The sequence below is a fragment of the Curtobacterium sp. MCBA15_013 genome (assembly GCF_001865095.1).
Classification (GTDB): Bacteria; Actinomycetota; Actinomycetes; order Actinomycetales; family Microbacteriaceae; genus Curtobacterium.
The window spans coordinates 1-54304 of the sequence record NZ_MJGQ01000010.1 but is presented as its reverse complement, the minus strand read 5'-3'; the positions used below and the strand labels follow the sequence as shown (position 1 = coordinate 54304).

At 72.4% G+C, this 54304-nt stretch carries 60 protein-coding genes and 1 pseudogene (1 of these 61 cut by a window edge); 20 read left to right on the top strand and 41 right to left on the bottom strand.

Features of this window, described 5'->3' with window-relative positions:
- The 12 genes from BIV01_RS07570 to BIV01_RS07515 all read right to left on the bottom strand — a co-directional run.
- Positions 1-1072: the 5' end (the start) of a GH92 family glycosyl hydrolase gene (locus tag BIV01_RS07570; RefSeq protein ID WP_254791797.1), read on the bottom strand. The gene continues 2093 nt to the left of window position 1, outside the view; the window shows 1072 of its 3165 coding nt (coding positions 1-1072); its start codon is at positions 1070-1072; its stop codon lies off the left edge, out of view.
- A 47-nt stretch (positions 1073-1119) separates the two neighbouring features.
- The gene (locus BIV01_RS07565; protein WP_071302433.1) at positions 1120-2745 is read right to left on the bottom strand and encodes a serine/threonine-protein kinase; all 1626 of its coding nucleotides are present in this window, start codon (positions 2743-2745) and stop codon (positions 1120-1122) included.
- A gap of 10 nt (positions 2746-2755) precedes the next feature.
- Entirely contained in the window at positions 2756-3562 is an 807-nt protein-coding gene (locus tag BIV01_RS07560; protein WP_070417601.1) for a phosphatase PAP2 family protein, read from the bottom strand.
- A gap of 114 nt (positions 3563-3676) precedes the next feature.
- Positions 3677-5362 carry a bifunctional 3'-5' exonuclease/DNA polymerase gene (locus BIV01_RS07555; protein ID WP_071302432.1) on the bottom strand — a complete coding sequence of 562 codons (1686 nt, stop codon included), beginning with the start codon at positions 5360-5362 and terminating at the stop codon, positions 3677-3679.
- Positions 5363-5387: 25 nt separating this feature from the next.
- Positions 5388-5567: a YegP family protein gene (locus BIV01_RS07550; protein ID WP_070417598.1), complete on the bottom strand. Its 180-nt coding sequence runs from the start codon at positions 5565-5567 to the stop codon at positions 5388-5390.
- Positions 5568-5658: 91 nt separating this feature from the next.
- Entirely contained in the window at positions 5659-5901 is a 243-nt protein-coding gene (locus BIV01_RS07545) for a hypothetical protein (protein ID WP_070417597.1), read from the bottom strand.
- On the bottom strand, positions 5898-6824 hold the full coding sequence (locus tag BIV01_RS07540) for a hypothetical protein (RefSeq protein WP_071302431.1): 927 nt from the start codon (positions 6822-6824) through the stop codon (positions 5898-5900). The genes BIV01_RS07545 and BIV01_RS07540 overlap by 4 nt, the downstream gene beginning before the upstream one ends.
- Positions 6821-7681, bottom strand: a complete 861-nt coding sequence (locus BIV01_RS07535; RefSeq protein WP_071302430.1) for a carbohydrate ABC transporter permease — start codon at positions 7679-7681, stop codon at positions 6821-6823. The genes BIV01_RS07540 and BIV01_RS07535 overlap by 4 nt, the downstream gene beginning before the upstream one ends.
- Positions 7678-8667 (bottom strand): carbohydrate ABC transporter permease, encoded by a 990-nt coding sequence (locus BIV01_RS07530; RefSeq protein WP_071295637.1) that lies wholly within the window; start codon positions 8665-8667, stop codon positions 7678-7680. The genes BIV01_RS07535 and BIV01_RS07530 overlap by 4 nt, the downstream gene beginning before the upstream one ends.
- Before the next feature lie 10 nt (positions 8668-8677).
- Positions 8678-10003 carry an ABC transporter substrate-binding protein gene (locus BIV01_RS07525; RefSeq protein WP_071302429.1) on the bottom strand — a complete coding sequence of 442 codons (1326 nt, stop codon included), beginning with the start codon at positions 10001-10003 and terminating at the stop codon, positions 8678-8680.
- 22 nt (positions 10004-10025) lie between these two features.
- Complete coding sequence (locus BIV01_RS07520; RefSeq protein WP_071302428.1) at positions 10026-11240, bottom strand: Gfo/Idh/MocA family protein; 1215 nt, start codon at positions 11238-11240, stop codon at positions 10026-10028.
- A 160-nt stretch (positions 11241-11400) separates the two neighbouring features.
- A complete protein-coding gene (locus BIV01_RS07515) occupies positions 11401-12189 on the bottom strand; it encodes a DeoR/GlpR family DNA-binding transcription regulator (RefSeq protein ID WP_070419335.1) in 789 nt (262 codons plus the stop codon).
- A gap of 132 nt (positions 12190-12321) precedes the next feature.
- Here BIV01_RS07515 and BIV01_RS07510 point away from each other — a divergent pair, with 132 nt between their 5' ends.
- The 5 genes from BIV01_RS07510 to BIV01_RS07490 are packed head-to-tail and all read left to right on the top strand — an operon-like array spanning position 12322 to position 17084.
- Entirely contained in the window at positions 12322-13200 is an 879-nt protein-coding gene (locus BIV01_RS07510; protein WP_070417591.1) for an SIS domain-containing protein, read from the top strand.
- Positions 13200-14105, top strand: coding sequence for an ROK family protein (locus tag BIV01_RS07505; RefSeq protein WP_071302427.1), 906 nt, complete (start codon positions 13200-13202; stop codon positions 14103-14105). Before BIV01_RS07510 ends, BIV01_RS07505 begins: the two co-directional genes overlap by 1 nt.
- Positions 14102-15250 (top strand): N-acetylglucosamine-6-phosphate deacetylase, encoded by a 1149-nt coding sequence (gene nagA / locus BIV01_RS07500; RefSeq protein ID WP_071302426.1) that lies wholly within the window; start codon positions 14102-14104, stop codon positions 15248-15250. The genes BIV01_RS07505 and nagA overlap by 4 nt, the downstream gene beginning before the upstream one ends.
- Positions 15247-16251 (top strand): 1-phosphofructokinase family hexose kinase, encoded by a 1005-nt coding sequence (locus tag BIV01_RS07495; protein WP_071302425.1) that lies wholly within the window; start codon positions 15247-15249, stop codon positions 16249-16251. The genes nagA and BIV01_RS07495 overlap by 4 nt, the downstream gene beginning before the upstream one ends.
- Positions 16248-17084 carry a class II fructose-bisphosphate aldolase gene (locus BIV01_RS07490; protein ID WP_070417587.1) on the top strand — a complete coding sequence of 279 codons (837 nt, stop codon included), beginning with the start codon at positions 16248-16250 and terminating at the stop codon, positions 17082-17084. Before BIV01_RS07495 ends, BIV01_RS07490 begins: the two co-directional genes overlap by 4 nt.
- Before the next feature lie 18 nt (positions 17085-17102).
- Here BIV01_RS07490 and BIV01_RS07485 read toward each other — a convergent pair whose 3' ends face one another.
- Positions 17103-18476 carry an L-serine ammonia-lyase gene (locus tag BIV01_RS07485; RefSeq protein WP_071302424.1) on the bottom strand — a complete coding sequence of 458 codons (1374 nt, stop codon included), beginning with the start codon at positions 18474-18476 and terminating at the stop codon, positions 17103-17105.
- Positions 18477-18510: 34 nt separating this feature from the next.
- A complete protein-coding gene (locus BIV01_RS07480; RefSeq protein ID WP_071302423.1) occupies positions 18511-18702 on the bottom strand; it encodes a PspC domain-containing protein in 192 nt (63 codons plus the stop codon).
- A gap of 135 nt (positions 18703-18837) precedes the next feature.
- Here BIV01_RS07480 and BIV01_RS07475 point away from each other — a divergent pair, with 135 nt between their 5' ends.
- The gene (locus tag BIV01_RS07475; RefSeq protein WP_071302422.1) at positions 18838-19659 is read left to right on the top strand and encodes a shikimate 5-dehydrogenase; all 822 of its coding nucleotides are present in this window, start codon (positions 18838-18840) and stop codon (positions 19657-19659) included.
- Here the strand turns inward: BIV01_RS07475 and trpS are convergent.
- Positions 19640-20680, bottom strand: coding sequence for a tryptophan--tRNA ligase (gene trpS / locus BIV01_RS07470; RefSeq protein ID WP_083413858.1), 1041 nt, complete (start codon positions 20678-20680; stop codon positions 19640-19642). The genes BIV01_RS07475 and trpS overlap by 20 nt on opposite strands.
- A 238-nt stretch (positions 20681-20918) precedes the next feature.
- On the opposite strand from trpS, the gene BIV01_RS07465 reads away from it, so the two are divergent.
- Positions 20919-21281: a hypothetical protein gene (locus BIV01_RS07465; protein WP_070419333.1), complete on the top strand. Its 363-nt coding sequence runs from the start codon at positions 20919-20921 to the stop codon at positions 21279-21281.
- Positions 21282-21440: 159 nt separating this feature from the next.
- Here the strand turns inward: BIV01_RS07465 and BIV01_RS19730 are convergent, their stop codons facing one another.
- The 10 genes from BIV01_RS19730 to BIV01_RS07425 form a co-directional block, all read right to left on the bottom strand.
- Entirely contained in the window at positions 21441-21605 is a 165-nt protein-coding gene (locus tag BIV01_RS19730) for a hypothetical protein (protein WP_156794816.1), read from the bottom strand.
- Positions 21606-21635: 30 nt separating this feature from the next.
- The gene (locus BIV01_RS19725; RefSeq protein WP_156794815.1) at positions 21636-21794 is read right to left on the bottom strand and encodes a hypothetical protein; all 159 of its coding nucleotides are present in this window, start codon (positions 21792-21794) and stop codon (positions 21636-21638) included.
- A gap of 71 nt (positions 21795-21865) precedes the next feature.
- The gene (locus tag BIV01_RS19720; RefSeq protein WP_022905510.1) at positions 21866-22033 is read right to left on the bottom strand and encodes a hypothetical protein; all 168 of its coding nucleotides are present in this window, start codon (positions 22031-22033) and stop codon (positions 21866-21868) included.
- On the bottom strand, positions 22030-22632 hold the full coding sequence (locus BIV01_RS07455) for a hypothetical protein (protein ID WP_071302419.1): 603 nt from the start codon (positions 22630-22632) through the stop codon (positions 22030-22032). Before BIV01_RS07455 ends, BIV01_RS19720 begins: the two co-directional genes overlap by 4 nt.
- Positions 22629-24437, bottom strand: coding sequence for an alpha/beta fold hydrolase (locus BIV01_RS07450; RefSeq protein ID WP_071302418.1), 1809 nt, complete (start codon positions 24435-24437; stop codon positions 22629-22631). Before BIV01_RS07450 ends, BIV01_RS07455 begins: the two co-directional genes overlap by 4 nt.
- Complete coding sequence (locus BIV01_RS07445; protein WP_071302417.1) at positions 24434-25165, bottom strand: class I SAM-dependent methyltransferase; 732 nt, start codon at positions 25163-25165, stop codon at positions 24434-24436. Before BIV01_RS07445 ends, BIV01_RS07450 begins: the two co-directional genes overlap by 4 nt.
- Positions 25166-25412: 247 nt before the next feature.
- Positions 25413-25922, bottom strand: a complete 510-nt coding sequence (locus BIV01_RS07440) for a hypothetical protein (RefSeq protein WP_071302416.1) — start codon at positions 25920-25922, stop codon at positions 25413-25415.
- A 122-nt stretch (positions 25923-26044) separates the two neighbouring features.
- Entirely contained in the window at positions 26045-26488 is a 444-nt protein-coding gene (locus BIV01_RS07435) for an SRPBCC family protein (RefSeq protein ID WP_071302415.1), read from the bottom strand.
- Between the two features lie 2 nt (positions 26489-26490).
- Positions 26491-27936: a phytoene desaturase family protein gene (locus BIV01_RS07430; RefSeq protein WP_071302414.1), complete on the bottom strand. Its 1446-nt coding sequence runs from the start codon at positions 27934-27936 to the stop codon at positions 26491-26493.
- A gap of 364 nt (positions 27937-28300) precedes the next feature.
- Positions 28301-28972, bottom strand: coding sequence for a hypothetical protein (locus BIV01_RS07425; RefSeq protein WP_071294162.1), 672 nt, complete (start codon positions 28970-28972; stop codon positions 28301-28303).
- Positions 28973-29075: 103 nt separating this feature from the next.
- Between BIV01_RS07425 and BIV01_RS07420 the strand changes: the two genes are divergently transcribed.
- Positions 29076-29351, top strand: a complete 276-nt coding sequence (locus tag BIV01_RS07420; RefSeq protein WP_071302413.1) for a hypothetical protein — start codon at positions 29076-29078, stop codon at positions 29349-29351.
- A 32-nt stretch (positions 29352-29383) separates the two neighbouring features.
- Here the strand turns inward: BIV01_RS07420 and BIV01_RS07415 are convergent, their stop codons facing one another.
- The 3 genes from BIV01_RS07415 to BIV01_RS07405 are packed head-to-tail and all read right to left on the bottom strand — an operon-like array spanning position 29384 to position 31939.
- Positions 29384-29911, bottom strand: a complete 528-nt coding sequence (locus BIV01_RS07415) for a GNAT family N-acetyltransferase (RefSeq protein ID WP_070417574.1) — start codon at positions 29909-29911, stop codon at positions 29384-29386.
- A 25-nt stretch (positions 29912-29936) separates the two neighbouring features.
- Entirely contained in the window at positions 29937-31214 is a 1278-nt protein-coding gene (locus tag BIV01_RS07410; RefSeq protein WP_071302412.1) for an ABC transporter permease, read from the bottom strand.
- Positions 31211-31939: an ABC transporter ATP-binding protein gene (locus tag BIV01_RS07405; RefSeq protein WP_070417572.1), complete on the bottom strand. Its 729-nt coding sequence runs from the start codon at positions 31937-31939 to the stop codon at positions 31211-31213. Before BIV01_RS07405 ends, BIV01_RS07410 begins: the two co-directional genes overlap by 4 nt.
- Positions 31940-32019: 80 nt before the next feature.
- Here BIV01_RS07405 and BIV01_RS07400 point away from each other — a divergent pair, with 80 nt between their 5' ends.
- Positions 32020-32649, top strand: coding sequence for a TetR/AcrR family transcriptional regulator (locus BIV01_RS07400; protein WP_071302411.1), 630 nt, complete (start codon positions 32020-32022; stop codon positions 32647-32649).
- A 133-nt stretch (positions 32650-32782) separates the two neighbouring features.
- Here the strand turns inward: BIV01_RS07400 and BIV01_RS07395 are convergent, their stop codons facing one another.
- The 8 genes from BIV01_RS07395 to BIV01_RS07360 all read right to left on the bottom strand — a co-directional run bounded on the left by BIV01_RS07395 (position 32783) and on the right by BIV01_RS07360 (position 39759).
- A complete protein-coding gene (locus BIV01_RS07395) occupies positions 32783-33859 on the bottom strand; it encodes a glycine betaine ABC transporter substrate-binding protein (RefSeq protein WP_083413855.1) in 1077 nt (358 codons plus the stop codon).
- Entirely contained in the window at positions 33856-34617 is a 762-nt protein-coding gene (locus tag BIV01_RS07390) for an ABC transporter permease (protein ID WP_070417570.1), read from the bottom strand. Before BIV01_RS07390 ends, BIV01_RS07395 begins: the two co-directional genes overlap by 4 nt.
- Positions 34614-35882: an ABC transporter ATP-binding protein gene (locus BIV01_RS07385; protein ID WP_070417569.1), complete on the bottom strand. Its 1269-nt coding sequence runs from the start codon at positions 35880-35882 to the stop codon at positions 34614-34616. The genes BIV01_RS07390 and BIV01_RS07385 overlap by 4 nt, the downstream gene beginning before the upstream one ends.
- Positions 35869-36516: an ABC transporter permease gene (locus BIV01_RS07380; protein ID WP_070417568.1), complete on the bottom strand. Its 648-nt coding sequence runs from the start codon at positions 36514-36516 to the stop codon at positions 35869-35871. The genes BIV01_RS07385 and BIV01_RS07380 overlap by 14 nt, the downstream gene beginning before the upstream one ends.
- Before the next feature lie 208 nt (positions 36517-36724).
- Complete coding sequence (locus tag BIV01_RS07375; RefSeq protein WP_071302410.1) at positions 36725-37420, bottom strand: DinB family protein; 696 nt, start codon at positions 37418-37420, stop codon at positions 36725-36727.
- The gene (locus BIV01_RS07370; RefSeq protein ID WP_139199256.1) at positions 37417-38028 is read right to left on the bottom strand and encodes a DUF6197 family protein; all 612 of its coding nucleotides are present in this window, start codon (positions 38026-38028) and stop codon (positions 37417-37419) included. The genes BIV01_RS07375 and BIV01_RS07370 overlap by 4 nt, the downstream gene beginning before the upstream one ends.
- Positions 38029-38088: 60 nt before the next feature.
- Complete coding sequence (locus tag BIV01_RS07365; protein ID WP_071302408.1) at positions 38089-38967, bottom strand: aminoglycoside phosphotransferase family protein; 879 nt, start codon at positions 38965-38967, stop codon at positions 38089-38091.
- Positions 38968-39096: 129 nt separating this feature from the next.
- Positions 39097-39759, bottom strand: coding sequence for a ScbR family autoregulator-binding transcription factor (locus BIV01_RS07360; RefSeq protein WP_071302407.1), 663 nt, complete (start codon positions 39757-39759; stop codon positions 39097-39099).
- Positions 39760-39849: 90 nt separating this feature from the next.
- Between BIV01_RS07360 and BIV01_RS07355 the strand changes: the two genes are divergently transcribed.
- Positions 39850-40275 carry a hypothetical protein gene (locus tag BIV01_RS07355; RefSeq protein WP_071302406.1) on the top strand — a complete coding sequence of 142 codons (426 nt, stop codon included), beginning with the start codon at positions 39850-39852 and terminating at the stop codon, positions 40273-40275.
- A gap of 70 nt (positions 40276-40345) precedes the next feature.
- On the opposite strand, the gene BIV01_RS07350 is transcribed toward BIV01_RS07355, so the two are convergent.
- Both BIV01_RS07350 and BIV01_RS07345 read right to left on the bottom strand, forming a co-directional pair.
- Positions 40346-41476 (bottom strand): GAF domain-containing protein, encoded by a 1131-nt coding sequence (locus tag BIV01_RS07350; RefSeq protein WP_071302405.1) that lies wholly within the window; start codon positions 41474-41476, stop codon positions 40346-40348.
- A complete protein-coding gene (locus BIV01_RS07345) occupies positions 41473-42249 on the bottom strand; it encodes a ThuA domain-containing protein (RefSeq protein ID WP_254791796.1) in 777 nt (258 codons plus the stop codon). Before BIV01_RS07345 ends, BIV01_RS07350 begins: the two co-directional genes overlap by 4 nt.
- A gap of 89 nt (positions 42250-42338) precedes the next feature.
- On the opposite strand from BIV01_RS07345, the gene BIV01_RS07340 reads away from it, so the two are divergent.
- Positions 42339-42794, top strand: coding sequence for a DUF3817 domain-containing protein (locus BIV01_RS07340; RefSeq protein ID WP_071302404.1), 456 nt, complete (start codon positions 42339-42341; stop codon positions 42792-42794).
- Positions 42795-42942: 148 nt separating this feature from the next.
- Here the strand turns inward: BIV01_RS07340 and BIV01_RS07335 are convergent, their stop codons facing one another.
- The gene (locus tag BIV01_RS07335; protein ID WP_071302403.1) at positions 42943-45153 is read right to left on the bottom strand and encodes an NADP-dependent isocitrate dehydrogenase; all 2211 of its coding nucleotides are present in this window, start codon (positions 45151-45153) and stop codon (positions 42943-42945) included.
- 191 nt (positions 45154-45344) lie between these two features.
- Between BIV01_RS07335 and BIV01_RS07330 the strand changes: the two genes are divergently transcribed.
- Together BIV01_RS07330 and BIV01_RS07325 are read left to right on the top strand one after the other, a co-directional pair.
- Positions 45345-45710, top strand: a complete 366-nt coding sequence (locus BIV01_RS07330) for a hypothetical protein (RefSeq protein ID WP_139199255.1) — start codon at positions 45345-45347, stop codon at positions 45708-45710.
- Between the two features lie 28 nt (positions 45711-45738).
- Positions 45739-47430: a cation:proton antiporter gene (locus tag BIV01_RS07325; RefSeq protein WP_071302401.1), complete on the top strand. Its 1692-nt coding sequence runs from the start codon at positions 45739-45741 to the stop codon at positions 47428-47430.
- Positions 47431-47433: 3 nt separating this feature from the next.
- Here the strand turns inward: BIV01_RS07325 and BIV01_RS07320 are convergent, their stop codons facing one another.
- Positions 47434-47928: a hypothetical protein gene (locus BIV01_RS07320; protein WP_071302400.1), complete on the bottom strand. Its 495-nt coding sequence runs from the start codon at positions 47926-47928 to the stop codon at positions 47434-47436.
- A 162-nt stretch (positions 47929-48090) separates the two neighbouring features.
- On the opposite strand from BIV01_RS07320, the gene BIV01_RS07315 reads away from it, so the two are divergent.
- The 3 genes from BIV01_RS07315 (at position 48091) to BIV01_RS07305 (ending at position 51433) form a co-directional block, all read left to right on the top strand.
- Positions 48091-49080, top strand: a complete 990-nt coding sequence (locus BIV01_RS07315) for a M23 family metallopeptidase (protein WP_071302399.1) — start codon at positions 48091-48093, stop codon at positions 49078-49080.
- 83 nt (positions 49081-49163) lie between these two features.
- Positions 49164-50423, top strand: a complete 1260-nt coding sequence (locus tag BIV01_RS07310; protein ID WP_071294176.1) for a hemolysin family protein — start codon at positions 49164-49166, stop codon at positions 50421-50423.
- 104 nt (positions 50424-50527) lie between these two features.
- The gene (locus tag BIV01_RS07305; RefSeq protein ID WP_070417554.1) at positions 50528-51433 is read left to right on the top strand and encodes a helix-turn-helix transcriptional regulator; all 906 of its coding nucleotides are present in this window, start codon (positions 50528-50530) and stop codon (positions 51431-51433) included.
- Positions 51434-51449: 16 nt separating this feature from the next.
- Here the strand turns inward: BIV01_RS07305 and BIV01_RS07300 are convergent, their stop codons facing one another.
- Positions 51450-51686: a hypothetical protein gene (locus BIV01_RS07300; RefSeq protein ID WP_071302398.1), complete on the bottom strand. Its 237-nt coding sequence runs from the start codon at positions 51684-51686 to the stop codon at positions 51450-51452.
- Positions 51687-51733: 47 nt separating this feature from the next.
- On the opposite strand from BIV01_RS07300, the gene BIV01_RS07295 reads away from it, so the two are divergent.
- The 4 genes and pseudogenes from BIV01_RS07295 to uraH all read left to right on the top strand — a co-directional run bounded on the left by BIV01_RS07295 (position 51734) and on the right by uraH (position 54123).
- On the top strand, positions 51734-52456 hold the full coding sequence (locus tag BIV01_RS07295) for a class I SAM-dependent methyltransferase (RefSeq protein ID WP_071302397.1): 723 nt from the start codon (positions 51734-51736) through the stop codon (positions 52454-52456).
- A 180-nt stretch (positions 52457-52636) separates the two neighbouring features.
- Positions 52637-53119 carry an FBP domain-containing protein gene (locus tag BIV01_RS07290; protein WP_071302396.1) on the top strand — a complete coding sequence of 161 codons (483 nt, stop codon included), beginning with the start codon at positions 52637-52639 and terminating at the stop codon, positions 53117-53119.
- Positions 53120-53325: 206 nt separating this feature from the next.
- Positions 53326-53784 (top strand): annotated as a pseudogene (gene uraD, locus BIV01_RS20205) (2-oxo-4-hydroxy-4-carboxy-5-ureidoimidazoline decarboxylase); the annotation flags it as partial.
- Positions 53785-54123: a hydroxyisourate hydrolase gene (uraH, locus tag BIV01_RS20200; protein WP_071302498.1), complete on the top strand. Its 339-nt coding sequence runs from the start codon at positions 53785-53787 to the stop codon at positions 54121-54123.
- The last annotated feature ends 181 nt before the right edge of the window (positions 54124-54304 follow it).

Sequence of the window (54304 nt, the reverse complement as noted above, 5' to 3'; positions counted from 1 at the left end):
CGAGCAGGGCCTCGACCACGGCGGTGCCGTCCGTGACCGTCACCGAGACGTCCGAGACCCGGCCGTGGTGGTCGAGCACGATGCTCCGGGTGCCGGTGAACCGGAAGCCGAGGGCGAACTCCCCCGCGGTCATCTCGGCCGTGACGCCCTCGTCGAGGTCGACCCGGTAGCGGTGCGGGCCGTCCTGCTCGTCGTCGTGGTCGAAGCCGAGGGCGCGCGCGGCCCGGTCGGGATCGGGGGTGTCGAGCGGGGAGGGCATGACCTGGAAGACACCCCGGTCCCCCATCCACGGTGACGGGATGTGGCTCGTCGCGAAGGCCTGGATCGCCGGGCGGACCCGGCCGGTCGCGTCGGTGCGGTCGTGCTCCTGGTAGGCGTACGGCCAGCGGTTGCTCGAGGCGTCCGTCATGGGCAGGCCGAAGACCCCGCCGTGCGGGATGCCGACCAGCGGGGCGTTGTTGCCGCGGGAGAACCGCGAGGACGCCTGCGTGCCGCGGGTCGTGCGGACGTGGTCGAGCGGGGTGCGCGGGGTGGGGCGCGCGGGACCGATGCGGACGGCGTCGAGCCAGCCGCGGAGGTGCGGGCGCGACCCGTCTGCGGTCGTGGGGTGCGGGGCGGAGCCGAGCCGCGCCTCCAGGCGGTCGACGACCCGGCCTGCGAGCGGGGTGAGGTCCACCGCCCGACGGTTCCACTGGTCGACCCACTGCTTGCGCGCTGCGTCCTGCGCCTCGGGCGTGAGCGCGTCGCCGTACTGGTCGCGCGCCGCGTCGCTCAGCCGCGTGCCGTCGGTGCAGACCACGTCGAGCGCGAACGCGGTCGCGTCCCAGAAGTGCGGCAGGTCGTCCTCGGTGGGTTCCGTCGCACCGTCCGGCAGCACGCGCTCCGGGAACCACACCCACGAGAGTTCGTCACCCGACTCGATCGTCCGACCGGCGAACCCGGGGACGACCGCGGCGACGACGTGCTCACCCGCGGGTCGTTCGACCAGCCAGCCCTCCGCCGAACCGAAGCCGACACCGTTCCGCGCGGCGACGGCCGTCGTCGGGCCACCGCTCCGTTGCAGTTCTCGCACCGGCCCAGCGTATTTGGTCCACCGTCTGGAGGAAAACCCTCGGCGTGTCAGCCCCGGTTGTGCCCCGGGGCGTTCGCCGAGTTCCCGGGACCGGAGCTGCCCGGACCGCTCGTGTCGACGGCCGGGTCGGCGCCGTCCTGCGGAGCCTGCACGGGGTTGGACGCCGGGCTCGACGGCTGCGGCCCCACCGAGGGATCGTCCGCCGGGTCGCTCGGCTGTGCCGGCTCGGACGGCTGCTCGGCCGGTTCGGACGGCTGCTGTGCGGGCTCGGACGGCTGCTCGGCCGGTTCGGACGGCTGCTCCGCCGGCTCGGACGGCTGCTCCGCCGGCTCACTCGGCTGCTGGTCGTCGGTCGAGGGCGAGCTCGACTCGGTCGGTGCCGGCGTCGACCCGTCGTCCCCGTTCAGGGCGAACACGGCGACGACGATGCCGGCGAGCACGAGCACACCGATCACCACGGCGGCGATGATCGGCCCGCGTCGGCGCCGGGGTCGGTCGTCCGGCGCCGGTGCCGGGGGTGCCTCGACCGGGCCACGGGGGCCTCCGGCACGGCCGACCGCTCCGGTCGCGCCGTCCGCACTGCGGCCCCCCTGCGCGCCGAGCACCGTGGTCGCGACGTCGTCGGAGGCGTTCGGCCGCTGCGCGTCCAGGACGCGCGTCGCGTCGTCGGCGCCGCCGGGCTGCGCGGTCGGCATGGCTCGCGTGGCGTCGTCGGCCCCGGAGGCGCGACTCGCCGGCATCGCCTGCGTCGCCTCGTCCGCACGGGCGGCACCCGCAGCGCCCGCCGCCGCGGCACCGGCCGCCGCACCCGCCACGGCCGGCGTGACCGTGCCGGGACCGCCGGGGAGGAGCTGCGTGGCCGGAGCGGCGTCGTCGTGGCCGAGCGCACGGAGTCGCTGTGCGGCCTCGGCCGCCGAGGGCCGGTCCGCCGGGTCCTGCGCGGTCATGACGTGCAGGAGCGTGCGCCAGGCAGTGGGCAGGTGCGGGTCGATCTCCGGACCGCGGGTGAGGCGAGCGGTCGCGGACTCGACCGCGCTGCCCGGGAACGGCTGCTTGCCGGTGAGCGCCTCGAGGAGCATGAGCCCGAGCGCGTACACGTCGGCCTTGCCGGTGATCGGCTGCGCCAGGACCTGCTCCGGTGCGATGTACGCCGCCGTGCCCATCACCGTGCCGGTCTGGGTGGCCCGGGCGCCGTCCCGCAGCAGGGCGATGCCGAAGTCGGCGAGCTTGACGTGGACGCCGTCGCTCTCGAGCAGCACGTTCGCCGGCTTCACGTCGCGGTGGACGATGCCCTGCGCGTGCGCCGCCGCGAGGCCGTCCGCGACCTGCGCCCCGACACCGGCGGCGGTGGCACGGTCCAGCGGCCCCTCGCGCAGTCGCGTCGCGAGGTCGCTCCCCGGGACGAGTTCCATCACGAGGTACGAGTCGCCGTCGACGTCGTCGAGCGCGGCGTCGTACAGGGTCACGAGTGCCGGGCTGCGGAGCGCCGCGAGGGTCTGGATCTCCGCCTCGGCACGGGCGCGTTCGCCGTGGTCGACCGCTCCGATGCGGAAGACCTTGACCGCCACCTCACGCCCGAGCTGCTCGTCGACCGCCCGGTAGACGGAGGCCATGCCACCGTGCCCGAGCGTTCCCGTGACGCGGTACCGACCGCCGAAGACCCGTTCTTCCATGCGGGGCAACCTACCGGGACGACCTGACGGGTCGCGCACCGCGGCGGAGCGCCGTGAGGTAGAGGCGGTGCGCCGTGATCACCAGCGCCAGCCAGGCGAGCCCGAGCGCCCACGCCGCCAGGACGTCGGTCAGCCAGTGGTGGCCGAGGAACACCCGCGAGATGCCGACCGAGACGACGAAGAACGTCCCGGCGACGATCGTCAGCACCCGGGTCACGAGCTTCGACTGCCGGAGGAGCAGCAGGTACACGATCGTCCCGACGATGACGGTCGCGTTGAGCGTGTGCCCGGACGGGAACGACGGCGAGTGCTCGTACGGCGGGACGGCATCGCGCAGCGGCGGGCGGGCACGGCCGATGAGGTCCTTGCCCGCGACCGTCATGAGCAGGGACCCGCCCGCGGCCGCGACGAGCAGCACGAGGGGCGTCCAGGCACGACGCTGGATCGTGAACCCGACGAGGAACCCCAGGGCGACGATCGGCATCCCGATGGTGCCGGCGACGTCCGTCCACCAGGTCACGAGGGTGTCGGCCGTCGGCGACCGGAGCGTGAGCATCCAGTCGAGCACGGGGCGGTCGAGCACGGCGACGTCGTCGGCCTCGCGCACGGCGTCGTAGACCTCGGAGGCCGCCCAGGTCGCGGTCACGGCGACCCCGATGCCGATCGCGAGGGTGACCACGAGCAGCGGGAGCGCACCCCAGCGGTGGCCGAGCGCTGCCCAGCCGTCCGCGGAGGCCCGGCCGGCGCGGGTGCGCCACGTCGTGAGGTCGACGTCGCCGACGCGTTGGTCGGGGGCCTCGGGGTGATCGGTCTGCATCGACCCACCCTGCCCGAGTCCCGGTGTGCGGGTGCGGTGCGCCCGGGCGCCGCCGGGCACCGGTGCACCGGGCGCCGCCGGTGCGCCGGGCACCGGGCGCGCAGGTGCGCCGCGTCAGTCCTTCGCGGCGCCGTAGTCGTCGACGACCGCCACCGAGAGCGGGAACACCACCGGGAAGTCGCGGAAGAGCAGACGCCCGGCATCGGCGGCGGCGGCCCGGATCTGCTCGGCCACCCACTCGGCGTGCTCGGCCGGGGTGTGCACCACGATCTCGTCGTGCACGAAGAACACCAGGTGCGGGCCGTCCGTCACCGGCCCCCGGAAGCGCTCGGCGAGCCGCGAGCGCAACGACCCCATCCACGCGAGCGCCCACTCGGCAGCGGTGCCCTGCACGATGAAGTTCCGGGTGAACCGCCCCCAGCTCCGTGCCCGCGACTCCACCGCCCGCTGCATCGCCGGCGTCCCCTCGACCGTGTAGGCCTGGTTCCGCGCCGCGAACCACGAGGCGTCCGGCACCGGTGACGTCCGGCCGAGCAAGGTCGTCACGGGTTCGCCCCGCTCCCCCGCCCGGGCTGCCCGGCTGACGAGTCCGAGGGCGGCCGGGAACGCCCGCTCGAGCCGCGGGACGAGCCGCCCGCCCTCGCCCTGGGTCGCCCCGTACATCGCGCCGAGCATCGCGCCCTTGGCCTGCTGCCGGGTCTCGACCGCGCCGGAGGCCACGACGCCGTCGTACAGGTCGCGCCCGTCCCCGGCCGCCGCCATCGCCCGGTCGCCGGCCATCGCCGCGAGCACCCGGGGCTCCAGCTGCGCCGCGTCGGCCACCACGAGCTTCCACCCGTCGTCCGCGACCACGGCGGCGCGGATGCCCTTCGGCAGCTGCATCGCTCCCCCGCCGTCGGCCGCCCATCGCCCGGTGACGACCCCACCGACCAGGTACTTCGGGTGGAACCGACCCTCGTGCACCCACTCGTCGAGCCAGGTCCAGCCGTTCGCGGTCAGCAACCGCGCGAGCCGCTTGTACTCGAGCAGCGGTTCGATGACCGGGTGCTCGATCTCCTGCAGCTCCCACTTCCGCGTGCTCGTGACCATCAGGCCGGCCCGGCGCAGGGACTTCAGGACGTCGGCGGGCGAGTCCGGGTTGAGCGACGGGTCACCGAGCCGCTCGCGCACGACGGCCGCGATCTCCTCGAGCCGCCGAGGGCGCACGCCGTACGGCACCCGCGGTCCGAGCGCGTCCTCGAGCAGTCGTTCGTGCACGTCGGCGCGCCAGGGCAGCCCGGCGTGGAGCATCTCCGCCGCCACGAGCGCGCCGGCGGACTCCGCCGTCACCAGGAGCCGCAGCGCACCCGGCGCGGTCGACGACGCGACCGCGTCGAGCTGCGCCCGCAGCTCTGCCACCGGGTCCAGCTCGTCGTCGGGAGGCGACACGTCGAAGAGCGCGTCGTCGAAGAGGCGGGCGTGCGTCGGGCGGGTGACCCGCGCCTCCTGGACGGCGGCGTCCCACGCGTCGACGGGCGCGGCGGCGAGCGCGGTGTCCCGTGCCGCGAGGGCCGATCGCAGGATGCGGCGGCACAGGCGCAGGTCGATGCAGCGCCCGACCCGGCCGCCGGCCGCGAGCACGGCCGGGTACCAGCGCGCGGTGTCGTCCCACACCCAGCGCACGTCGGGCGCGTCCCGGGACGCGACGAAGGCCGGGAGGCGCGGCTCGTCCACCCGGATCGGCTCGCCGTCTGCGGTCCCCGCGTCGGTCAGGGGTGTCGCGAGGACGCCGCCGTCGACGCGGCGGAGGACGAGGTGCACGGAACGATCATGCCGTGCGCCACCGTCAGTCGAGCTCGACGACCTCCGCGCCGGGCGCGTTCTGCTGCACGGAGGCGATGCCGTTCTTCGCACCCGCCTTCGAGGCGTACCCCTCGGACGTGGCGATGACCTCGCCGTTGCCCGCCTTGAGGTGGAAGCGGTACTCCCCCTTGGCGTCGGTCCAGATCTCGAACTTGCCGGCCATGTCGACTCCTCGCTTCGATCCGATGGTGCCCGTTGTCCGCGGAACGCGGTCTGCTCCGCACGCTACTGGCCGGGACCGGATCGCGGAAGCCTCAATCCGCGGTGTTCGCGTCCCCGTCACCGCGGGGTCGCTGCGAGGTCCCGCCGCCTGGGCGGACCGCGGCACTGTCGGAGACGTCGATGCGGACGTCGCCGTCCTCGGCGCGGGACACCTCGACCCGTGGGTCGGCGTCGTGCTCGTCGGAGCCGGACATGCGTCGGAAGGTGTCCTGGCGGCGTTCTTCGAAGGACATGTCGACACCGTCGTCGAGGTGGTCGCGGTCGGGCTTCGTCATGGGAGGGACGGTACGCCCGGGGTGCTGGCACCGGGTCGGGCGGCTCCGGACGATCGCGCTCCGGGCGGTCGCCCCGGGTCGGCGACCCGGATCGTCCCGGTGCGGGCCGTCCAGTGCTCGCCCGACCGCCACCGGGCTGCGACCCCGGCGGCGAGGCGGCCGGAGGGGATCGACCCGCGTGACACCGCCGCGCGGGCGTCGGGCAGCGTCGTGCCGAGGACGAACTTCGCGACACCGCCGTCCCCTTCGGCGGCGTCACCGGACGAGGGCGGTCCCAGTTCGAAGCGGCGGGCAAACCGTACGAGGTTCGCGTCCGGGCCGAGCACGTCGGGGAGCCCGGGGTCGAGGATCCACGAGCGGCACTGCCACCAGCCGGCCACGTGCGCCGGTGCCACGGCACGGAGGATCGCGGGCGCTTCGTCGAACGATCGGTCGCACGCGGGGGCGTCGAGCGGACCCGTCTCGGGGACGTGGACGCCCCAGGCCGCGGAGCCGTCGGCCGCCGTGTCGCCGATCTCGAACTGGAGGCGCCCCACCGTCACCACGCGGGCGGTGAGGACCGCGCAGAACCAGTCCAGACCGGTTCCCCGGAGGCCGTACCGCCCGAGCTTGCGGTCGACGTCCGCGATGCTTTCGGCCGCCTGGTCGGCCGAGGCGCCGTGGGCACGCAGCCAGGCCGCCGTCCGGGGTCGGACGGCGCGGAGGACGTCGACGATCACGCTGTCGGGAAGGCCGCGGACGGTCGACTCGAGTGCGGCGGCCAGCTCTCCTGGGTCGGGGACGGATCCGATCGCCGCGGCGAGGAGCTCGGTCCCGTCGTGCACGATCCGGTCGCGGTCGGGCCGGTCGTGGTCGGGCCGGTCGGGGTCGATCCGGTCGTGGTCGGGCCGGTCGTGGTCGGGCCGGTCGTGGTCGGACGTCACTTCAGTCCGGACGCGGCCAGGCCGTCGATCACGCGGCGTTGCAGCACGACGAACATGATCAGCACCGGTGCCATGGCCATGAGGCTCGCGGCCATGAGCACGGGGTAGTCGATCGTGCGGTCGCTGGAGAGGGTCGCGAGGCCTGCGGCGAGCGGCATGTCCTCGGCACGGGTCGACACGACGAGCGGCCAGAGCAGCTCGTTCCACGACCAGAGGACCGTGGTGATCGCCAGCACGCTGATGGACGGTCGGGCCAACGGCAGCATGATGCGCCAGAAGGTCTGGAACGGGTTCGCGCCGTCCATCCGAGCGGCTTCCTCGAGCTCCGGGGGGAGGTTGAGGAACGCGGTCCGCATCAGGAACGTCCCGAAGGCACTGAACAGCCCCGGTGCGACGATGCCCATCAGGGTGTCCAACCATCCGAGCCCCTGCACGATCTGGTACTGGGAGATCAGGTACACCTGCGACGGGACGAGCAGGATCGACAGGACGATCGCGAGCAGGATCGCCCGGCCGCGGAACCGCATGCGGGCGAACGCGTAGCCGGCGAGGGTGCAGAGCACGATCTGCGCGAGCGTCCGGATGATCGTGACCATCACCGACGTCCCGAGCTGGCTCAGGAACGGCAGGCGTTCGAACACCTGCGCGTAGTTCTGCCACTGCAGCTCCCCCGGCCAGAAGGTCGGTGTGACGGACTGCACCTGCGCGTTCGTCGACAGGGACATGATGATCTGCCAGAGGAACGGGAACGCCATGACGAACCCGCCGACGCCGAGGACGACGTGGATCCACCAGTGGCTGCCGCCGCGGCGCGCCGGCCGGCGGCCGGTCCTGGTCGGTGTGACGGTGGCGGTCATGCCTGGACCCACTTCCGCTGGAACCGGAACTGCACGAGCGTGACGATGCCGATGAGGACGAAGATCACCATCGCGATCGCCGCCGCGAAGCCCTTGTCGTTGTCGATGAAGCCGGCGCTGTAGAAGTAGAAGACGAGCGACATCGTCTTCGGGATCACCGGGTTGGTGCTGCCGAGGATCGCGTAGAGCAGGTCGAACAGCTGGAAGCTCGAGATGGTCGTGACGATCACCACGAAGAAGATGCTCGGGCTGAGGAGCGGCACCGTCACCGACCGGAACTGCCGCCAGCGAGAGGCGCCGTCGAGCTCGGCTGCCTCGTACAGCTCGGGCGGGATGTCCTTGAGGCCGGCGCCGAGGATGATCATCGAGAACCCGAGCGAGGACCACAGCCCGACCAGGCTCACCGCGACGAGCGCGAAGCCGGGCGTCGAGATCCAGTACGGCCCGTCGATCCCGAACAGCCCGATGAACCAGTTCACGATGCCGTAGTCGCCGTTGAACATGATCCGCCAGACGAGTGCGATCGCGGCGGGCATGGCGACGTAGGGCAGGAAGAAGAGCACACGGTAGAACTGCGCGAACCGCAGGCCCGGGGTGTTGAGCAGACTGGCGAGCCAGACCGCCACGGGGATGCCGAGCAGGACGATCACCGTGTAGATCACCGTGTTGAGCAGCGACTGGTAGAGCTGCGGATCGGAGACCAACCGGACGTAGTTCGCGATGCCGGAGAAGGTGGCGCCGCCGAACACACCCCAGGTGGTGAAGGAGTACCAGAACGTCTGGATGATCGGCCAGATGTAGAACGTCCCGACGCCGACGAGCAACGGGAGGACGAACAGCCACGGCCAGAACCCGTCGGTCCGGTGCGCCGGAGGTCTGGTCGTGCCGGCGGTCGGACGCCGGGAGCCCGGGGCCCCGGGCCCGGACGCGCGCTGCGTCCGGGCCGGGGCGTCCGAGGTCGGGTGTCGCTCGGTGTGGATCGTCACGGTGTGGGGCTCACTGTTCCTTGGTGAGGGCGGCGTCCATCTTCTGCGCGAGCTGCTTCGCCACGTCGTCGACCGGGGTCGATCCGTCGAAGGCACTCGGCAGCAGGTTCGTCTCGAGCGTGTTCCACGCCGCCGTGTTCTTCGAGACCGGGAGCGGCTTGGCGTAGTCCACCGCGTCGAGGAAGACCTGCAGGTCGGCGTCCGGCATCGTCTTCGTGAAGGCGCTCTGCGTGCCCTCGTACGCCGGGATCACCGCACCCATGTCGCCCTGTTGCTGCTGGGCCTGCTTGCTCGCGAGGTAGACCTGGAGCGCCTGTGCGGCGGCCTTGTTCTTCGTGTTCGCGGACACGACGTTGGAGACACCGTGGATGACCGTCGCCTGCTCCTTGCCCTTGGGGAGCGGGTACACGACGACGTCCTTCTCGAGGTCGGTGCCGGTCAACGCGGAGCGGAACCAGCTGCCGCCCTGGTACATGGCGAGCTTGCCCGAGGTGAACCACTGGTCGGCGGTGGTGTCGGTCAGCTGCTTGATCGAGGGCGACGCCCCGGACGCGATGAGGTCGGTCCAGAACTGCAGCCCGGCCTCGGCGGCGGCGGTGTCGTACTCGGACTTCGTGCCGTCCGCGTCGATCACGTTCCCACCGGCCTGGAAGATCGTGTCGTAGTAGGTGGTCTGTCCGTCCATGCCGCCGGCCGCGCCGTACGCGCCGTCGGCCTTGAGCTTCTCGGAGAGCTCGGCTCCGGTCTTCTGGAAGTCGTCCCAGGTCCAGTCCTTCGAGGGCATGGCGACCCCGGCCTTCTCGAAGAGCGCCTTGTTCATCCAGACGCCGATGGTGTCGAAGTCCTTGGGGACGCCGTACTGGGTCTTGTCGTACGTGTACAGGTCGTTGAGGGCGGACGAGTACTTCGCGGGGTCGATCGCGCCGGCCTCGACCTCACCGGTGATCGGCGCGAGCTTGCCGTTCGCCGCGTAGAGCTGGAAGTTCGGGCCGTTCATCCAGAACACGTCGGGCAGGGTGTTGCTCGAGCCCTGGGTCTGCAGCTTCGTCCAGTAGCTGGCGAACGGGGTCACGTCCACGTTGACCTTGATGTCCGGGTACTCCTCGTTGAAGCCTTCGAGGTTCGCCTTGATCGCCTTGACCTGGTTCTCGTCCCAGACGGCGTACGTCAGGGTCGCCTTGGTGTCCTTGGCGGCCTTCTCGTAGTCGCCGCCGGCGCTGGAGGCGCCGGAGGACGTGCTGCAGCCGGCGAGGAGCACGGCTGCGCCGATCGCGGCGACGGCGCCGAGGAGCGCACGGCGACGGCCGCGGCCCTTGGCAGAGGTGGGTGCGTGCATCGGGTGTCCTTTCGCGAGTCCGTCAGCGGGTGACGGCCGGGGTGGGGTCGGTGAAGTGGGCGATCGTCGCGGCCGCGAGCGGCGGGACGTCGATGGGGACGGATCCGTTCCGGAGCGACCGGGTCGCGAGCGCTCCTGCGGCGACGGCGGAACGGGCCGCGATCGGCGAGAGGGTCGTCGGCTCCCCCAGCGCGACGTGCCGGAGGAACTCGGTCATCGTGAGGAGGTCGGCATCGGCGTGGCCGGCGGCGACCCCGTCGATCGGGTACTCGCGGTCCCCCGCGACGTCCCAGCCGCGACGACGGCTCCAGACCTTCACGACGCCACCGCCGGTGTCGCCGATGTTCTCGAGCCGTCCCTCGGTCCCGATGACCGTGTAGTTGCGCCAGTAGTCCGGCGTGAAGTGGCACTGCTCGTAACTCGCCTGCACACCGTTGTCGAGGGTCATCATCACCATCGACACGTCCTCGACGTCGACGACGGGGTTCAGCCCGGTCTGCTCGAGGGGCGGCCAGTTGTCGAGGGAGAACCAGTCCCCCATGAGCTCGCCGCTGCGGTCGCGACGGTCGGTGACGTCGCCGTAGACCGACAAGGACCCCATGCCGACGACCCGCGCGGTGTCCCCACCGCCGAGCGCGTGGATGACGTCGAGGTCGTGGCTGGCCTTCTGCAGGAGCAGGGAGTTCACCTTGGTGCGGTCGGCGTGCCAGTCCTTGAAGTAGTAGTCGCCGCCGTTGCCGACGAAGTGCCGGCACCAGACCGCCTTGACCTGGCCGATCTCCCCGCGGTCGACGATCTCGCGCATCAGCCGCACGACCGCGGCGTGACGGAAGTTGTGCCCGACGTACAGCGGCGTGCCGGTCTCCGCCGCGGTGTCGAGGACGGCGTCGGCGTCCTCGACCGTGATGGCCATGGGCTTCTCGAGGTAGACCGCGATGCCGGCGCGGAGCAGGTCGATCGCGATCGCGGCGTGCGTCCAGTCGGGGGTCGTGACGATCGCCGCGTCGACGACCCCGACGAGTCCCCCGTGGTGCTCGACGACGAGGGCGTCCGGGTACTCGGCCCGGGCCCGCTCGCGCCCCTGCTCGGTGACCTCGGCGACGGCGACGACCCGCGCCTCCAGGTCGGGAGCGGCGGCAGCCGCCTCGGCCACGTGGCGGGCGATCGCCGCACGCTGCCCCATGCCGACGATGCCGACCCGTAGTGGTCGTCCTGTGAACGCGTCACCCATGCTCATCTCGCTCCCTTGCGTGATTGTGACGCCCATGATGCCGAATCGATCATGAATGCACAATAGGCGCTCAACGAACGCTCATGGGGAGGGTGTGGATGGTTTTACACGATCGAAACGTCGTGCACAGGCCTGCGCCGGGGAGTCCCCCGGAGGACTCGTCCGCTCAGTCGGCGACGACGAGCTCCACACCGGCACTGGCGAGCTCCGCGGCGAACGCCGACGGGACGGGCTGGTCGGTGACGAGTGCGTCGATCCGGTCGAGCGGACAGATCCGCGCGAAGGTCGCCCGTTCGATCTTGGTCGAGTCGGCGACCACGATCACCCGGCGCCCGACGGACGCGAAGTGCCGGCTGACCTCCGCCTCGCCCTCGTGCATGGTCGTGGCGCCGTACTGGCCGCTCAGCCCGTCGACACCGAGCACGACCACGTCGAGCGCGAACTCGTCCAGGGTGTCCCGGACGAGCGGGCCCACGAGCTCGTAGGACTGCCGCCGCGCGACGCCGCCCGTGACCACGATCTTGACGTTGGCGCGGACCGACAGCTCGTACCCGATGTTCAACGCGTTGGTGACGATCGTCACCCCGTACTCGCCGTCCGCCCGGGTGAAGCGCTCGCTCTTGCCGAGCTCACGGGCGACCTCGGTCGTCGTCGTCCCCCCGTTCAACCCGACGGTGTCGCCGGGCTGCACCAGCCGCGAGGCGGCGCGGGCGATCGCGGTCTTCGCCTCGGCCTGACGGGCGATCTTGTACTGCAGTGGCAGTTCGTAGCCTGCCCCGAGCGCCGCGGCACCGCCGTGGGTGCGGGTGACCAGGCGCTGGTCCGCCAGCGTCGCGAGGTCGCGTCGGGCGGTCGCGGGCGAGATCCCGAGCAGCTCCCCGATCTCGGCGATCGACACGTTGCCGCGTTCGCTCACCAGTTCGAGCAGGGCGTTGAGCCGCTGTTGAGGGGTCATGTCGGCCATCTTATGGCGTCACCGCGCGCACCCGGTGATCGGGAATGACGTTTTGCTCTTCCATCGCGCACGATCGCTCGCTACGCTTCCTCATCATCGATCACCCGGATCGAAGCGGACCGGAAGGCACCCATGACCGACACCTTCGTGAGCGCAGAACTGACGTCGCAGCCGGAGACGTGGCGCGCTGCCGCCGCGCTCCTCTCGTCGTTCGAGGCGTCGCTCCCCCAGCCCGGAGAACGCGTGGCCGTGGTCGGCTGCGGGACGAGCTGGTTCATCGCGATGAGCTACGCCGTCGCCCGTGAGCAGGCGGGCCTGGGCGTGACGGACGCCTTCGCCGGCTCGGAGTACCCGATCGGCCGCGACTACGACCGGGTCGTGACGATCAGCCGGTCCGGCACCACGACCGAGATCGTGGACCTGTTGCAGGCCCTGCGCGGTCGACGCACCGTGCTCGTCACCGCGGTCCCGGACAGCCCGGCCGCCGCCGTCGCCGACGTCGTCGTGGCACTGCCCTTCGCCGACGAGCGCTCGGTCGTGCAGACGCGCTTCGCGACGACCACGCTCGCGCTCCTCCGTGCGTCGATCGGTGACGACGTGGACGCCCTCGCAGCACAGGCCGAGACCGCCCTCGGCCTCCCGATCGACGACCTCCTCGATGCTGAGCAGGTCACCTTCGTGGGCCGCGGTCCGGCGGTCGGCCTCACGTTCGAGGCCGCCCTCAAGACGCGCGAGGCAGCGCAGTTCTGGGCGGAGTCCTACCCCGCCATGGACTACCGGCACGGTCCGATCGCGATCGCCCAGCCCGGCCGACTCGTCTGGTCGCTCGGAACCGCGCCGGAAGGGCTCGCGGACGAGGTCGCTGCGACCGGTGCGCGCTTCGTCCAGCACGACCTCGACCCGATCGCCGGGCTCGTCGTGGTGCACCGGTTCGCGGTCGCCCTCGCCGAGGGACGCGGCCTCGACCCGGACAACCCCCGCTCGCTCACCCGTTCGGTCATCCTCACCTGATGCGCGGTGCAGGCGCGGTGCTCGGGGTCGACGTCGGCGGCACGGGCATCAAGGCCCGACTGACCGGCGCCGACGGACTCGTCCTCGACGAGACCCGCGTCCCGACGCCGCGCGGCGACACCGACGCGACGATGCTCGCCACCGTCGTGGCGGAGCTCGCCGAACGGGCACTGCGCCGTGGCGACCTCGATGCGGTGGGCCTCGTGACGCCGGGTGTCGTGGACGACGGGGCCGGCACCGTCGTCCTCGCGGTGAACCTCGGGTGGCGGGACGTCCCGGTGCGGGACCGGGTCCGGGCCGAGTTCGCCGCACGGGGGATCGACGTCCCGCTGGCCTTCGGACACGACGTGCGTGCCGGCGCCCTGGCGGAGACCTCCGGCGCGGCACCGGCGCTCACCCGTGGTTCCGTCGCCTTCGTCCCGGTCGGCACCGGACTCGCGAGTGCCCTCGTCGTCGACGGCGTGGTCGTCGCGGGCGGCGGTTGGGCGGGGGAGATCGGACAGGTCCGGATCCCCGCCGGGCCACATGCGGGGCGCCGCGTCGAGGAGATCGCGTCCGCAGGGGGAGTCGCCCGTCGGTCGGGCTCCACCTCGGCACACGAGGCGATGCTCCGCGTCCGCGCCGGGGACCCGGTGGCCACCACGGTCTGGCACGAGTGCATCGACGTGCTCGCGGACGCCCTGGCGTGGACCACGACGGTCGCCGGCTGCCACACGATCATCGTGGGCGGGGGACTGGCCGAGTCCGGCCCGCTGCTGTTCGATCCGCTCCGGACGGCCCTCGTCGAACGGCTCCCGGGGTTGCGCGTCCCGGTCCTCGCCCCGGCACGGCACGGCGATGCGGCCGGTGCCATCGGTGCCGGGCTGTTGGCGCGCACGGCGCTCGACGCCGAGGTGCACGCATGAGCACCCTGGTGCGTGCGCGGCGGATCCTCACCGCGACGCACGACCTCCACGACGGGTGGCTGGCGGTCGACGACGCCGGCTCGGTCCTCGAGAGCGGATCCGGGTCGCCCCCGCGGACCGACACCGCGGTGACGATCGAGGGAACGCTGCTGCCGGGGGCGGTCGACCTGCACGCCCACGGGGCGCTCGGGCACGACTTCGCCACGGCCACGACGGACGGTGCCGCGCTCGCTGCGGGCCACCACCGCGCACGCGGGACGACGTCGCTCATCGCGTCCGTCGCGACGGGCCCGGTCGCCGAGACGATCGCAGCACTCGGACGCCTCCACGTCCTCGTCGCCGAGGGCACGCTCGCCGGGCTCCACCTCGAGGGACCGTGGCTGTCACCCGCGCGCCGCGGTGCCCACCGGTCGGACCTCCTGCACGCACCGGACCCGGCGGAGCTCGACGGCTTCCTCACAGCGGCGGACGGCGCGCTCCGGATCGTCACGCTCGCACCGGAACTCCCCGGAGCGATCGACGCCGTGGGCCACCTCGTCGACGCCGGTGTCGTCGTCGCGATCGGTCACACCGATGCCTCCGCCGACGAGACGCGTGCAGCGATCGACGCCGGTGCCACCCTCGTCACGCACCTCTTCAACGGCATGCCCCCACTGCACCACCGCCGGCCGGGCCCGGTCGGCGTCGCCCTGACCGACGACCGCGTCCTGGTCGAGTGCATCGTCGACGGGCACCACCTCGATCCCGCGGCGGTCGAACTCGTGCGGCGAGCCGCGCCGGACCGCCTCGTGCTCGTCTCGGACGCGATGGCCGCCACCGGCTGCGGCGACGGCGAGCACGCGATCGCGGGTTCGGCGGTCTCGGTCCGTGACGGCGTCGCGCTGCTCGCCGACGGATCGTCCCTCGCCGGCAGCACCATCACCGTGCAGGAAGCCGCCCGACGCCTCCTCGACGGTGGCACCCCGCTGCCCGAGGTCGTCGCGGCGACGTCGGCGCGACCGGCACGCCTGCTCGGCCTCCCGGCGCCGCTCTCGGTCGGCGCTCCCGCCGACCTGCTCGTGATCGACGAGGGCCCCAGCAGTGCCGCGCGGTCGGAGCCCTGGCGCGTCCTCGACCTGCAGACGACCGCGGCGGTGCACCGGTGATCCTCATCGTGACGCCCAACCCGGCGGTGGACGTGACCTACCGTGTCGCCCGTCAGCGCGTCGGGACGACGCAGCGCGTCCTGGACGTCGCCCGTCGTCCGGGTGGCAAGGGCCTCAACGTCGGGCGGGTGCTCGACGCGGTCGGGATCCCGTCCCGCGCCGTCCTGCCGCTCGGTGCGGCTGCCGGCCGGTGGATCGCCGACGGCCTCGACGCCCTCGGTCTCGCGCACGTCGACATCGCGGTGACGGGGGAGACCCGCACCACGGTCACCGTCGTCGACGACGTCGAGCACCCGACGATGTTCGGCGAGCCCGGACCCGAGGTGACCACCGATGAGTGGATCGCCGTCACGGACGTGATCGGTCAGCAGCTCGACGGCGACGTCGAGTTCCTCGTCGTCTCGGGGTCCCTGCCGCACCGCGCCGACCCGGGCGTCGTCGCGGACTGGGTGGCCGCCGCTCGGATGCGCGGGGTGCCGAGCCTCGTCGACTGCCCGGGTGGTGCGCTCCTCGCGGCCGCCGACGCCGGGGCGACGATCTGCAAGCCCAACCGCGACGAACTCCTCGAGGCGACCGGTGCCGACGACGAGCGGAGCGGCGCCCTGCAACTGCTCGACCGTGGCGCGGGCGCCGTCGTGGTGTCCCGTGGCGCGGACGGTCTGGCGGCCCACACGCGCACCGGGGTCACCGAGGTGCGCGCCGTCCCGGGAGTCTCCGGCAACCCCACGGGTGCCGGTGACGCGGCCACCGCCGGGCTCCTCGCTGCGCTGCTGCGCGGGTCGTCCGACGGCCCGACGAGTCCGACCACGACCACGCCCGCGCCGTCCACGCCCCGCGTCGACCACGCCGCGCTCCGATCCGCTGCCGCGTTCGGCGCCGCCGCCGTCCTCCGGCCCGTCGCAGGCGAGGTCGACGTCGACGCCGTCCGCCGGTTCCTCGCGGACGACGACGGTGTCCGGTCCGGCACCCGACCCTCCGACCCGACCTGGAGCCACGCATGATCACCGACCTCGCCCTCACCGGACTGCTCGACGCCGCACGGACCGCACACCGCGGCGTCGGGGCGTTCAACGTGGTGCTGCTGGAACACGCCGAGGCGATCGTCGCCGGCGCCGAGCGAGCGGGGCTCCCCGTGGTCCTGCAGATCAGCGAGAACTGCGTCCGCTACCACGGCGGCCTCGCCCCGATCACGACGGCGACCGCGGCGATCGCTCGGTCGGCGGACGTCGAGGTCCTCGTGCACCTCGACCACATCGAGGACCCCGAGCTCGTGCTCGCCGGCATCGACCTCGGGGTGGACTCGATCATGTACGACGGATCGCACCTCGACTTCGCCGCGAACGTGGAGGCCACCCGTCGACTCGCAGTCCGGTGCCACGACGCCGGGGTCGCGATCGAGGCCGAGCTCGGTGAGGTGGGCGGCAAGGACGGCGTGCACGCTCCCGGTGTGCGCACGGATCCGCACGACGCCGCTGCCTTCGTCGCCGACACCGGTGTGGACGCACTGGCGGTCGCCGTCGGGACGTCCCACGCGATGCAGACGCGCGAGGCGTCGGTGGACCGGACGCTCGTCGAGCAGCTCCGCGCCACGGTGCCGGTCCCGCTCGTCCTGCACGGGTCCTCGGGGCTGTCGGACGACGAGCTGCGGGCAGCCGTCCGGGCTGGCATGACGAAGATCAACATCTCCACTCACCTGAACGGCCTCTTCACCCGGGCCCTGCGAGCGGTGCTCGACGAAGGTCCGGACGTGGTCGATCCGCGCAAGTACGTCTCCGCGGGGCGCGACGCCATCGCCACCGAGACCGCCCGGCTGCTGACGCTGCTGCACGGCTGACCCGCCCGAGGGCGGAGCTCAGCAGAGCGGGACGTTCACCGCGAGCCCGCCCATCGCGGTCTCCTTGTACTTCGTGGACATGTCGGCGCCGGTCTGCCGCATCGTCTCGACGACCTGGTCGAGCGACACGTGGTGCACGCCGTCACCCCGCAGCGCCATCCGCGCCGCGTTGATCGCCTTGTTCGCGGCGATGGCGTTCCGCTCGATGCACGGGATCTGGACGAGCCCGCCGATCGGGTCGCAGGTGAGCCCGAGGTTGTGCTCCATGGCGATCTCGGCGGCGTTCTCGACCTGCTCGGGCGTTCCTCCGAGCACTTCGGCGAGCCCTGCGGCGGCCATCGACGCCGCCGACCCGACCTCGCCCTGGCAGCCGACCTCGGCGCCGGAGATCGAGGCGCGCTCCTTGTAGATCGAACCCACGGCGCCCGCGGTCAGCAGGAAGCGCACCACGGTGTCGTCGCGGTTCGCCGGCGTGACCGTCGGCACGTAGGTGAGCGCGTAGTACAGGACGGCGGGGATGATCCCGGCGGCACCGTTCGTCGGCGCGGTGACCACCCGTCCACCGGTGGCGTTCTCCTCGTTGACGGCCATCGCCATGAGGTTCACCCACTCCATCGCGAAGAGCGGGTCGTGCCCGGGGTCGTCGGCGGTGAGCTGCTCGAACCAGTTCGCGGCGCGGCGTCGCACGGTGAGCCCACCCGGGAGCGTGCCGGAGCGTTCGACGGACCGTTCGACGCAGGACTCCATGACGCCGTGGATGCGGAGGAGGCCGGCCCGGACGTCGTCGGTGCTGCGCGTGGCGGTCTCGTTGGCGAGTGCGACCCCGCTGACCGGCAGACCGCTCGCCGCGCAGGCCGCGAGCAGCTCGGCGCCGCTCGAGAACGGGTACGGCACGGCGTCGTCGACGGGGATCGCGGTCTCGGCGACGTCCCCCTCGGAGTCGTTCGTGACGAAGCCGCCGCCGATCGAGTAGTACGTCTCCTCGGCGATGGTCGCCCCGGACGTGTCGGCGGCACGGAGGCGCATCGCGTTCGGGTGGCGGGGGAGCATCGTCAGCGGGTGGAGCACGATGTCGGCGAGCCGGAACGGGACGCTCGACCCGCCCTGGAGCCGGAGCACGCCGGTCTCCTCGAGCTCGGCGAGCGAGCGGCTCATCGCGTCGGGGTCCACGGTCTCGGGGTCCGACCCCATCAGGCCGGTGACGACCGCGCCGAGCGTCCCGTGGCCCTGGCCGGTCGAGGCCAGCGAGCCGTAGAGGTCGACGGCGATCGTCGCGACGGGAGCCTCGGCCACGCGGGCGGCGAAGGCGCGTCCGGCCCGCATCGGTCCGACGGTGTGGGAACTCGACGGACCGATCCCGATGCTGAACAGATCGAAGACGGAGACCGGCACCCCGCCACACTAACCCGTCCGGACGGGTGGGGGATCAGCGCCGGGAGCCCTGGTTCGGCATGAGGATCCAGAGGACGACGTAGGCGATCCAGAGCGGCCCCGGGAAGAGGCTCAGGATGACCCAGGCGATGCGGACGACGGTGCGGGACCAGCCGAACCGGTCGGCGATGCCGGCACAGACCCCAGCGAGGAGGCGGCCGGTGCGGGGGCGGATGAGTGTGTTCATGTCATCGACGGTACGGAGGATCGATCCGACATCGAATCCGGGGGACACCCGCATCCGTGGTGGGGACAACCCCACCCCCTCCACATCTGACTCGTGTGGACCGCTCCATCCCTGCTGCCATGGGAGACTGACGACATGCCCATCCTCAACAAGGACATGCAGGTCTGCATCTCACTCGCCGCTCGACCGAGCAACATCGGCACCCGCTTCCACAACTTCCTCTACGACGAGCTCGGGCTGGAGTTCGTCTACAAGGCGTTCACCACGACCGACCTCCCCGGCGCGGTGACCGGCATCCGGGCACTCCGCATCCGCGGCTGCTCGGTCTCGATGCCCTTCAAGGAAGCGATCATCCCGCTCGTCGACGTCGTCGAGGAGTCCGCGGCGGCGATCGAGTCGATCAACACCGTGGTGAACGACGACGGCGTCCTCACGGCGTCGAACACCGACTACGAGGCAGTCGCGTCGCTGCTCGCCTCGCACGCCGTCGATCCGTCCGCGAGCGTGCTGCTCCGCGGCTCCGGCGGCATGGCCAAGGCGGTCACGGCGGCGTTCCGGGGTGCCGGGTTCGACGACCTCACCGTGGTCGCACGCAACGAGCAGGCGGGGCCGGCCCTCGCGGCGCAGTACGGGTACGAGTGGGTCGCCGACGAGCGGGACGCGCCGGTCACCGACGTCCTGGTGAACGTCACGCCCCTCGGCATGCGCGGCGACCAGCAGGACACGCTCGCCTTCGACCAGGATCGCGTCGGCGCGGCGACGACCGTGTTCGACGTGGTCGCGTTCCCGTCCGAGACCCCGCTGATCCGCGCCGGTCGCGCTGCGGACAAGCAGGTCATCACCGGTGCCGAGGTGATCGCGCTGCAGGCGGCGCGGCAGTTCGAGCGGTACACGGGCGTCGCGCTGACGGACGACCAGGTCCGCCGGGCGAGCGAGTTCAGTCGCAGCGAGGCCTGATCGGCTCGTCGGTGTACCGCATGCCCATCCGGGTGCGGACCTCGTCGAGGGTCGCCTCGGCGATCTCGTTCGCCCGACGGTTCCCGGCCGCCAGCACCGCGGTGACGATCGACGGGTCGCGAGCGAGTTCGGCACGACGGCGTCGGTACGCGGCGAAGCGCTCGTTGACCGCCTCGACCGCGACACGCTTCACCGCCGCCGCGCCCGCTGAGCCGATCCCGTCGGCGATGGCCTCCGGGGTCGAGCCCGTGCAGAGCGCCGCGGTCGTGAGGAGCGCTGCGACCCCCGGCCGGCGCTCGGGGTCGAAGGTGATGTGCCGATCACCGTCCGTGCGTGCCCGTCGGATGACGTCCGCGGTCTCGTCGGCGGTCATGCCGAGCGCGATCGCGTTGCCGTAGCTCTTGCTCATCTTCCGGCCGTCGACACCGGGGACCTCGGGGGACGTCGTGACGAGCGGTTCCGGCTCGGGGAACAGCGCGCCGAACCGGTCATTGAACCGCCGAGCGATCGTCCGTGTCATCTCGACGTGCGGCAGGTTGTCCTTCCCGACCGGGACGAGGTTGCCCTTGCAGAACAGGATGTCCGCGGCCTGATGGACGGGGTAGGTGAGCATCAGGCCGCTGAGCGCGCGACCGGATGCCGCGACCTCGGCCTTCACGGTCGGGTTGCGGTGCAGCTCCGCTTCGGTGACGAGGCTGAGGAACGGCAGCAGCAGCTGGTTCAGCGCCGGCACCGACGAGTGCGTGAAGACCGTCGTCGCGGCCGGGTCGAGTCCGGCTGCGAGGTAGTCGAGCACAGCCTCGCGGACATTCGAGGCGACGTGGTCAGCGGTGTCTCGATCGGTGATGACCTGGTAGTCGGCGAGCACCAGGAAGGTCTCGACGCCGCGCCGCTGCAGCGCGACGCGCTCGGCGATCGTGCCGAAGAAGTGCCCGAGGTGCAGCCGACCGGTCGGCCGTTCGCCGGTCAGGACGCGGAACCGGTCCGGTCGCGCCCGGATGCGGGCGTCGAGGTCGTGCATGCGGTGTTGTGTGGCGGTGAACGTGTCCACTGGAGTTGCCCTCTCGAGAGAAAGGGCTGCACGACGGTCCTGCGATCTGCGATCTGCGAGCTGCCGTGCAGCCCGCGACCATGCGTCAGGAGGCTGCTACCGCAGCCACCACGAAGAACGAGGAGAACGCATGTCGGGATCGTAGCGCGAGCGTCGGCGCAGCGACACCCGTCCCCACCGCTCGATGTCGGCGCTCTACGCTGGTCGGATGCTCTCCCGACGTGACGCCGCCGTCCGGCTCGACATCTCCCTCGAGATGGCGACCCGGCACGGGATCCCCTCGCACCTCAGCGAGGCCGAACTCACGGCGATCGAGCAGGACCCGCCCGCCTGGCTCGTGCAGTCCCGAGCCAACCGCACCGGCACCAAGAAGGTCTGGGTCCGCCTCGAGTGCGTGGTCTGCGGCTTCGCCGAAGAGGCACGTCCGAAGAAGTGGTGGCCCGACTGGGACCACCTGATGTGCGACTACCACGAGCCCTACCAGGCGCCGGACCCCGTCGCGGGCTTCACCCGGCACGAGGTCGAGGGCATCGGCAGCCGCTTCGTCGCGCTCGTCGACACCCGGCCGTAGCGCGGAGCGCACCCGCACCCGCACCCGCACCCGCACCGAGACGCACCCGCGCCGCGCCCGGATCGCGCACCGTCGACGACGGAAGGCACGGCGCCGACCGGCACCGCGCCTCCCGTCCTGCCCGCACACGGCGCCCACCGGCGCCGTCACGCGGCTCCGTCAGTCGACGGCGTCCCCGATGGCGGCACCGACCCCGGCCGCCGCCACGACGGCGCCGGCCCAGGCCACCGCTGCCGGGGTGGCCGCGACGGGACGGAGACCACGGAACGTGGTCGCCTCGTCACTGTCGAACGGGACGGCGTCGAGCTGTCGTGTCTGCTGCATGCGCTGGTTCCTTCCTCGATGTCCTGGTGATCAGTTCCCGACGGCCTCTTCGACCGCGTACGCGGCGACCGCACCCGTGAAGACCGAGGTGGCGGCGAGCGCTGCGAGCGGGGTCGCGGCGAGGGGCTGCTCCGGCGCGAACCGCTGCCCGCGGTCGCTGTCGAACGCGATGTCGGCGATGGTGGTCATGCTGGATTCCTTCCGTTCTGCGATGGTGCTGGTCGGGCGCTGGGCCCGGTTCCCGGCCCGGTGGGCCGAGGTCACTCTCGTCGTGCCGAGACGACGAAGACTGCGGCTGCGATGCCGAGCACGACCAGGACCGACAGCCACGCGAAGCCGGGCAGGTCGAACAGGAGTATCGCCACCGCGATGGCGATGAGCACGACGGGTGCTGCGAACCACAGCGCGGTCCGTGTGTTGGCGTTCATCTGGTCTCCTCCTTCGGTCGTGCGGACGCTGCGGAGGCGGCGTCCGGCTGCCGACGGGGGCCGTCCCCGTCGTGCATGGGTTCCCGTCGGGATGCGAAGAGCTCCTCGACGGGCACGGTGTCGTCGTGACCGCCCGTGCGGACGATCGCGAACTGGACGGCATCGGCGCGACCACCCGTCTGCGCGGCGACGACGCGGCGGACGAAGGCGAGCAGCGCGCGGTAGTCGGCGCCCGTCTCGTACCCGTCCGGCAGCTGCTCCGCTGCCACCAGGAACCGTCCGACCACGTCGAACAGGCCCTTGTCGACCCGCCGGTCCGGGAACCACAGCATGTGCCGGAGCCGGCGTGCTGCGACGTCCTTGGTCCGCGTCCACTCGCTGACCACGTCGTCCTGCCGGTAGCGATGCAGCAGCTCGAAGTCCATCGAGGCGGGGATCGGTGCGAAGAAGCGCCAGTTCGGGATGAGCAGCGCGGCGGTGTCGACCTGCCGGACCCGGTCGAATCGACGGTTCGGGTGCTGGCCGATGACCGTCGCGATGATCCAGAGCGCGAGGCCGATCGCGAGGGGCAGGGCCCGACCGTCACTGCGGCGGCTCATCGGTCCACCCCGATCGCCTCGCGGACGAGTGCACCGACCCGTCGGACCGGTCCGGGGTGGACGAGCAGGCCGTCGTGGGTGGACCGGACGACCTCGCGGCGACCGTCGTGCTCGTGCGCGACGCGTTCGTGCGCGGCGCTCACGGCCGGTTGGAGTTCGTCGCTCGTGCTCGCCGTGACGACGAGCACGTCGGCACCCTCGGGGATGCGGCGTCCGGGTCGGTCGGCGACGAGGTCCGGCTCCGCCGCCTGCCACTCCGCACGGCCGGTGCGCCACAGTCGGGCGTTCCGGTACACGGGGCTCAGGTCGTCGGTCCGTTCCTGGCGTGCGGGGATCGCCCAGGTCGTGGCGTCGAGCAGCCATCCCCAGCCGGTCCGCAGGGACCACTCCATCAGCGGGAAGCCGTCGGTGAGCGACCGGACGGCGGTCAGGACGTCCTCGTCGGGTCGGTCCACGAAACCGGTGGTCGGGTCGAGGAGGACCACCCCGGCGACGTCGCGCCCGAGCTCGGCCGCGTGGCGTCGGAGCAGGTGCCCGCCGAACGAGTGCCCGACGAGCCAGAGGGGTCCGTCGTCGGCGTGGCGGCCGACGAGGAAGCGGAGGTCCTCCGCGTAGGTGGCGAGCGTCGCGCCGGGTGCCGTGCTCGCGCCGGTGCCGGGACGGTCGTACGTCAGCGTGGCGACGTCGCCGCCGAGCTCCGCGATGATCGGGTCCCAGTACTCCTGGACCGCGACGAGCGAGTTCTCGAACACCACCAGGGGTGCGCCCGGGCCCGAGGTCGCCGGCCGGTACCGCACGGCCAGGCGCGATCCGGCGGGCGTCTCGACCACGGTCTGCCCGGCACGGGGACGTCGACTGCGCCGGGCGTCCACGATCTGCCGGACCACGGCCTGCGTCCCGACCGCGGCCCCGATCACGCCGAGGACCCACGGGAACCCGTCGTGACGACGCGGCACGACCGATCGACGGTCCGCGGTGACGTAGAGCACCGCGGGCTGCAGTGCGAGGAACGCGGGGAGGAACCGACCGAGCCCCATGGTCGCGGCGATGGTGAGGTGCATCCCGGCGATCGCGCCGAGGTACGCCACGCGCATCCGCGGGCCGAGCACGAACACGATCGGGAACGCGCACTCGAGGACGAGCGTGGCGACCTCGCCCACCCGCGCCAGTGCCGGCCGGTCGCGCAGGACCCGCCACACCCACTCCGAACCGTAGGTCCGCGTGCGCATCACCCCGAGCAGCGCCGAGCCGTTCCGCCAGGGCTCACCCATCAGCTTCACCCACCCCGACACGAGGTACGACAGGGTCGCCTGGCTCGCGACCGCCCACAGCGCGGTGTCCACCGTCGCGGGTCGTCCGGAGGCCCGGGCCACACCCGACAGCGCCTGCGTGAAGAACGCCGCCTGGTCGCTGCCGTCGCCGCCGTTGTGGTGCAGCGGCCCGAGCGCGTAGCCGGTGAGCACCGTGACGGCGGACGCCGCGGCGCGGACGCGTCGGTCGCGGACCGGGGACAGGTGGACGAGGGCGGCGGCCACCCGGAGACCGTGCATCGCGGTCACCACCCGGGGCCGGTAGACGCGGTCGAGCACGCGGCGCAGTCGCTCGTTGCGGACGAGCGCGGAGCCCCGCAGCAGGGTCCAGTCGTTCAGGCCGCCCGTCCGGCGGTTGTCCGCGTTCGCGAGATGCTCGAGACTCCCCATCAGCACCACGAGCGCGGAGGCCCGCTCGGTCGCGGCGAGCACGTTCCCGCGGTCGGCCGACCGGTCGACGACGCTGCGGACGACGCGGTCCACGAACCCGATCACGACGCCACCTCGAACTCGACCGTGTACGTGGGGGACTCCGGTGTCACCGGACCGCCGTCCCGGTCGCCCGTCACGGACCGAACGGCGAGCCCGAGCTCCGCACCGAGGCCCGTCAGGACCTCGACCGGTGTGAGGAGGCTCACCTCGTTCCCGATGGTCGTCCGTCCGCCGTCGTGCCACAGGTGACTGACCTGCCAGAGTCCGGTCGGCTCGTCCAGGGTCGCGTAGGTCTGCAGACCACGGCCGGCGCCCGGGTACGGGACGAACCAGGTCTCACGACGACGTCCGCCGTGCAGGCCGAGCACCGCGTCCGGGTTGTGCGTCTCGACGACCAACCGGCCGCCGTCGGCGAGGTGGTCCCGCGCGGTGGCGAGCGTCTCGCGCTGGTGCTCGCGGGTCAGCAGCATCGAGATGGACGCGCAGACGCAGAACACCAGGTCGAACCGCCGTCCGAGGCGGAGGTCGGTCATCGAGCCCTGCACCAGGTCGAGGTCGACGCCGGCGTCGTCGGCGCCGTCGCGGCACCGGTCGAGCATCTCGGCGGACAGGTCGACGCCGGTGACGGCGATGCCCCGCTGCGCGAGCGGGATCGCCACGCGACCGGTACCCACGCCGAGCTCGAGCGCCGTCGCCGGTGCGCTGGAAGCGAGCACCTCGACGAGGCCCGGGTCCGGCGGGAAGACGTCGTCGTAGATCTCCGCGAACTGCTGCCCGTACGTGTGCTGCACGACCCGACCCCCCTCGGCGCCGGGCTCCCTCGGCCCGACACCGAGGGACGGTAGGCCTGTACGTCCGCTCAGTCCCACGAGTCCCGACGATCGCTCAGGCTGCTCGGAGGCGTTCGCCAGGTCCGGTCGGCACCCCACCCCGGCGCGTGCGCCGCGTCGAACCGCACCAGCTCGGGGAAGCAGGCGGATGCGCACCGGATCGGGTCGGTCGGGCACGCGGCGGACCCACGTGTACCCCGACCCCCGGTCAGTCGGCGGCGGTCGCCGCGAGGTCGCTGTAGGTGGCCGCGTACCAGCCGACGGTCGAGTCCCCGGACGTCGGACCGATGGTGACGTACTCGCTCCGGGTGCGCAGGTACAGGTCCTCGTCGTGTCCGCACCGGATCTCGCCCGAGGCGAGCCGCTTGCCGCTCTCGGCCCCGTCCACGACCCGGCCGGCCCACACCGCCATGTGGACGGTGCCGTCGCCCTGGCACGTGATCGACACCCTCACCCGGGCAGGTGCCCCGTCCTCGCCGGTGCCGAGGGACAGTCGGCTCGACGAGTCGTCCGAGCCGGTGCCGCTGCCGAGTTCGCCCGGCTGTCCCGCCCAGCGGTCCTGCACGCCCTTCGCCCAGTCCGGGAACGCATCGTCGAGGCCCACGGGCTCGGCTCGGTGCGAGCACCCGGAGACGGCGGTCGCGATGATCAGCGCCAGGCCGACCACGAGGGTCGTGCGTCGGGGCCGGAGGGGGCGGTGGTCGGGTGCAGCGAGCATGTCCCGGTCAGTCTGGCGGACCCAGGACCCCGCCACAGCGTCCCCGTTCGCGGGGCCGGTGCCGAGGCGACCACAGGACGGACGGGAGGCGCGGTGCGGGCCCGCACCGCGCCTCCCGTCCCTCAGGACGTCGCGACGCGACCCGCGGCCACCCAGCCGAGCCGCCGCAGCGTCTCGCGGTTGCGGATCCAGATCATCGGCTGCATGAGGAGGTCCGGCACCCAGGCGCCCGGCCCCGCCACGGCGTTCTCCACGATGGTGACCTTGCAGCCACGGCGGTGCTCCTCGACGACGAGCTCGACCCGGGCCTCGCCGAGGGGCCACCCCTTCGGCTGGATGACCATGCGGTGCGGGGCGTCCCGCTCGAGGACCGTCGTCACGTCGTCGATCACGAGCGGCCAGACGCCGAACGAGTGGTGCAGGCGGGTGCCGACCGCCGGCCAGCCCGGGTCCTGCCCGCGCATCCGCGAGGCGCCGACGACCCACGTCGTGAAGAGCCAGCCGTCCGCGAGCACGTCGAAGACGTCCTCCGGGCGGCAGTGCAGGATGCGGACGTTCTTCGCCATGGTCAGTCCTCCGGTGTGAGATCGACGTGCTCGGGCAGCCCGAACGTGTGCTGCAGGGCGCTCCGGGCCGCGTGCCAGCCGGCCATGCCGTGCACACCGGGGCCGGGGGCGGACGCCTCGGAGCAGAGGTACATGCCGCCGCCCATGCGCCACGGGTCGGACGACAGCACCGGACGCTTGACCAGCTGCCAGAAGCTCGCGGCACCCGCGGCGATGTCACCGCCGACGTAGTTCGGGTTGTACGCGCCCATCTCGACCGCGGTACGGCTGCTCGACTGCAGGACGGTGTCGCGGAACCCGGGCGCGAACCGCTCGATCTGCCGCGTGATCGCCTCGGTCTGGTCGACGTCCGACCCGGCGGGGACGTGCGCGTACGCCCAGAAGACGTGCTTGCCCGCGGGCGCGCGGCTCGGGTCGACCACGGTGGGCTCCGAGCCGAGCACGTACGGACGCTCGGCGTGCTGTCCGCGTGCGACCGCGCCCTCGGCGGCCGCGATCTCGGCGCGGGTCCCACCGATGTGCACCGTGCCGGCGCGGCGGAGCGCCTCGTTCGTCCACGGGACCGGGTCGGAGAGCGCGAAGTCGACCTTCGCGGCGGCGTTGCCGAACCGGAAGCGCCGGAGGGCGCCCCGTCGCGGCGTCGGGATCTGCTTCCCGGCGATCCGCAGCATCCCGGGGACGCTCGTGTCGAACAGCACCGCCTTGGCCCGGGTGAGGTCGGCGAGCGAGCGGACCTCGCGCCCGGTCTCGATGCGGCCGCCGTGCGCGACGAGGTCGGCGGCGAGCGCGTCGACGATCGCCTGGCTGCCGCCGATCGGGACGGGCCAGCCCCGCGCGTGCGCGTATGCGCCGAGGGACAGCGCGGCGGCGGCCGTGGAGAGGGACGGCATGTGCTGGATCGAGTGGGCCGCGACGCCGGAGACCATGGCGGGGGCGACCTCGTCGCGGAAACGGAGGTTCCACGCACTCGTGCCCTGCTCCAGCGCCCGCAACCCGAACCGGAGGACGCTCAGCCGGTGCCGCGGGACGTGCAGCAGGGCGCCGGTGGCGAAGTCGGCAACCTGGTCGGCGTTGTCGGACAGGGGGGCCATGAGCTGCCGGAACGCCGGGCCGTCGATGCCGAGCGACTCCGCGGTGCGCGCGAGGTCCTGGTACGCGATCCCGGCACGGCCGCCGTCGAGCGGGTGCCCGTACTGGACCTCGGGCAGGCGGAGTTCGATGCGGTCCTCGAGGCGGAAGCGCCGGAAGAACTCGGACTGCAGCGCCATCGGGTGCACGGCGGAGCACACGTCGTGCAGGAACCCGGGCAGCGTGAGTTCGGCGGTCCGCGCGCCACCGCCGATCGTGTCGGCGCGTTCGACGACCTCGACCGACAGCCCGGCACGCGCGAGCGTCACCGCCGCCGCGAGTCCGTTCGGTCCGGCTCCGACGACCACCGCATCCACCATGCCCCCGAGCCTAGGGACCGCTGCTGCGCGCCGTCTCGGGCAGCGCGCCCGCATCCCCCTCACGGCGAACGGTGATCGAGGCGCGCTCCGCACCGTTCGGCGCCCTGGAGGCGCGGGTCTGGCACGCCCCCGCGTGCAGCCCGTCATCGCGTCCGTTCCAGGGCCGTTCCCGGTCCTGCAGATGACCGTTCCGGTTCGCGAACCCCGTGATCCGCGAACCGGAACGGTCACGGCGCGGACGACTTCAGCAGATCCGCTCCGAGCCGCAGCGCGTGGACCGAGGTGCCGGGCATCAGGCGCGGGCCGGTTGCCGGCGACGGGCCGCAACGCCGTCGAGATCGCTGCGCTCCGATGGCCGGTCCGGTCAGACGCGCGCCGCGTCCGGGTCCGCCGGGTCCGACCCGTCGTCGCCCGCGTCCGCTGCGTCGGGCTCGTCGGCGTCCACCGGGGTCGACCCCACCGGGTGCTCCGCCAGCAGCGCCGCGAAGTCCTCGTCGAGCATCTGCTGCAGCCGGTCGTCCCGCCCCACCTCGTAGTCGTCCGCCGGACGCTGCGCCCACCCGAGCCGCCCGACGACGGTCGTGCCGATGTCGTCCCAGGCGCGGGCACGGGCGGCGAGGACGATGCCGTCGACGAAGCCCTGGTCGTCCCGGCGCTTGTCGAGCATCGTCGCGAGCTGCTCGTACGTCGCCTCACGCGTGCGGAGCTTGAGGTCGTCACCGCGGCGGTAGTCGTGCTGGTGCCGCGAACGGCCCTTCTGCTTGCTCGACCTCGAGCGGATCTCGCGCATCCGGGCAGCGTCGCCGCGCTGTTCCTCGGCCATGCGGTGGAGTTCCTCGCGCGCGGCGTCGGCGATGACGGCGTGGTCGAAGTACCCCTCGTCGCGGAGGGCGTTCGTGATGATCCGGTTGCCCACGGCGATGGTGACCGCGGCCTTCGCGATGAGGAAGCCCTCGTCGACGGCGCGCTTCAGTTCGACCTGACTGACGGGTCGGTCGCGCACGTCGTGCTTGCTGCGTCGTCCGAACAAGGCCATGCAGTCGACGATACCGGCGTCCGGTGACCATCCGTCCGCAGGTGGACCCGGATCAGGCCCTGGAGGGACGACCCGCCTCCCACGGACCCGTAGCGTCGGGTGCATGGTCACGTCCTCGGAATCCCCCCGCACCGGGCTCGGCACGGCGAGTCTCGTCCTCGGCATCTGCTCGTTGCTCGCCGGCTGGACGTTCGTCGCGCCGATCGTCGGGCTGTGCCTCGGCGTCGCCTCACGGAGCCGCGAACCGTTCGCCCGCGGGCGTGCCGGGTGGGGGATCTTCCTGAACCTCGTCGCACTGGCGGTGTGGATCCTGCTGCTCGTGCTGCTCGTGGTGGGCGGCGCGTTCGCCGTGTGGTCGGGGGCGACGCAGGGCCGCTGACCCGGTCGGCCCTGGGCCCCGGGGCTGCCCGCTCAGAACACGAGGCCGTACACGGCGACGTCCACCCGCACCGGCCCCAGCGGCATCGCGCTCCGCAGGGTGCCCTCGTGCGTGAAGCCGAGCCGCTCGGCGAGGCCCCGGCTGCGCACGTTGTCGACCGCCGTCCGGATCTCAGCACGCGCGGCGCCCCGAGCCCGGGCCACCCCGACGAGGACGGTGGCGGCGCGCCGGGCGACACCCCGTCCCTCCTGGCCCGCGTCCACCCAGTAGCCGAGCGATGCCTGCCCCAGGTACGGGTCGAAGGCGAGCGAGGCGGCACCCACGACCCGGTCGTCCTGCCGGATGACGCAGGGCAGCGCGCGGTCCATCGCGTACTGGCCGAGCAGGTGTTCGGTGTGCAGGCCGATCGTCTCGACGGTCTGCTCCTGCCACGCCCACGGCTCCGCGGCACGGAGCCGGTCGGCGTTCGCGACGACGAGCTCGTGCAGCGGCCGGACGGTGGTGAGGTCGCGCAGCGTCAGCGTGTACCCGTCCCCGAGGTCCCGTCCGAACGCCGCCACCCCTCGAGACTAGGCACGCGTGCGCCTACTCGTACCGGAGCGCCTCGATCGGGTTCTGCCGGGCCGCCCGACGCGCCGGCAGCGTGCCCGCGAGGAAGGCGATGAACATCACCACGAGGATGATCGTGATCACCGAGGACGGCGCGAACTGCATGATCTGCAGCCCCGGCAGGTCCTTGAGGACGGTCCCGGCGAGGACGTTCGAGATCCCCGTCCCGAGCAGGATCGCCACGCCCGCACCGATCGCGCTGCCGAGGAACCCGATGAACACGGCCTCGAGCGAGAACAGCGTGTAGACCTTCCCGCCACCCATGCCCATCGCCTTCATCAGGCCGATCTCTCGCGTGCGCTCCTGCACGCTCATGAGCAGCGTGTTGATGATGCCGAACCCGGCCGCGACGAGCGCGATCACGGCGAAGGCGTTGAGCACGCCGACGATGCCGTTGATGACCGTCTGGAACTGGCCGAGCTGGTCCTGGATGGTCTGCCCGGTGTAGCCGTCCTTCGACAGGGCGCTCTTCACGCTGCTGGCCGACGCACCGCTGTCGAGCGTGGCGGTGGCGCTGGCGTACGAGGTGGCGATCGACGAGGGCTTGCCGGTCTCCTGCGCGGCCTGCATCGCGTCGGTGAGCGCGGCGTTCGCACCGGCACCGCCGCCGAACAGCGACTCGTTCTGCACCCCCGCGATCGTGGCGGTCAGGGTGTGCTCCTTGCCCTGGTAGTCGTCGACCGCGACGGTCAGCTCCTTGCCCACGGCGGCCTTCGCGCTGCCGAGCCCGAGGTTCTCCAGGTAGTTCGTGGGCAGGAGCACCTGTCTGCCGGCGGAGGACGCGTCGTCGAGCTGCTTCCCGGCGGCGAGGTCGGCGTCGAGCTCCCCGGCGTTGGCGGCGATGTCGACGACGTACTTGCCCTTCCCGTCGTACTCGACCCACTTCGTGCTCAGGGCGACGGCGGGGCGGACGCTCTTCACCCCGGAGACGTCCATGATCTTCGCGACGTCCGACTGGGACAGGTACGCGAACGAGGCCGGCCCGCGGTCCACGCTCTGGCTCGACTCGTCGGGGTCGTACTTCGCCGGCCCGGAGTCGGTCGACGACTCGACGGCCTTGGTGATCGTCAGCGACCCGGTGTCGCCGATGGAGGCCACCTGGGTGTCGATGTAGTTGCTGACGCCCGTGCCGATGGCCGAGGTCAGTGTGATCGTGAACGCGCCGATGAAGATCGCGATGACCGTCAGCGTCGTGCGCAGCTTCGACCGGAAGGTGTTCGCGACCGCGGTGCGGAAGAGGTCGAGGACGTTCATGCGGAGTGCCTTCCGTGGGTAGCCGGCGCGTCGACGGCGTCGTCGCTCCCGCCCACGATGAGTCCGTCGCGCACGTTGACGCGCCGGTCGCAGCGTTCGGCGAGTTCCTCGTCGTGGGTGACGACCACGAGGGTGATGCCCCGGTCGCGCTGCAGCCCGAAGAGCATGTCCTCGACCACCTGCCCGGTGTTCGTGTCGAGGTTGCCGGTCGGCTCGTCCGCGAAGATGACGCTCGGCTCCCCGACCAGTGCACGCGCGATGACCACGCGCTGCTTCTGCCCGCCGGACAGGTCGTTGGCGTCGTTCTTCGCCTTGTCGGCCAGGCCGAGGGCGTCGAGGGCGGCCATGCCCCGGCGCTTCCGCTCGGCACCGGAGACGCCGGCGATCTTCAACGGGAGCACGACGTTCTCGAGCACCGAGGTCTTCGGCGTGAGGAAGAACTGCTGGAAGACGAACCCGAAGGTGCTGTTCCGCGTGCGGTTCACCTGCCGCGCGCTGAGCGTCGCGGCGTCGGTGCCGTCGAGGAGCACCTGGCCCGCCGACGGCTTGTCGAGCAGCGCGAGGAGGTGCATGAGCGTGGACTTCCCGGAGCCGGACTTGCCGACGATCGCGAGGCTCTCGCCCTGGTTCACCTGCAGCGACACCCCCTTGAGCGCGTCGAACCGCGTCGCGCCGCGGCCGTAGGTCCTGGCGAGGCCACGGGCCTCGAGCACGGGAGTGGTCATGCGCCCACCGTACTGTCCGCTGCACGACTGCAAGTTTGCGTTTGCTGTAAACGATGTGACGTTCCGGTTACAGTCAGGCCATGCCCGACACCGCGCCCGCCTCCGAGATGGGCCTCCGCGACCGCAAACGCCTCGAGACCCGGCACCGGATCGCCGAGGCGGCACGCTCCCTCGCACTCGAACAGGACATCGACCGCACCACGATCGAGCAGATCGCCGCGCGCGCCGAGGTCTCCCCGCGCACGTTCTTCAACTACTTCGAGAGCAAGGAGGACGCGGTCCTCGGGCACACCGAGCTCGACCTCACGCCCGAGACGCTCGACGCCCACCTGGCCGCCGTCGCGGGGGAGCCCGCGGCGCAGGCCGTGGTGGACCTGGCGTTCCTGGTGTTCGGGGAGTCCTTCGGTGACGAGCACGAGCGGCTCGCCCGGAAGGAGGTGATCGTGCGCTTCCCGCAGCTCATGCGCCGCCAGGTCTCCCGGATGACCACGGTCGCCGAGGCGATGACGGGCGCGGTCCGGACGATCCTCGAGCGGGACCCGGCCTGGGGTCCGGACGCGGCCACGCCCCAGGCGGCCGAGATGCTGCTCGGCATGTGCATGACCGGGCTGCGGAGCTCGGCGCGCCACGAGGGGTCGGACCCGGAGGAGGTCCGCGCGCGGGTGGTCGCCACGATCCGCGACACCGCGGCCCGCATCACGGGCCAGTAGCGGCCGGGAGGCGCGGGGCGGGGGCCGCCACGCGCCTCCCGTCCGTCGCATGGTGAGCAGAAATGGTCGGGTGCCGCTCGGGGACCCGACCATTCCTGCTCACGATGCGAGCGCGGCGCGCGGCGCGCGCCCGTCACGGCTTCGTGATGAACCCCTCCTTGACCATCCAGTCGAAGGCGACGTCGGCGGGCTCCCGACCCTCGACGTCGACCTGCCGGTTCAGCTCCTGCAGCACGGCGTCCGTGAGCTTCGGCGAGATCTGGTCGTAGACGTCCTCGAGCTGCGGGTACTCCTTCAGCGTCGCCGAGTCGAGCACGGGCGCGACGTTGTACGCCGGGAAGAAGCCCTTGTCGTCCTCGAGCACGGTGAGCCCGAGCGACTTGATGCGGCCGTCGGTGGTGAAGACCTCGCCGAAGTTGCACTTGCCACGATCGGTCGCGGTGTAGACCGTGCCGGTGTCGAGGATGCTGACGTTCTTCGTCGGGATGCCGTTGTCGCCCGAGCCGCCGAGCTCGAGCCCGTACTTCTTCAGCATCGGCTTGAAGCCGTCGGCACGGGAGTTGAACTCGGACTCGACGCAGAACGTGCGATCGCTGACGGGGAGCTTCGTGATGTCGGAGAGCGTCGTGATGTCGCCGAGCTCCGACACGGCCTCGTCGCGGACGGCGAAGGCGTACGTGTTGTTCATCGGCGCCGGCTCGAGCCAGGTGAGGCCGTTGCCGGCGTCCTCCTTCTTCACCGCTTCCCACTGCTCGGTCTTGTCCGGGATGCCCTCGCTGTGGCCCATGAAGGTCAGCCAGGCCGTGCCCGTGTACTCGTACGTGAAGTCGGCGCCGTGCGAGGTCATCAGCTCGCGGACGGCGACGCTGCCCGGCACGTTCGTCTCGTCGGTGACGTCGAACCCGGCGGCCTTCGCGGCGAGCACGGCGATCTTGCCGAGCACGAGCTGCTCGGTGAAGTTCTTCGAGGTCACGGTGATGTGCGCGCCGTCCGGCAGGTCGTCGATGCGCTGGATCGAACCGGGGTCCGCGGCGGGGACGAAGGACGTCGCCGGCTGCAGGCCGCAGCCGGTCAGCACGAGGGCGGCCGCGCCCGCCACGGCGGTGGCGGTCGCGATCCGGCGACGGACGGTCGGACGGGAGGCGCGGCGTGCGCCCCGCAGATCGGCGCGCGGCACGTCGTGGGTCACGTTCGGGGCGTCGTGGGTCATCGGAGTCCCTTCGGTCGTGCGACCGTCTCGACCACGCGGCCGATCCAGTCGATGGACAGGGCGAGGAGCGCCACGAGGAGCGCCCCGGAGACGAGGACCTTCGGCAGGAACAGGTTCACGCCCGTGGTGATGAGCAGCCCGAGGCCACCGGCGCCGACGAACGTCGCCAGGCTCGCGGTGCCGACGAGCAGCACCAGCGCGGTGCGGATGCCGGAGAGCATGACCGGCACGGCCAGCGGCAGCTCGACCTTCATGAGCACGCTGAACGCGCTCATGCCCATGCCCCGCCCGGCCTCGACCAACCGCGAGTCGACGCTCTGGATGCCGATCATGGTGTTCCGGAGCACCGGCAGGATCGCGTAGAGCACGAGGGCGACGACGGCCGACCACGAGTTCAGGCCGAGCCACGCGGCGAGCAGCACGATGAGCCCGACGGCCGGTGCCGCCTGCCCGAAGTTGGCGACGGCGAGCACGTACACGCTCGCACGGCGGAGCGGCCCGCGGGTGAGCAGGACGCCGAGCGGGATGCCGATCACGAGCACGAGCACGGTCGACTCGAGGGTCAGCACGAGGTGCTGCCCGGTGAGCGCGAGGATGTCCGCCGGGTTGAGCGTGGTGCGCTCGGTCGGCGTGAGGTCCGCCGTGGCGAGCCAGACCGCGAACCCGGCGAGCACCACGAGGATGGCGATCGGCTGCACGAGCAGCCCCTTCCACCCGGTGCGGCTGCCCGTCCCCGCCCCGGCGGCGACCGCGCTCACAGGTCCTCCCCGCTGGTCGCCACCACGGGCGACGACGGCATGGTCTCGATCGGGTTCGTGTTCGTCCCGACCGGCGTGTAGGCCTGCTCCTGGGCGGCGGCGGCGCGCGACCGGGTGATCGCGTCCATGACCGTCTCGACGGTGATGACGCCCTGGAACGCCTCGCCGCGGCCGGTCACGAGTGCGGCGCCGGCGCTCGACACGAGCATGGTGTCGAGCGCGTCGTTCAGGGTTGCGGCCCCGCCCACGACGGGCAGGTCGGGCTCGATGCCCTCCGGGATCCGGTCGAGCCGCTCGAGCTGACGACGCGTCGGCCACCCGATCGGACGCTGTCGGCGGTCGACGACGACGGCGTGCCCGTGGCCACCGGCCTCCTGCATGCGCTGCAGCACGGCCTTCGCCTCCTCGCCCGGCGAGCAGGTCACCGCGGGGGCGAGCTCGACGTCGCGGACCCGGTTCAGCGTGAGCTGCTTGAGCCCGGCGCCCGACCCGATGAAGTTCTCGACGAACTCGTTCGCCGGCTCCGCGAGGATCCGCTCCGGGGTGTCGTACTGCACGATGTGGGCGCCCTCGGTGAAGATCACGATCCAGTCGCCGAGCTTCACGGCCTCGTCGAAGTCGTGGCTCACGATGACGATCGTCTTGTGCAGCTCCTCCTGGATGCGGAGGAGCTCGTCCTGCAGGCGCTGGCGGGTGATCGGGTCGACCGCGCCGAACGGCTCGTCCATGAGCAGGACGGGCGGGTCCGCGGCGAGCGCCCGGGCGACGCCGACGCGCTGCTGCTGGCCGCCGGAGAGCTCGCGGGGGAACCGGTCGCGGTAGGTGTCGGGGTCGAGCGAGACGAGGTCGAGGAGCTCGTCGACGCGGGCCGCGATCTTCTCCTTCGACCACCCGAGCATCTTCGGGACGATCGCGATGTTCGCCGCCACGGTCATGTGCGGGAAGAGCCCGCCGGCCTGGATCACGTAGCCCATGCGGCGACGGAGCTCGTCCGCGTCGATCCCCGTGACGTCGTCCTCGCCGACGACGATGCGTCCCTCGGTCGGTTCGATCAGGCGGTTGATCATCTTGAGCGTGGTCGTCTTGCCGCAGCCGGACGGGCCGACGAGCATGACGATCTTGCCGGCCGGGATCTCGAGCGTGATGCCGTCGACCGCGGGCTTCGTCTGACCGGGGTACCGCTTCGTGACCTCGTCGAGCAGGATGCGGCGGCCGGTGACGTCGCCGGCGGGAGCGGTGGTGGTGGCGGAGTCAGTGCTGGACACGGATACCTCTCGAGATGGTCAGACGGCCGAGGCCGAGGAGGAGCAGGTCGAGGACGAGGGCGAGCAGGACGACCCCCACCACCCCGACCGTCACGGAGAAGAGGGCGTTCGCACCGCCGAGGCGGGACAGCCCGGAGAAGATGAAGCCGCCGAGCCCGGGGCCGAGCGCGTAGGCGGCGATCGCGGCGATGCCCATCACCATCTGCGCGGACACCCGCACACCGCTGAGGATGATCGGCCACGCCATCGGCAGCTCGACCTGGAGCAGGGTGCGGAACCGGCTCATGCCGATGCCCCGCGCCGACTCGACGACCGTCGGCGGGATCTCGGCGAGGCCGACGACGGCGTTGCGCAGGATCGGCAGCGTCGCGAAGAAGACGACCGTCACCACGGACGGCACGACGCCGAAGCCGAGCGGCACGATGAGCAGGCCGATGACCGCGAAGGACGGGAGCGTCAGCCCGATCGCCGAGACCCCGTTCGCGACGGAGGTGAGCCGTTCGCTGCGGTAGACGAGTGTGGCGAGGACCACGGCGATGAGCGTCGCGAGCACCGTGCACTGGACGACCAGTGAGAAGTGCTGCCACGACGCGAACCAGATCTGGTCCCACCGCTCCCCGATGTACTGGAACACGCGCAGAACGCTCCCCTCCGGTCGGCCGAACTGCCCACGGGTCGGGGCACAAGTGGGTTCGAACCTACGCAGGGGGCAGGGTCACCGCACAACCGGGGACGGGCGCCGGAGCGACTCCCTGCGGATCCGCGAAGCTGGAAACACCCGGTCAGGACAGGTGCAGCGCCCCGACCCTGGGAGAACGGTAACGATCCCGAGCAGTCGTCGGCTATGCGCCGAGGTCGCGGAGTCCCGACCGCTCGGCGACGTCGACGAGGTGCTCGCGCCAGAGGACCCACTCGTCCGGGGTCTTCTCGGCGAGGTTGCCGTCCCCGTCGCCCGCGAGCCCGTCGAGCATCTCGCGCACGATGTCGGCGTGCCCCGCGTGCCGGGCCGTCTCGTACCCCATGTGCACGAGGATCCGGTGCAGGGTCACCCGCCGGCGGTCCTCCGGCCACCAGGGAACGACTCCGCGGGCGTCGAGGTCGAGCGCCTCGATCGTGGCGTCGGCGTGCGCGGCACTGCGGTGGTGGAACGCGACGACGTCGTCCAGGGTCTCGTCGAGCGTCGCGTACATGTCGTCGCCGTCCTCGGACTCGAGCCAGGCGGGCGGGTCCGGCAGCGGGCGCCCGAAGACCTCGCCGAAGTACATGGCCTGCACGCCCGCGACGTGCTTCACGAGGCCGAGCACGTTCGTCCCGGTCGGCGTGACCGGCCACCGCGCCTGCCGTTCGGCGAGCCCGTCGAGCTTCGCGACCAGTGCCGCGCGGTGCTTCTGCAGGTACCGGTGCAGCGTCCGCTTGAGGACCTCGGCGTCGATGCCGGTCGTCGACCCCTCGTCCGACAGCATCGAGCCGCCGCTCGAGGCGATGGTCGGTGCTGCCGGTGCGGGGTGGACCTCGGGGACCGGGTCGGCGCTCGTCATGCCCTCGATCGTGCCACCGAACGCTCGCGCACGCGCTCCGACTCCTGCACGGCGACCCGTTCGGCGGTGAGCAGGAGCCCGGCGACCTCGCCGGAGTTCCGCGCCGGGGCGTCGTTCCAGCTGGTCAGGTCGCGGACCCGTCCCATCCGGACGTCCGGCGCCGGGCACCAGAGGACCGGCTGTCCCTCGTCGACGGCGAGGGCGTGCCACACCAGGTCGAGGGCGCGCTGGACCTGCTGCGAGTGCACGGCGTGCGGGCCACCGGCAGCGGAGACCACGGAGCCGACCAGGCACGCGGCGACGAGGGGGCGGCCCTGCACGTCCATCGCCGCGGCACTGGAGGCCTTCCGCATCCGACCGTGCTCGTCGACGTACGCGAACCACGCGTGCTGGATCCACCCCCGTTCGATGACGCCGCGCGCCCCGGAGAGCAGCCGGGCGAGGTCGTCCAGCTCCTGCAACCGGGCCTCGACGCGACGGTCGCGCGCAGCGGAACGGCGTGCGGAGAACCGGTCGAGGAGCCCGCGGAAGCCGGTGCGGGTCGGGGTGGACGGGACGGGAGAGGCGTCGGTGGCGACGTCGTGCTGGACGCGGAACTCGAGGGTCATGACGGCCCCTCCGATCTTCACGTGCACGGATTGGTGCGGTCACGATAGCCCCGCGCGGACTCAGTCGTCCAGCACTTCTCCGATCACCCGTCGTGCGACGGCGCGGAACGCGCGGTCGTCGGACAGGTGGAGTGCCGAACCGATCGAGACGGCCCAGGCACGCGCCCGTTCCCAGGTGTCGTCGTCGGCCGCGACGCGCGCGCGGAAGGTGCGCCGCGCCTCCCGGTCGAGCGTGAGCCACGCGGTGGCGAGGTCGACGGCCGGGTCGCCCGCCGTCACGTCGCCGAAGTCGACGACCGCCGCCAGGCGGGTCCCGCCGTCCGGCGCGGCGTCGAAGAGCACGTTGAAGGGGTGCAGGTCGCCGTGCACCCAGACGGGAGGCCCGGCGTACGCGGGCAGCGCCGCCGCGGTCCGCCAGACTGCCGCGAGTTCACGGGCCCGGGGCACGTCCGCCGTCGCGAGTCGCGTCAGGACGCTGTCGCTGCGGGTGGCGAGCGGCACCGCGCGGACGGGGTTCACGGGAGCGTCCGGCGGCGCGGGGACGTGCAGCAGCTCGACGAACGCGGCGAGCGCCTCGGCCACCTGCACGCCGCCGGCGCGTTCGCCCGCCGGGGTGCCGGGCAGCCAGCGGACGACGCTCCACGACCACGGGTACCCGAGGGCCGGGCGTCCGGTGCGGACCGGATCGGGGACGGGCACGATCGCCGCGACCCGGTGCGCGATCTCCGGCAACCACCGCTGCTCGTGCTCGATGAGCGCCGCGGCGGCCGCCCGGCGGGGGAGCCGTACGGCGAGCAGCTCGCCGAGCCGGACCACGACGTTGTCCCAGCCGCTCGCCACGATCGCGAGCGGGAGGTCCGCGAGGTCCGGGTGCTGGTCGCGGAGCAGGGCGGCGACGAGCGGGACGTCGACGTCGACCTCGGCGGCGGGGGTGGCCATCGGGTCAGGGTAGCCGGGGGCGCGCACACCCGTGAACTGGGGAGAGCCGGGCGGGGCGGGCGCTCGGTAGCCTCGAGGGACCAGCGACGTGGGTGTCCATGGGGGGACCCGCGTCGCGTGGCGGTCGGGTCAGGCGTCGTCGGGCAGCGGAGCGATGAGCGCGACGAGCCGGGGGATCTCGGGGCGCACCCGGTCGGAGACGATCGCCGCGAGCAGGACCGTCCAGAGCTCCCGGAGCCGGACGTACAGGTCCGACCGGTCGGCGAGGACGTCCGAGACGGTCTGCACGCCCGTGTACGCGGGGATGACGACGCGGCCGACGAGTTCCGGGTCCCACGCGGGGTCGACCTCGCCGGCGTCGATGCCCTGTCGGACGAGGTCGGTCACCACGGCGATCCAGTCGGCGTACGGGTCCTGCCGGGCCACGTCCGCCGTCGCGGCCTCGGTGGACAGACGGATGCCGGCGCTCACGACGGTCTCGTGGATCATCTGCGACGCGAGGCCCTGGGACATCCACATGAGCACCTCGAGCGGAGTCGTCCCGCGGGCGGCCGCCGCCTCGCCGTACCGCCGGGAGACCTCGTGCTGCCGGGCGATCACCGCGCCGGCGAGGTCGGCCTTCGACGTGAAGTGGAAGTACAGCGCACCCTTGGTGAGACCGGCCCGCTCGGCGACGGCGTCCATCGAGGTGCCGAGGTACCCGCGCTCGTCGAACTCGCCCGCCGCCGCGTCGAGGATCGCGGCACGGGTGGCGACCGCCCGCTGCTGCCGCGTGCCACCGTCCTGCGCCATGATCCTGCAAGCGTACCGATGCGGCCGTCCCAGGCGGTGTCCGGGTGACGTCCGGGAACCTCCCCGGTCGGCTGTCGTACGGTTCCCGGCATGGACGGATGGCGGAACCCGGTGCGCTGGGCACGGACGGGTCGGTGGCTGCTGCTGCCGATCGCCGTGCTCGACTGGGTCGCGCTGGCGCCGCAGACCGTCGTCGTGCTGGCGTTCGCGATCGCCGTGGTCGGGCTGGCCGGCATCGCCGCGGCACTCGTCGCCCGGATGCTCCGAGGGTCGCGGGGTGCGATGGCGGCGCTCGGGGTGGTGCTCCTGCTCGGCGGGCTCGTCGTGTTCGGCCTCGATCCGTTCCCGGGGTCGTTCCCGCTCATCGACGGGTGGTGGCCGGAGTCGATCACGCAGCCGCAGGTCGTGGGGAGCGCCTACTGGCAGCTCGCCGGCCTCGGGATCGAGCTCGCCGGGTTCGGCATGCTCGCGACGCTGCTGGTCGTGTCCCTGACCGCGAAGCCCGCGCAGCGCTGACGACCGCGGGCGCTGGCGGTCCGTCGCGGGCGCGGGCGGGTCGGTCGCGGGCGCTGACGGTCCGTCGCGCTCAGTCGCGCGTGAGGACGAGGAGCGTGCCGGCCGTGGCGACGCCCCGGACCCGGTCGACCAGGCTCGCGGTGGCGTCGGCGGCCCGCACCCATCCGATCAGCGTCTCGAGGTCACCGACCGCGGCCAGCAGCCCGTCGGTGCACAGCACGACGCGGTCTCCCGACACGAGGTCGAGCGCACCGGGGGTCCGCGGCGTCCCGTCCGGTTGTAAGCCGATCGGCAGGTCGTGCGACCGGAGCACCGCGGCACCGCCGTCCGCGCGCACCACGGCCGCGAGGCCGTGCCCGGCGTCCCCGTACACGATGTGACCCGACGCGGGGTCGAGCCGCAGGTGGAAGAGCGACCCGACGGTGTCCGCAGCCGACAGGTCGGCGGCGACCTGCGCCTCCAGGCCGACGATCGCGGTCTCCATGTCGACGTCGGTCCGCGCGATCACGGCTGCCCGGACCGCTGCGGCCAGGAGCGCCGAGGCGCGACCGGCTGCCGGGACGGCTCCGACGGTGCAGTGCAGGCGGCCGTCGGCGGCGACCCGCCAGTCCGCGACGTCACCGGAGTCCTCGCGGGGGAGCGTCAGCACCTCCAGCGAGTACCCCGGAACTTCGACGGGTCCGGGGACCAGGCCCTCCACGACCCGCCGGACCCGGTCGCGCTCGATCGTGTGCCCGAGCTCCCGCTCCGCCCAGCGCGCGAGGTCGCGGAGCAGGTCGATGTCCTCGGCCGTCAGCGTGCGCGGCGTCGCGTCCATGATGCAGAGCGTGCCGACGCGCGTGCCGTCGAGCATCGACAGCGGTGCGCCCGCGTAGAACCGGATGCCCTGTTCGGTGACCGCGGCGAGGTGGGCGAACCGCGGGTCGAGCGTCGCGTCCGGCACCACCATCGGCTCGTCGGTCAGGACCGTCGTCGAGCAGAACACCTGCTCCGCCGGAGCGCTGCCGCCCTGACGCCAGCCCTGCGTGGACTGCGCCGTGACGAGCCCGTCGTGCACGAGGTTGAGGAAGGACAGCGGGACCCCGAAGGCCTCCTGCGTCATGCGGGTGATGCGGTCGAAGCGCTCCTCGGGGCCGCTGCCGAGGACGCCGAGCGCCTCGACCACGGCCGACCGGTGCGCTGCGGCGTCGAGGTGGGTCACCCGTCCTGTCTACCCGCACCCTCGCCCAGGAACCAGTCCCGCGGGTGGGGGTCGGCGGTCAGTTCGCGTCGCTCGGACACCGGCGCCGCCCACGCGGCCGCGTTCGACAGCACCCGCTGGATGTCCGGGTGGTGGTACACCGGGTACTCCTGGTCACCGGGGGAGAAGTAGAAGACCCTCCCGAGGCCCCGGCGGTACGCGACGCCCGAGCGGAAGACCTCGCCGCCGGCGAACGTCGACAGGAAGACCTCTTCGTCGGGGCGCGGGATGTCGAAGTACTCGCCGTACATCTCCTGGCGGTCGATGACGATCGGGTGCGGGACGCCCGCGGCGATCGGGTGCTCGGGCGCCACGGTCCAGACGAGCTCGCGCTCCCCGTCGTTGCGCCACTTCAGGGAGCAGGTCGTGCCCATCAGGCGCTTGAACGGCTTCGAGTAGTGCCCGGAGTGCAGCACCACGAGGCCCATGCCCGCGTGCACGGCATCGACCACGAGGTCGACGACGGCGTCGCTGACCTCGTCGTGGGCGGCGTGGCCCCACCAGAACAGGACGTCGGTGGTGGCCAGGCGCTCGGCGGTGATGCCGTGGTCGGGCTCCTGCAGGGTGGCCGTGCTCACGGTCGCGTCGGGGTGGTGCTCGCGGAGCGCGGCGGCGATCACGGTGTGCATGCCGTCGGGGTAGTGCCCGACGACGGTCTCGTCACCCCGGCTCTCGTGCACGTTCTCGTTCCAGACGACGATGTTCAGGGGACGGGATTCGGTCGGCGTCGACATGGCTCCCACGCTAGTCCGCCTGGTCGTCGAATCGATACGACCATCGGAGTGTCGGGGCTTTCCCGGGAGGCGTCCGCGACGATGTCCGCATGACTCCCCGCTCCCTGTTCCGCGCCGCCGCGGTCGCCGAACTCGTGACCTGGACCATGCTCATCGCCGGGATGGTGCTCAAGTACGGCCTCGGTGCCGGCGACTGGGGCGTCCGGATCGGGGGCGGGGTGCACGGGTTCGTGTTCCTGGCGTACCTCGTCGTGACGACCGTCGTCGCGGTGAACCAGCGGTGGTCGGCCGGAGCGCTCGTGCTCGGGTGGGCGAGTGCCGTCGTGCCGTACGCGACGGTGCCGTTCGAGGTCGCCGTGGCCCGGCGCGGGATGCTCGAGGGCCCGTGGCGTCGCGGCGCCGAGGGACGCGTCGGGTTCTGGGACCACCTGCTGTTCTTCGTGGTGCGGCACCCGGCGGTGTCGATCCTCATCGGCGTCGTGGCCGTCGCCCTGGTGTTCGTGGCGCTGCTGGCCGCCGGCCCGCCCGTCCCGTCACGCGGCTGACGCGCTGCCTTCGTGAGCAGGAACGGTCGGGTTCGTGATGCGGACCCGACCGTTCCTGCTCACGAAGCGCGGCCCGGGTCGCGACCACACGACGGACGGGAGGCGCGGTGCCAGCCGGCACCGCGCCTCCTGTTCGTGCGTCCCGCGTCTACAGCGCGGCGAGGATCCCGTTCAACGTGGCGGACGGGCGCATCACGGCGCTCGTCTTGGCGTCGTCCGGACGGTAGTACCCGCCGATGTCCGCCGGGTGCCCCTGCACGCTGTTCAGCTCCTCGACGATCGTCGACTCCTGCTCGTCGAGCGTCGCCGCGATCTCGGCGAACGCCGAGGCGAGCTGGGCGTCGGTCGTCTGCGCCGCGAGCTCCTGGGCCCAGTACTTCGCCAGGTAGAAGTGGCTGCCGCGGTTGTCGATCGACCCGAGCTTGCGCCCAGGCGACTTGTCCTCGTCGAGGAACGTGCCGGTCGCACGGTCGAGCGTCTCGCCGAGGATCTTCGCCCGCTCGTTGCCCGTCACACCGGCGAGGTGCTCGAGGCTGACCGCGAGGGCGAGGAACTCGCCGAGGCTGTCCCAGCGCAGGTAGTTCTGCTCCACGAGCTGCTGCACGTGCTTCGGCGCCGAACCACCGGCACCGGTCTCGAACAGGCCGCCGCCGCCGAGGAGCGGGACGACGGAGAGCATCTTCGCCGAGGTGCCGAGCTCCATGATCGGGAACAGGTCGGTGAGGTAGTCGCGGAGCACGTTGCCCGTGACGGAGATGGTGTCCTCACCGCGGCGGATGCGCTCGAGCGAGAAGCGCATCGCGTCCTCGGGGGAGAGGATCTCGATCTGCAGCCCGTCGGTGTCCTGCTCGGCGAGGTACGTCCGCACCAGGCCGATGAGGTTCGCGTCGTGCGCACGGGTCTCGTCGAGCCAGAACACCGCGGGGGAACCGGTCGCACGGGCACGCGTCACGGCGAGCTTCACCCAGTCGCGGATCGCGACGTCCTTGGTCTGGCAGGCGCGCCAGATGTCGCCGGCCTCGACCTCGTGCTCGATGACCGTCTCGCCGCCGCTCGTGACCACGCGCACGCGGCCGGCTGCCGGGACCTCGAAGGTCTTGTCGTGCGAGCCGTACTCCTCGGCCTTCTGCGCCATCAGGCCGACGTTCGGCACCGAGCCCATGGTGGCCGGGTCGAACGCACCGTTGGCGCGGCAGTCCTCGATCGTGGCCTGGTAGATGCCGGCGTAGCTCGAGTCCGGGATGACCGCGAGCGTGTCGTGCTCCTCGCCGTCCGGACCCCACATGTGGCCGGACGTGCGGATCATCGCGGGCATCGAGGCGTCCACGATGACGTCGCTCGGGACGTGCAGGTTCGTGATGCCCTTGTCGGAGTCGACCATCGCGAGCTCGGGGCCCGCGTCGATGCCGTCCGCGAACGCCTGCTTGATCTCCGCACCGTTCGGCACGGCGTCGAGCCCGGCGAGGATCGAGCCGAGGCCGTCGTTCGGGTTGAGCCCGGCGGCGGCGAGGTCGGCGCCGAAGCGCTCGAAGACGCTCGGGAAGAACGCACGGATGACGTGGCCGAAGATGATCGGGTCGGAGACCTTCATCATCGTGGCCTTGAGGTGCACCGAGAACAGGATGCCCTGCTCCTGCGCCGCGCGGATCTGGTCCTGCAGGAAGGCCTCGAGCGCGCGGACGTGCAGCACCGTGCCGTCGACGACCTCGCCCGCGAGGACGGGGATCGACTGCTTGAGGACCGTGGTCTCGCCGTCGGCACCGACGAACTCGATCGTCAGGACGTCGTCGGCGGGGGCGATCCAGGACTGCTCGTTCGAGCGGAAGTCGTCCGTGCCCATCGTCACGACGTTCGTCTTCGAGTCGTGGCTCCAGGCGCCCATGCGGTGCGGGTGCTTGCGGGCGTAGTTCTTGACGGAGAGCGGTGCGCGGCGGTCGGAGTTGCCCTCGCGCAGGACCGGGTTCACGGCGCTGCCCTTGGTGCGGTCGTAGCGGGCGCGGGCGTCGCGCTCGTCGTCGGTCGTCGGCTCGTCGGGGTAGTCCGGCAGGTCGTAGCCCTGGGACTGGAGCTCCTTGATCGCGGCCTTGAGCTGCGGGATCGACGCCGAGATGTTCGGCAGCTTGATGATGTTCGCCTCGGGGGTCTTCGCGAGGTCCCCGAGCTCGGCGAGGGCGTCGTCCAGGCGCTGCTCGGCGGTGAGCCGCTCCGGGAACTGGGCGATGATCCGGCCCGAGAGCGAGATGTCGCGGGTCTCGACGTCGACACCTGCGGTGCCGGCGAAGGCCTGGATGACCGGGAGGAAGGAGTGGGTGGCGAGGAACGGCGCCTCGTCCGTGAGGGTGTAGATGATCTTGGCCATGCTGGCGGGTACTCCCTTGTTCGACCGTCGGTACGTCCACGCTACTCGCGCAACGGGATGTCTCGACATCAAGATACATGGTGCTGCCTGCGTGGAGCAGATGCTCGGATGGCTTCCTGGAGGCGCACTGTCGACTCATAGGAACGTCGCGTGGAGTGGTCTTCCGCACCACACGACCGCAGGAGGCGCGCATGTCGACGACACGGCAGACACCGGAGGACTTCGGGTGGTCCGCGGAGGACCTCCGTTCGGCGTACGCCGTGGACGGCAGCGGGCCGTACCGGTACGCGCCGGACGGGTCCGGGCCGTTCTCGTACGACGAGGACGGCTCCGGGCCGTGGCTGGTCGGTCCGATGCCGCGTCGTGGGCTCGCCCGCTTCGCGCCGCGGGACCGTGGGTCGGGCTCGCGGCTGCGGCGGATCGGGACCGCCGTGACCGCGGGCACGCTCGCGCTCGTCCTGGCCGCCGGCAGTGTCGCGGTCGTCGCCCACGTCGTTCCTCCACACCACGTCGTCAACGCCTCGGCTGTCCACAGCGCGGAGCCGGACCGGGACTGATCGCCCGGAACGGTGCCACGCTGGGGGAGTGAACGAACTCCTCGTCATCGGTGTGGTCGCCCTGGTCGCCATCGCGGGTGCTGCCGTGCTCGGCCCGCGCATCGGGGTCGCCGCGCCGCTCGTCCTCGTCGCGGTGGGGGTCGCCGCGAGCCTCGTGCCGTGGATCCCGCACGCCCGGGTCGAACCGGAGTGGATCCTCGCGGGGGTGCTGCCGCCGTTGCTGTACTCGGCGGCGGTGTCGATGCCGTCGATGAACTTCCGGCGGGAGTTCGGCGCGATCAGCGGCCTGTCGGTCCTGCTCGTCGTCGCGTCGAGCCTGGTGCTCGGGCTCTTCTTCGCGTGGGTCGTCCCGGGGCTGGGCTTCTGGTGGGGCATCGCGCTCGGAGCGATCGTCAGCCCCACCGACGCCGTCGCGACCTCGATCGTCAAGCAGACCTCGGTGTCACGGCGGGCGATCTCGATCCTCGACGGCGAGTCGCTGCTCAACGACGCGACCGCGCTCGTGCTGCTCCGCACTGCGATCTTCGCCGCGGGCGCGTCGTTCTCGTTCTGGGGCGCGCTCGGCGACTTCGCCCGGGCGGTCGCGATCGCCGTCGTCATCGGCTGGTTCGTCGGCTGGCTCAACGTCTGGGTGCGGTCCCGGGTGCCGAACGCCGCGGTGAACACGGCACTGTCCTTCGCGGTGCCGTTCGTCGCCGCGATCCCGACCGAGCACTTCGAGGGGTCCGGCCTGGTCGCGGCCGTCGTCGCGGGGCTGTTCACGGGCATCGTCGGCCCGCGCAGGCTCCCCCCGGGGCACCGGCTGTCGGACGCCCAGAACTGGCAGACGATCGAGCTCGTGCTCGAGGGTGCCGTGTTCCTGACGATGGGGCTGCAGCTCGCGTCGATCCTCGGCGACGTGCAGGACCAGCACGCCGGGATCGGGCCGGCGCTCCTCATCGCCGTCGGCGCCCTCGTGCTCACCGTCCTCGTCCGGGCCGCCTACGTCGTGCCGCTGCTGCTCGCCCTGTCCGCCAGCGCCAAGCGGGGCGAACGGATGCAGACGCGCTTCGCGGAGATGCACGCGCAGGACCGCGACGCCATGAGCGAGGTGATCCGCGAACACCGACCGGGCAACCGGGCGCCGTCCGAACGGGAACTCGACCGGTTCGCGGTGCGGGTCCGTCGCACCCTGGCGGACATCGCGTACTACACGAAGGCGCCGCTCGGCTGGCGGGAGGGCACCGCGGTGGTCTGGGCGGGGATGCGCGGCGCGGTGACCGTCGCGGCGGCCCAGACGCTCCCCGACGGCACGCCCCAGCGGTCGCTGCTCGTCTTCGTCGCGTTCGCCGTGGCCCTGCTGTCGCTCGTGGTCCAGGGCGGGACGATCGGGCCGCTCCTGCGTCGCATCGCCGCACCGACGACGGACACCGCCGCGCAGGACACCGAGGAACGCAAGCGGCTCCTCGAGCTCATGCGGGCAGCGGCGGAGCAGGTCCCCGGGACGAGCGAGGCCGGACCCCGCGCGCGGGAAGAGCTCGAGGCCGCCGACCCCGCCGAACTCCGGGCGTGGATGGGGCGCGAGAAGGCCCGGCGCCTGGCGGTGCTCGAAGCGCAGCGCGCCGCGATCCTCGACGCCCGCGACGACGGCAGTTTCGACGCCGAGGTGCTCGAGTCGATGCTGCAGAACCTCGACGCCGAGCAGATCGCCCTCGAGCTCAGGGGCGCTCCCGCACGGTGACGGTCACTCGCCGATGCGCACCCGGAAGACCCGGACGCCGGCGGTCTTCAGGGCCGCGAGCCCCACGCGCATCCGGAAGTTCCGGAACGGCCGCTCGAACCCGGACGGTGCCGACGCCGCGCCGATCTGGTGGAGCACCTCGGACGTCAGCGTCCGCTCGACCTTCGGCGCGAGCCGGGTCAGCCCCGAGACCGTCACGACGATCCGGACCGCGTGCGGCGCGAGCAGCGGGTCGATCAGCTCCGCGGCCTCGTGCGCACGGTGGAACGCCGGGTCGTCACCGGGCCGACGGATCGCGATGACCGCGAGTTCGGCGTCCCAGGTCTCCTCGGGATCGGGCAGGTCGTCCACCCCGACCACGCGCATCCGGGCAGCGTCGACCCCGGCCCGGACGGCAGCGGTCCGGAGCACCGGCAGGAGCTCCTGCGTCCCGGCGAGCACGACGTGCGCCGACGCCAGGTCGACCGGTTCGTGCCGCTCGCGCGGTGTTCGGGCCATGTGGAGGGTCCTTTCCGCTCGCTCACTGCGGACACTACTGATCGGGCGGCATCCGGGGCCGGGGCGGGCTGTGGGATCAGCAGCCTCCCAGCACTTCGGTAACGATGACATCACGAAAGGACCTGTACAAAGCGACAGAGTCGTGCAGAATGGTGGGCGGCCATGACGACTGCACGCGAACTCGACCAGCACCCGGACACCCCGGTGGTGCACCTGTCCCGTCGCGCCGCCCTCGAGGCCGAGCGCGCCGCAGCCCGCAAGCCGGCCCGCCGTGAGCGGACGCCGAAGCCCGAGCGCGCACCGAAGGCCGAGCGCACGCCCGCGCCGCCTCGCGCGCCGAAGCCCGAGCGCACCGGTCGCCGAGCGGCCGCCGCGCGTGCGACGACCGAGCACGTCGACGCCCGCATCCAGCGCGTCGTCCGTCGCCCCGCACCCAGCGTGCCCGCCGTCGCCCGGGCGACCCGCGCCTCCAGGTCCCGCCGCGCCAGCCGCGTGACGCTCACGAGCGCCCTCGCCGCCCTCGCGATGTTCGCCGCGTCCGCGATGCCCGCGCACGCCAGTGCCGGCACCTCGATGGCGACCGCGACCCTCGCACCCTCTGTCCGCACGCAGGACTACGCCGTGACGCAGGCGATCTCCGCCTCCGCCCTCGACCGCGACGGCTTCACGGTGGGCGGCGGTTCGGCCGGGGCCCCGGGCACGTCGGTGTCCTACGGCGGCGAGGTCCGGTCGCCGTTCCCCGGGCCGGTACGGATGAGCTCGGGCTTCGGCTACCGCTCGGCTCCGTGCGGCGCCTGCTCGTCGCTCCACCAGGGCCTCGACTTCAACCCGGGCATGGGCGCGCCGATCGGTGCCGTGGCCGCGGGGACCGTCCGGGTCTCCGGCACGTACTTCTCGTACGGCACCGCGGTGATCATCGACCACGTGATCGACGGGCGCGAGGTCTCGACGCTCTACGGCCACATGATCCCCGGCTCCTCGCCACTGAAGGTCGGCGACACCGTCGAGGCCGGACAGTTCATCGGCAAGGTCGGCTCCTCCGGGGTCTCGACCGGGGCGCACCTCCACCTCGAGGTCCTGATGGACGGCGAGACCCCGATCGACCCGGAAGCCTGGCTCGAAGCGCGCATCGGGCGTTCCCTCACCGCCTGATCAGGTTCCCTGTGCATGCTCACAGGCATGGACGACTGTCACAGACCGCCCGCCCGTCGCCGATCTGAGCCGGCAGCCCGCTGATGGGACCCGACACCTGGATCGCCTTCGGGCTCGTGGTCCTCTTCGTGCTCGTCGGTGGCGTGTTCGCCGCAGCCGAGATCGCCCTCGTCTCCCTCCGTGAGTCGCAGCTGCAGCAGCTCGAGCGCCGCGGGTCCCGGGGGATGCGGGTCGCCGAGCTCGGCCGCGACCCGAACCGCTTCCTCTCCGCCGTGCAGATCGGCGTGACCGTCGCCGGGTTCTTCTCGGCCGCGTACGGCGCATCGTCGATCGCTCCGGACGTCGCCCCGCTGTTCACGGGCCTCGGGCTCGAGCAGGGTGCTGCCGAGACGGTGGCACTGGTGCTGATGACCCTCGTGATCGCCTACCTGTCGCTGGTCTTCGGCGAGCTCGTGCCGAAGCGGCTCGCCCTGCAGCGCGCCGAGGGCTTCTCGATGGCCGTGGCCCCGACGCTCGACCGGTTCGCCACGCTCATGCGCCCGGTGATCTGGCTGCTCTCGAAGTCGACCGACACCGTCGTGCGGCTGCTCGGCGGGGACCCGAACGCCCGGAGCGAGTCGATGAGCACCGAGGAACTCCGCGGTCTCGTCGAGGACCACGACGCCATCGACGCCCAGGGACGCCGGATCGCCCGGAGCGCCCTCGACGCGGGCGACCGGATCCTCCGCGAGTCGATGCGGCCCTGGTACGACGTGTCGACGATCGACGCGGGCACCTCGATCGCCGCGGCCACCGACCACGCCATCGACCTCGGGCACACCCGGTACCTCGTCACCGACGGCACGCGGGACCACGTCGACGGGTTCGTCCACCTGCGGGACCTGCTGCGCCCGGAGGACCCCACCGCACCGGTGTCGACCCTCGTGCGTCCGGTGCTCGCGCTGCCCGAGACGAAGTCGCTGTCGAGTGCGATCGCGGACATGCGCACCGAGGGACACCAGATCGCCCTGGTCGTCGACGAGTACGGCGGCAGCGCGGGCATGGTGACGCTCGAGGCGCTGCTCGAGGACCTCGTCGGACGCATCCGCGACGAGTACGACGAGCCCGCGGCCGAGCACGACGGCGTCGACGGGGCGACCGTGCTCGAGGACCTCGTGGCCGACGGCGGCCCGGCCCTCCCCGACGGCGACTACGAGACGGTGGGCGGCCTGGTGCAGGTGGCGCTGGACCGCGTGCCCGAGGTCGGGGACGTCGTCGAGGTCGGCGGCCACCGGCTCGAGGTGACCGCCATGGACGGTCACCGCGTGGCGCGCGTGCGCATCACGGCCGACGCAACCGCCTGAGCACTGGAGGCGCGGTGCGGGGCCGCCCCGCGCCTCCCGTCCGTCCCGTCCCGGGTACGGGCAGGGCCTGCCGCGGTACCAGCCACGGGACGTACGCTCGTCGCATGGGTATCGACGTGCGCAACGAGATCCGCGACTTCCTGTCCTCGAGGCGGGCGCGGCTCACTCCCGAGCAGGTCGGCATGCCGTCGTTCGGCGGCGGTGTCCGACGGGTACCGGGACTGCGTCGGCACGAGGTCGCCATGCTCGCCGGCGTCAGCGTGGACTACTACACGCGGCTCGAGCGGGGTTCGCTCAAGGGCGTCTCGGACAGCGTGCTCGAGGGGCTCGCCGGTGCGCTGCAGCTCGACGAGGACGAGCGCGTGCACCTGTGGGACCTCGCCCGCCTGGCGAACGCCGGCGTGAAGGTCATGCACCGCAACGTCCCGACCCGCGTGCGCCCCGGTGTGCAGCGGCTGCTCGACTCGATCACGGGAGCGCCAGCCTGGGTGCGGAACGAGCGCGGTGACGTGGTCGCGACGAACGAGCTCGGTCGCGCGCTGTACGCGCCGATGTTCGCGGGCCCCGGTCGTCCGGTGAACACCGCGCGCTTCACGTTCCTCGACCCCGCCGCGAAGGAGTTCTTCGCGGACTGGGCGCAGACCGCTCGGGACGCGGTGGCGATCCTCCGTGCAGCCGCGGTCTCGAACCCGTGCGAGCCCGGACTCGTGACCCTCGTCGGCGAGCTGTCGACCCGGAGCGAGGAGTTCCGCACCTGGTGGGCCGCCCACGACGTCCGGATGCACCGCACCGGCAAGAAGCGGCTCGTGCACCCGATCGTCGGTGAGCTCCGGCTCGACTACGAGGCGCTGGAACTCGTCGCGGACCCGGGCCTGGTGATGTTCTCGTACTCGGCCGAACCCGGCAGCGAGTCCGAGCGGTCCCTGGCGCTCCTCGGGTCGTGGGCTGCGACCGAGCGTGCCGAGCACTACGCGGCGCTGCGCGAGTCGGAGACCGAGTCGGTCGACTGACCCCGCGCGTCGACGGTCAGGCGGTCGGGGTCGAGGGACCTGTCTCGTCCGGGCCGGCACCGTGGTCGTCGATGCCGTCGACGGCGGCGTCGTACCGCAGCCGCTCGATGCGCAGCTGCCGCTCCGTCGCGGACAGCCGCAGCACGCGGATCGCGGCGAACACGAGCACGACGAGCGCGACCGTCAGCACGGCGAGCGCCACGACGAACGCGATGTACAGGACACTGACGGCGGCGAATCCCCCGGAGACCATGGCCCGACCGTAACAGGCCCGGTCCGTAGGCTGGGGCCGTGACGAGGATGACGGACGGTTCAGCGGGGGACGCCGACTCCGCCCGCATCGGTCAGGACCACCGGAAGTACCGTCGGCCGGAGCCGTCCTTCGCCCGGGCGATCGCGAAGGCCCTCGGTGACGCCCGGACGGTCCTCGACGTGGGCGCCGGCGCTGGGTCCTACGAGCCCACCGACCGTGAGGTGACCGCGGTCGACGCCACCGCCGCGGACCTGCCGTTCGCCGACGACACGTTCGACGCCGCGATGACGACCTTCTCCGTGGACGAGTGGGGCGACCTCGAGCGTGGGCTGGCCGAGCTGCGCCGGGTGACGCGGGGCCCGATCGTGATCCTGACGTGCGACCCCGACCGTGTCGAGGACTTCTGGCTCGCCGAGTACGCCCCCGAGGTCATGGCGACCGAGGCCCGGCGGTACCCCTCGCTCGCCCGGATCGCGGCCGCCCTCGCCGACGACGCGGTGACGACCACGCGCCTGCCGATCCCGTTCACGTGCGTCGACGGGTTCTCCGAGGCGTACTACGCGCGGCCGGAACGCCTCCTCGACCCGGGCGCACGACGGGCGGACGCGGCGTGGAGCTCCGTCGACGAGATGACCGCGCGGCGGTCCGTCGCCGCGCTCCGCACGGCCCTCGAGTCCGGCGAGTGGGACCGAGCCCACGGCGCGCTCCGCACGCAGCCGACGTTCGAGGGCTCGCTCGTCCTCCTCACCGCGCAGCCGCACCCGGCTTGACACGTCGACGTAGGCTGGTCGGGTGAGCTTCCAGGAGGTGGTCGGCGCCCGTTTCGCCGACATCAGGGCGTGATGCCCCCGGTCGCACCGTTCGGTGCGGCCGCCGTCATCGAACCCTGAACCCTCCGCCAGGTGCGGCATGCGTCCGCGTGCCCCGGGCCCGTCCGAGAGCGAACCACCATGCTGCCCATCAGCGAGAAGACCATCCGCACGTCCTTCGTCAACGCCTCCCGCAAGGAGACCGGCGACCTCACGCTGCCCGCCGACCTCGAGACCGTCGACTGGGACGCGCTCGACTACCTCGGCTGGCGCGACCCGAAGCTCGCCCGGCGCGCGTACGCCGTCGTGCCGACCCTCGAGGGCGACCTCGTCGGCATCCTGTTCCGGCAGGCCGAGGCCTCGCCCCGTGCCCGGGCGCAGTGCTCGTGGTGCCAGGACGTGAAGCTCCCCAACGACGTCGTGTTCTACAGCGCGAAGCGGTCCGGCAAGGCGGGTCGCAACGGCAACACCGTCGGCACGCTCGTCTGCCAAGACTTCCAGTGCTCGCGCAACGTCCGGCGGACGCCGCCGCTCGCGTACGAGGGCTACGACGTCGAGGCCGCACGGCTGCAGCGGATCGAGGACCTGCAGCTCCGCGCGGCGTCCTTCGCCGCGGAGGTCTAGTCGCGACTGCGCACGCGGACGACGAGTGCGCAGCGTGCAGCGCGCGCAGACGTCGTCGAGGTGCGCACCTGCGGTTCGGGAGGCGCGGTGCGGGCCCGACCCGCGCCTCCCGTCCCGCAGCGGCGACCGTTCCGGGGCCGTCGGCCACCTCGCGCGGGAAACCACCGCGTAACCCCCGTGAAACGGGCGTTCCGTAGCGTGGCGGCATGGACATCGGCGATCTCGACGACGCGACCGTCTCCGACGCGGTCGCCACGGCCACCGGGTGGGCGGCCGTTCCGGCCTGGGCCGACGCACTCGCCGCCGGACGGCCGTACGGCTCCGTCGCCGCGCTCCTGGAGCACGCTGCCGCCGAGGCACGTGGGTGGGGCGCCGCCGAGCTCGACGCCGCCCTCGCGCAGCACCCGCGGATCGGTGAGCGGGGCAGTGATGCCTCGTCGACCCGGGAGCAGTCGGCCATGCGCACCGCGGACGGCGACGTCGCCCGGGCGATCGCCGCGGGGAACGCCGACTACGAGCGGCGGTTCGGCCGGGTGTTCCTCGTGCGCGCGGCCGGCCGGACGCCCGAGGAGCTCCTCGCCGAACTCCGACGGCGGCTCGGCAACGATCCCGATGTGGAGGTCGCCGAGGCCGCCGGTGCCCTCGCGGACATCGCACTGCACCGCATCCGCGCGACCTTCGCCGTCGCCCAGCTGACCACGCACGTCCTCGACGCGACCCGGGGCACACCCGCCGCGGGGGTCGGCCTCGTGCTGAGCACCGTCGACGGCGACGTCCTCGCGACCGGCACGACCGACGCCGACGGACGAGCTGCCCTCGGGCCGGACGTCCTGCCACGAGGCGACCTGCAGCTGCGCTTCGACACGGGCGGGTACCACCGCGCCGCCGGGGTGCCGTCGTTCCACCCGTTCGTCGTCGTGGCCTTCACCGTGCGCGGGACCGAGCACCTCCACGTGCCGCTCCTGCTCAGCCCGTTCGCCTACAGCACCTACCGAGGCAGCTGATCCCATGCCGCGCGGGGCATGTGTCCCGCCCGCAGCGCACGAGCGGGCGAAATGTGCGCGGCTCCCATGGCGAACGGCGCATGTTCCGCCCGCTCGCCGGGCCGGGATGACGGGCGTGGGTCGCGTCCGTCACCGGACCGACGCCCGGAACGCACGCCGAGACGGCCTGGAGGCGCGGTGC

Excerpts from the sequence above, each read along its gene's own strand:
- BIV01_RS07565 (WP_071302433.1), bottom strand. The coding sequence starts at position 2,745 with ATGGAAGAACGGGTCTTCGGCGGTCGGTACCGCGTCACGGGAACGCTC.
- BIV01_RS07560 (WP_070417601.1), bottom strand. The coding sequence starts at position 3,562 with ATGCAGACCGATCACCCCGAGGCCCCCGACCAACGCGTCGGCGACGTC.
- BIV01_RS07550 (WP_070417598.1), bottom strand. The coding sequence starts at position 5,567 with ATGGCCGGCAAGTTCGAGATCTGGACCGACGCCAAGGGGGAGTACCGC.
- BIV01_RS07545 (WP_070417597.1), bottom strand. The coding sequence starts at position 5,901 with ATGACGAAGCCCGACCGCGACCACCTCGACGACGGTGTCGACATGTCC.
- BIV01_RS07535 (WP_071302430.1), bottom strand. The coding sequence starts at position 7,681 with ATGACCGCCACCGTCACACCGACCAGGACCGGCCGCCGGCCGGCGCGC.
- BIV01_RS07525 (WP_071302429.1), bottom strand. The coding sequence starts at position 10,003 with ATGCACGCACCCACCTCTGCCAAGGGCCGCGGCCGTCGCCGTGCGCTC.
- BIV01_RS07520 (WP_071302428.1), bottom strand. The coding sequence starts at position 11,240 with ATGAGCATGGGTGACGCGTTCACAGGACGACCACTACGGGTCGGCATC.
- BIV01_RS07515 (WP_070419335.1), bottom strand. The coding sequence starts at position 12,189 with ATGACCCCTCAACAGCGGCTCAACGCCCTGCTCGAACTGGTGAGCGAA.
- BIV01_RS07510 (WP_070417591.1), top strand. The coding sequence starts at position 12,322 with ATGACCGACACCTTCGTGAGCGCAGAACTGACGTCGCAGCCGGAGACG.
- BIV01_RS07505 (WP_071302427.1), top strand. The coding sequence starts at position 13,200 with ATGCGCGGTGCAGGCGCGGTGCTCGGGGTCGACGTCGGCGGCACGGGC.
- nagA (WP_071302426.1), top strand. The coding sequence starts at position 14,102 with ATGAGCACCCTGGTGCGTGCGCGGCGGATCCTCACCGCGACGCACGAC.
- BIV01_RS07490 (WP_070417587.1), top strand. The coding sequence starts at position 16,248 with ATGATCACCGACCTCGCCCTCACCGGACTGCTCGACGCCGCACGGACC.
- BIV01_RS07480 (WP_071302423.1), bottom strand. The coding sequence starts at position 18,702 with ATGAACACACTCATCCGCCCCCGCACCGGCCGCCTCCTCGCTGGGGTC.
- BIV01_RS07475 (WP_071302422.1), top strand. The coding sequence starts at position 18,838 with ATGCCCATCCTCAACAAGGACATGCAGGTCTGCATCTCACTCGCCGCT.
- trpS (WP_083413858.1), bottom strand. The coding sequence starts at position 20,680 with ATGCACGACCTCGACGCCCGCATCCGGGCGCGACCGGACCGGTTCCGC.
- BIV01_RS07465 (WP_070419333.1), top strand. The coding sequence starts at position 20,919 with ATGCTCTCCCGACGTGACGCCGCCGTCCGGCTCGACATCTCCCTCGAG.
- BIV01_RS19730 (WP_156794816.1), bottom strand. The coding sequence starts at position 21,605 with ATGCAGCAGACACGACAGCTCGACGCCGTCCCGTTCGACAGTGACGAG.
- BIV01_RS19725 (WP_156794815.1), bottom strand. The coding sequence starts at position 21,794 with ATGACCACCATCGCCGACATCGCGTTCGACAGCGACCGCGGGCAGCGG.
- BIV01_RS19720 (WP_022905510.1), bottom strand. The coding sequence starts at position 22,033 with ATGAACGCCAACACACGGACCGCGCTGTGGTTCGCAGCACCCGTCGTG.
- BIV01_RS07455 (WP_071302419.1), bottom strand. The coding sequence starts at position 22,632 with ATGAGCCGCCGCAGTGACGGTCGGGCCCTGCCCCTCGCGATCGGCCTC.
- BIV01_RS07440 (WP_071302416.1), bottom strand. The coding sequence starts at position 25,922 with ATGCTCGCTGCACCCGACCACCGCCCCCTCCGGCCCCGACGCACGACC.
- BIV01_RS07435 (WP_071302415.1), bottom strand. The coding sequence starts at position 26,488 with ATGGCGAAGAACGTCCGCATCCTGCACTGCCGCCCGGAGGACGTCTTC.
- BIV01_RS07430 (WP_071302414.1), bottom strand. The coding sequence starts at position 27,936 with ATGGTGGATGCGGTGGTCGTCGGAGCCGGACCGAACGGACTCGCGGCG.
- BIV01_RS07425 (WP_071294162.1), bottom strand. The coding sequence starts at position 28,972 with ATGGCCTTGTTCGGACGACGCAGCAAGCACGACGTGCGCGACCGACCC.
- BIV01_RS07420 (WP_071302413.1), top strand. The coding sequence starts at position 29,076 with ATGGTCACGTCCTCGGAATCCCCCCGCACCGGGCTCGGCACGGCGAGT.
- BIV01_RS07410 (WP_071302412.1), bottom strand. The coding sequence starts at position 31,214 with ATGAACGTCCTCGACCTCTTCCGCACCGCGGTCGCGAACACCTTCCGG.
- BIV01_RS07405 (WP_070417572.1), bottom strand. The coding sequence starts at position 31,939 with ATGACCACTCCCGTGCTCGAGGCCCGTGGCCTCGCCAGGACCTACGGC.
- BIV01_RS07400 (WP_071302411.1), top strand. The coding sequence starts at position 32,020 with ATGCCCGACACCGCGCCCGCCTCCGAGATGGGCCTCCGCGACCGCAAA.
- BIV01_RS07395 (WP_083413855.1), bottom strand. The coding sequence starts at position 33,859 with ATGACCCACGACGCCCCGAACGTGACCCACGACGTGCCGCGCGCCGAT.
- BIV01_RS07375 (WP_071302410.1), bottom strand. The coding sequence starts at position 37,420 with ATGACGAGCGCCGACCCGGTCCCCGAGGTCCACCCCGCACCGGCAGCA.
- BIV01_RS07370 (WP_139199256.1), bottom strand. The coding sequence starts at position 38,028 with ATGACCCTCGAGTTCCGCGTCCAGCACGACGTCGCCACCGACGCCTCT.
- BIV01_RS07365 (WP_071302408.1), bottom strand. The coding sequence starts at position 38,967 with ATGGCCACCCCCGCCGCCGAGGTCGACGTCGACGTCCCGCTCGTCGCC.
- BIV01_RS07360 (WP_071302407.1), bottom strand. The coding sequence starts at position 39,759 with ATGGCGCAGGACGGTGGCACGCGGCAGCAGCGGGCGGTCGCCACCCGT.
- BIV01_RS07355 (WP_071302406.1), top strand. The coding sequence starts at position 39,850 with ATGGACGGATGGCGGAACCCGGTGCGCTGGGCACGGACGGGTCGGTGG.
- BIV01_RS07345 (WP_254791796.1), bottom strand. The coding sequence starts at position 42,249 with ATGTCGACGCCGACCGAATCCCGTCCCCTGAACATCGTCGTCTGGAAC.
- BIV01_RS07340 (WP_071302404.1), top strand. The coding sequence starts at position 42,339 with ATGACTCCCCGCTCCCTGTTCCGCGCCGCCGCGGTCGCCGAACTCGTG.
- BIV01_RS07335 (WP_071302403.1), bottom strand. The coding sequence starts at position 45,153 with ATGGCCAAGATCATCTACACCCTCACGGACGAGGCGCCGTTCCTCGCC.
- BIV01_RS07330 (WP_139199255.1), top strand. The coding sequence starts at position 45,345 with ATGTCGACGACACGGCAGACACCGGAGGACTTCGGGTGGTCCGCGGAG.
- BIV01_RS07320 (WP_071302400.1), bottom strand. The coding sequence starts at position 47,928 with ATGGCCCGAACACCGCGCGAGCGGCACGAACCGGTCGACCTGGCGTCG.
- BIV01_RS07315 (WP_071302399.1), top strand. The coding sequence starts at position 48,091 with ATGACGACTGCACGCGAACTCGACCAGCACCCGGACACCCCGGTGGTG.
- BIV01_RS07310 (WP_071294176.1), top strand. The coding sequence starts at position 49,164 with ATGGGACCCGACACCTGGATCGCCTTCGGGCTCGTGGTCCTCTTCGTG.
- BIV01_RS07305 (WP_070417554.1), top strand. The coding sequence starts at position 50,528 with ATGGGTATCGACGTGCGCAACGAGATCCGCGACTTCCTGTCCTCGAGG.
- BIV01_RS07300 (WP_071302398.1), bottom strand. The coding sequence starts at position 51,686 with ATGGTCTCCGGGGGATTCGCCGCCGTCAGTGTCCTGTACATCGCGTTC.
- BIV01_RS07295 (WP_071302397.1), top strand. The coding sequence starts at position 51,734 with ATGACGGACGGTTCAGCGGGGGACGCCGACTCCGCCCGCATCGGTCAG.
- BIV01_RS07290 (WP_071302396.1), top strand. The coding sequence starts at position 52,637 with ATGCTGCCCATCAGCGAGAAGACCATCCGCACGTCCTTCGTCAACGCC.